Genomic DNA, 57,671 nt, shown 5'->3' with positions numbered 1-57,671 from the left:
TGCTCTGGTAATAGGTCCCGCAGCCGCAGACTCTACCAATAGAAGGAAACATCATGATCGCCCGCTATACACGCCCCGAACTTGGCCGCATCTGGTCCGACGCCAACAAATATCAGTGCTGGCTCACCGTCGAAGTCGCCGCCTCCCAGGCCCTCGCCAAGTTCGGCCTCGTTCCCCAATCCGCCGCCGACGCCATCCGCGACAAGGGCGCTTTTACCGTCGATCGCATCAACGAGATCGAAGCCGAGGTCCGTCACGACGTCATCGCCTTCACCACCACGGTCGCCGAGCACATCGCCGACCCCGAATCTTCCCGCTGGCTCCACTACGGCCTCACCAGCACCGACGTCGTCGACACCGCGCAATCCCTCCAGATCAAAGAAGCCTCCGCCATCATCCGCGCCGGCATCGTGGCCCTCTCCGAAACCCTGAAAAAGCGCGCCCTCGAGTTCAAGCACACCCCCATCATCGGCCGCACGCACGGCATCCACGCCGAGCCCAGCACCTTCGGCCTCAAACTGCTCCTCTGGTACTCCGAGATGCAGCGCAACCTCACCCGTTTCGACGCAGCCGCCGAAGACCTCCGTGTCGGCAAACTCTCCGGAGCCGTCGGCACCTTCGGCCACCTCAAGCCCGAGCACGAAGAAGCAATTTGTAACCAATTAGGTCTCAAACCCGTTGCCGTCGCCACACAAGTCGTCCAGCGCGACCGCCACGCCGCCTACATCTCTACCCTCGCTGTCCTCGCCAGCACGCTAGACAAGATCGCCACCGAGATTCGCCACCTCCAACGGACCGAAGTCCGCGAGGCCGAAGAGTTCTTCTCCGAAAAACAAAAGGGCTCTAGCGCGATGCCGCACAAGCGCAACCCAATCACCAGCGAACAGATCTCCGGCCTAGCCCGAGTCATCCGTTCCAACGCTCAGACCGCCTTCGAAAACGTAGCCCTCTGGCACGAGCGCGATATCTCGCACTCCTCCGCCGAGCGCGTCATCTTCCCCGACTCCACCATCCTCGCCGACTACCTCCTCGCGAAGACCGAAAACTTAATTGCCAAGCTGCTCGTCTACCCAGCCCGCATGTTGAAGAATCTCGAATCCACCGGCGGCCTCATCTTCTCCGGCCAGCTCCTCCTCGACCTCGCCGAATCCGGCATGTCACGCGAGGATGCCTACCGCCTCGTCCAGGGCCACGCCATGAACTCCTGGAAGAACGATCTCGTCTTCCGCGATGAGATCGCCAAAGTTCCCGAGATCACAGCACGCCTCTTCCCCGAAAAGCTAGCCCGCGCCTTCGACTACAACCGCCAGCTAGCCAACGTCGACGCCATCTTCACCCGTGTCCTCGGCGAATAGATATTTTTCGCAATAGCGAATATCTTCAACATCAGAACTGCATCCATCTGTAATGGAGCATCAACAGTGAAGAGTTTCTTTCGCGAATTAATCCGCTGCGTCGCCACTCTCACTCTATTCGCACTCCCCACAGCCGCACAGAACTCCGACTACGACCAGCCCTACCGCCCGCAAGTCCACTTCTCACCCGCCGAAAACTGGACCAATGACCCCAACGGCCTCGTCTTCTTCCAGGGCGAGTACCACCTCTTCTTCCAGTACAACCCCTACGGCGACCAGTGGGGACACATGAGTTGGGGCCACGCCGTCAGCACCGACCTCCTCCACTGGCACGAGCTCCCCGTCGCCATCCCCGAGCACGACAACACCATGATCTTCACCGGCAGCGTCGTCGTCGATCACGGCAACACCAGCGGCTTCTGCACGCACGGCGACTGTCTCGTCGCCATCTACACCGGCCACACCCAAACACCCCAAGGTGTCCGCCAAACCCAAAACCTCGCCGTCAGCCTCGACAAGGGCCGCAACTGGGCGCAGTACCCCGGCAACCCCGTCCTCGATCTCAAAATGGCCGACTTCCGCGACCCCAGCGTCAGTTGGGACCCCATCGCGCACCATTGGGTCATGGCCGTCTCCCTCCCCAAAGAACACAAGATCCGCTTCTACTCCTCCCCCAATCTCAAAGTCTGGACCCAGCTCAGCGACTTCGGTCCCACCGGCGACATCGACGGCGACTGGGAGTGCCCCGACCTCCTCCAGATTCCCTCCTCCAACGGCGCATCAAGCATGTGGGCTCTCAAAGTCGGTCTCAATCCCGGCGCCCCGCAAGGCGGCTCCGGCGAGCAATACTTCCTCGGCACCTTCGACGGCAAAACCTTCCGTCAATCACGCCTCCGCGGCTCTCACGGCTTGACCAACTACGGCAAAGACGACTACTGCGCCATCAGCTACAACGGCCTGCCCAAAGATCAAAAACCAGTCCTCATCGGCTGGATGAGCAACTGGCAGTACGCCGCCAAGATCCCGACCTTTCCCTACCGAGGCCAGATGAGTCTGCCTCGCCATCTCTCCTACATCAGCGATCAGGCAGGCCTCGCCCTCAAACAAGAGCCAATCATCGCGCCTCTTCGCGGAAAAAATTACGAGCTCTCCGCCTTATCAACCAACACCTCCGCCCTCTACGGAAGCGGCCATACCATCCAGCCTCCCTTCGAAATCCGCCTCAACTTCGGTCATCCCACCGACACCGTCTTCGGGCTCAAAATCTTCTCCGACCAGCAACACTGGACCGAAGTAGCCTTCGACACCGCGAAGAAAGAGTTCTACATCGACCGCACCCACTCAGGCGCAGCCGTCAGTCCGGACTTCCCCACCCGAACCAAAGCGCCACTGGTCACCACTCGCCCCTACGACCTCACCCTCATCGTCGATCGATCCTCCGTCGAGGCCTTCGCCCAGGACGGCACCATCGCCATGACCGACCTGGTATTCCCAGTCGCCAACAATCTGCAGATCCAGATCTTCCCCAACGACGCAAAGCCGATCGACAGCGAAGGACAACTCTGGGAGCTCAAATCGATCTGGTAATCTCTTCGCATCTCTGGCCACGATTGGAAGCAATAAGCAGTGTGTCGATCGGAGTTCTTCATGAAGAAAGCAATCCTCGCACTCTTCGCAAACGCACTGCTCATCACCACCGCAATCGCCGCTACAACCGCAGACGTGATGACACCGATACGTCGACGGCTTCAACAAAGGTGACACAGCCTCCGCCTACGCAGCCTACGAAAAAGACAACATCACCATCGTCGACGAATTTTCTCCCCACCGACGGACCGGCCCCAACGCCGCGCAGGCATGGGCAGCCGACTACGAAAAGCACGCAACAGCAACAGGCGTCACCGACGGCATCGTAAAGTACGACGCTCCCACACGCACCGAAATCGAAGGCGACCTCGCCTACGTCATCATCCCCACCGTCTATCTCTACAAAGAGCACGGCAAACCCATCGCTGAAGAAGGCCAGGCAACATTCGTCCTCCACGCAGAGGCGAGCGGCTGGAAGATCCGCAGTTGGACGAGGTCCGGCGTCAAACCGCATCCGGCAAAGTAGCTCCGCGCACACCGGCAAGCCTGTGCGAAAACCGTCGGCCCGTTATACGATCTCTCTATGAGTGATTTCATTCCAAAAGCAGCTGAAGTTAAGACCCGCGGGCTAAGCCCGAAAGCACAGAAGCTCCAGGCCGCTCGCGAAAAAGCTGCGGCTCAGGCAAAAGGCGGCGACAAATCTCTCGCCACATCGTCGACCGCTTCCGTCAAGGCGAAGGACTCCTTCGCCGGAACTAAAAAAACAACCTTCCAGCGCAAAGCTGTCTAGCAACACGGCACCGGTCGCCCAGGCCGGTGCCTCTACATAATCCTTCCCGCCGAATCGCATCAGACAAGAGCATCATCCAATCGAAGTCAGCCACCTGACTCAAAGGATCTCTCATGTCCCGCACCGCGCTCATCGCCGGAGTCACCGGCATCGTCGGCAACAACCTCGCGCATCAACTCCTCACTAATGGCTGGCAGGTTCACGGCCTCGCCCGACGCGCCACCAACACCATTGACGGAGTCAACTTCATCTCCGCAGATCTCCTCGACCCCACCGCTCTGCGCGCCGCAGTCTCTCATCTCAAGCCGTCGCACATCTTCTTCGCCACCTGGCTCCGTCAACCCACCGAAGCCGAAAACATCCGCGTCAACTCCGCCATGGTGCGCAACCTCTTGGAAGCCGTCGCGCCGGCCGAGTCCGTCCGCCACGTAGCCCTCGTCACCGGCCTCAAGCACTACCTCGGCCCATTCGAGGCCTACGGCAAAGGCAAGCTCCCCGCCACACCCTTCCGCGAAGAGCAGCCCCGTCTCGACATCGAAAACTTCTACTACGCCCAGGAAGACGAAGTCTTCGCCGCAGCAGAGCGCGACAACTTCAACTGGAGCATCCACCGCCCCCACACCATCATCGGCTACGCTCTCGGCAACGCGATGAACATGGGCGTCACCCTCGCCGTCTACGCGAACATCTGTCGCGAAACCGGTCGTCCCTTCCTCTTCCCCGGCTCAGCAGCCCAGTGGAACAGCCTAACCGACATGACCGACGCCAGACTCCTCGCCCGCCATCTCGAGTGGGCCGCAACCACGCCACAAGCACGCGATCAAGCCTTCAACGTAGTCAACGGCGACGTCTTTCGCTGGAACTGGATGTGGCCTCGTCTCGCCGACTGGTTCGGCATCGAATCCGCTCCCTTCCCCGGAGAAGGCACCCCACTCGAGCAGCAACTAGCCGGCACCGAAGACATCTGGCACAACATCGCAAAATCCCACAACCTCATCGAGTCCAACATCGACCAACTCGTCTCCGCATGGCACACCGACGCCGACCTCGGCCGCCCCATCGAAGTCGTCACCGACATGAGCAAGAGCCGCAAACTAGGCTTCCTCGACTACCAGGCCACCGACGACAGCTTCTTCGACCTCTTCGCACGCCTCCGCCACGACCGCATCATCCCATAGAAGGGGAAGAGCAATCATCGCGATTCTAGTGACGATGGTAGAGATGAACTCCATCCAAGGATTCACTCGGGCTGTATTCGGACCAATCTTTAACTTTCAGCGTTCGCATCATTTCTTCGCCTAGCTTGAAATCACCTTTCTGGGGCTTCCCGCTCACGGTGCGGATTATGGTATAGCGGTAGGCATAACCGCGATGCATTGTAGATTTTCTAAAGAAGATCTGCTGTATCGCCTGTCCGTTTTGAGCATAGATGCGAACGTTGTATTGGCCGCTCCCATTTCGAGCCGGATCAAAATCGATTTCTCGTGGAATTGGCTTGTGTTGGTGGGATCCGAGGCTTCCCATTTCTATTGGAGTCATCATTCCAGGATCAAATTCAGGTATACATTTAGCGTCAGCCTCCATTACACAATTGTTTAAAACTCGTTCGATTACGACACTGACTCCAGTTAGGATTTGATCTCCGTCATTATGCAATGTCACCGTTGCATAGTCTGCGCGGGTGCTAACTGGCTCGACATAGCCATATGAATCCCCCCCAGTGATGTTATCGAGGTTGGCCTTGGCTACCTGATTTACAGATCTTGCTGTGTCCAAAATGCCTTGATCTTTTGTCATCATTGCGTCGAAATGAATTCTATTGGCACTTATATCGGCTTCTAGTTTTTCGGCGATCCCTTCGAAGCGGTTTGCCTGTTCGCAGGCTGCTTTTCTTTGTTCTGCATCTCGCTGAATCTGATCTTGGTAAATTGAGTCAATTTCGAGACCTACTAAAACAAACATCAACAACGTCCAAATCGCTTTCTCATGTCGGAATAGAGTTTTTTCGCCCCTGAACCACGGTACAGCAACGCCCACCAACCCGAAACATGCGACGACAACTCCGACGGGAAGGTGCAGATTCCACCAGCGGTGAATAAGCTCAGGACATGTGGTCATGGCCTTATAGTCTCACTCATGCACTTTAGTAATGCGTTCTAAGTTGCTTCGGTCCTCATGTTATCCAGCTACTTGCGGGTATTAGCAAAGAAAGAGAAGCGTCCAAGTCATCATGATGAGTCAGACACTCATCCAAATCGTAGACGCAGCCGTCGCCGACGCCTACCAACGCGGCGGCCATCACCTCGTCTGCCACCCCGGCTGCTCGCAATGCTGCATCGGAGTCTTCCCCATCGCCCACGAAGACGGAGCACGCCTGCGTGAAGGCCTCGCCGCACTAGAGCAAACCGACCCAGCGAAAGCAACACGCATCCACACCCGAGTCAAAGACGCACTCACCCGCCTAGACCCCTGGTTTCCCGGCGACCTCAACACCGGCATCCTCAACGAAGACCACGAAGCCGCCATCCTCTTTGAAGAGTTCGCCAACGACGAGCCCTGCCCCGTCCTCGACCTCACCACCGGCACCTGCGACCTCTACGAACATCGCCCAATCCTCTGCCGCACCTTCGGCCCACCCATGCGCAGCGAAGGCGACAACGGCGAAGTCAACCTCGCCACCTGCGAACTCTGCTTCATCCACGCCACCACCGAAGAGATCGCCGCCTGCGAACTCGACCCCACCATCCCCGCGCAGGAAGAAGCCAGCAACGAAGCCTTCAACACCGCCCACAACCGTCACGGCCAAACCCTCATCGCCTACGCGTTACGTTCTCCCGCCCCGCTCCCCTGAGAACCTTTCAAAACATCGTCATCACGACCGAATCCATGCAGTTTTATCGCATGGCGAAGTGGAGAGAGCGCCGTATCTCGCCTTGTTTTTTTCTACCGTCGGTAAACCAGCGCGGATCGATTTGCTGTCAAGCCTCAATCCTCACGCACCGACGCAGTCCATCGCACGAAACGCCAACAAACAAAAGATTTACGCCGCAAAAATAAACCCGCAGAAGTTGGCGTATTAGTTTGCTTCGATCCGATAAAATTGAACTAGAAGATATAAGAGCAGTGGCCCAGCGAAATTGTTGGGCCATTTTTCTTTCACCACGAAAGAAACCTCGACTAACCCTATTGTTTGGACGAATTTGGACGCAAGTCCTTTATTTAGACAAATTTGCACCTAGCCGCACCGCGCAAACCACTCAAAATAAATAACTTACACGCGGGCAATATGGGGGGGGTACCCTCACCGATCAGCGATAATGAAACCCGTGCCAGAACCGACCAACATCACGTTAGCCGTCACCGGAGCCAGCGGCAGCATCTACGCCGCCGAGATCCTCCGCGCCCTCGCCACCGACACCCGCGTCACCAAAATCAACTTCGTCGCCTCCGACAGCGCCCTCCGCGTCTTCGCCGAAGAGCTTCACCTCAGCGGCCGCAACGACCTCGCCGAAAAACTCCTCGGCGCTCCCTGCCCCAAACTCCAGCAACACGCCGAAACCGACATCGGAGCCAACATCGCCAGCGGCAGCTACCCCACCGGCGCGATGATCGTCCTACCCTGCTCCATGGGCACCCTCGCGTCCATCGCCAACGGGCTCGCACAAAACCTCATCCACCGCGCCGCCGACGTCTGCCTCAAGGAAAACCGGCCACTCATCCTCTGCATCCGCGAGACACCATTCAACCGCATCCACATCCGCAACATGCAGCTAGCCTCCGACGCAGGAGCCACCATCTTCCCCGCCATCCCCACCCTCTACAACCACCCGCAAAGCACCGAAGAGATGGCGCGTAACTTCGTACACCGGGTCCTCGCCCACCTCGGCCTGCCCCAACCCAACGCCTACCAGTGGCAACCCGACTAGAATCAGATCCCTCCGACCAAAGGGAGGAAACATCACTCGCCGATACAAGGTATAAAAGTCACGAAGTGACCGCCCCACGCGCAGTGGGCCCGTCCGGCAGGACGCCCCACAACTTTTTAATATCCCGCGGGAAAAGTCCTCTCCCCACCACGCATCGGCGGCTGCGACCGCAAAAACTCAACGGTCCCCTCAAGCACTGGCTTCGCACACTCCGCCGGAGCCAGGTGCCCGCACCCCTCGATAATGTCCAACACAGACTGCGGCACACTCCGATGAATCGTCTCTCCTGAAGCCAACGGAATCAGCTCATCCTTGGAGCCCCACACGACCAACATAGGCTGCGAAATATTATGTAACCGAAAATCTAACAAATCTCGCCCGGCAACCATCGAAGCCGTACTCCGATTCACCACCCAAGCATTCCGCTGCAACTTCCGCACCATCGCCTCCGCTGCAAAGTCAGGAACGTTCCGAGGATTCGGCGTCAACATCGAGATTAGTTTCCTCACACCCGCGACATCGTGGGGAGTAAACAGATCCGGCTCGAACGTAGCCGGAAAATACACGCCCGCGCTGTCATACACAATCAGCCGGTCTACCATCTCCGGATGATCCAGCGCCAGCTTCATCACGATCCACCCACCCATCGACCATCCACCAACATCCGCTCTCGGAACATGCACCGCCTGCATGAACTGAGCCACCGTCTGCTCCTGCAACGAAATCGAGTAACTCACATCCGGCTTCGGCGACCTTCCATACCCCAGCAGATCCGGTGCATACACATGGAATCCCTGCGCTGCCAGCGCCGGAATCATCGCCCCCCAATCCTCACCCCGAGCGCCCAGCCCATGCACAAGCACCAGCGGCGTCCCACCTCCGCCCGCCGGCCCAGCTTCGAAATAATGAAGCCTATATCCCCCAGCCTCGACGTACCCACTCTTCACGCCCTGACGCCAAAGATGAAATCGAGTATGCTGATCCGCAACCCAAAGCGGATACCGATAAAAGATCAACCCGGCCGCGACAACCACAAGCAAAAGAAAAGCCACAACGCGCAGTGCAAGCTTCATAGCCCAGTCTTCTCCGCCTCACACCTTCAGTGGCTTGCCAAACTCTTCTCCAAACACCGTATGTCCCATCTCAAATCGCCCGCCATCGAACTTATCCGGGCCATTCACATGTCCAATCGCCAGCAGCGCCACCACCCAATAACTCAACGGAAGCCGCAGCACTTCATGCACCTTGTCCTGCTCGAACCCCTCCATCGGCGCAGTGTCGTATCCCATCACCTCGGCCATCAACAGCATGTGCGTAAACGCCAGCATCACCTGCTTATTCAACCACCCCTGCATCTGCCCGCTACTGAAGCTCGACATGTAATTCGGAACGCTGCTCTGTGCCTGCGCCGCATAACTCTCCGGCATCCCACCCTTACGCCCCTTCTCCAAGATCAGATCCAAATCCTTCCGCCACCCATCACTATCACCGCAGGCCACAATCACCACCGAAGCCTCTTCGACCTTACCCTGGTTATAGCTCGCGCCCCGCAGCTTCTTCTTCTGCTCCGCCGACTGCACCACCACAAACCGCCAAGGCTGAAGATTGTATCCGCTCGGTGCATGTAACCCCGCATCGAGAATCTGGCGCAGGTCCTCCGGCGGCATCGGCGTTCCATCAAAACTCGGCGTCGCTCTACGTTCCTGGATTGCCTGACTCAGTGTCTTTTTTAATTTTGTCATTGTTCTCTTTCTTGCCTATCAATAGAGTGCCAGTTATAACCTGGAAGGTGAGTCATCCTACCCTGCATCTCTTACCGTCCCGCGAAACGATTTTCAAGATATCACTACCTGATCAAACATTCGTCTGAAGACCGCTAACCGTCCTCAGTGGATCTGGCTCATCGCCTCTTCGGTCGCAAATGCGCTCTGACCGGGAGCCTCTGCAATCATCCACACGCCGTGAAACGGCTTCCGCAACTCCGGATACGCAGCCAGAAGCGCAGTCATCGCATCCGAGTTATGCTTCCTCGCAGTTGCCGCGTCTCCCATCTGCTCCACCTTCAAATGCGCCGTGACGTCCACCTTGTCATTCCCCAGCGAGTCATCCACACCCAACCCGGTAAAGCGGTACTCCACTCCATCTGGCCCCTTCACCACCAGCGGCGACTCTGCACTCACGCCCTCCGACAACGCAGGTGGCGCCGCCGCAGTCTCCTCAGCCTTCAATTTCTCCAGATGCGTGCTCTGAATAAAGTTCGCAGGCCGCAGCAGACTCTCCGCCTGCTGGTAGTAGAGCCACGCATTCCAATGCTCTTTCTGCGCCTTCATCAAACGCGCCTGCGTCCAGTACCAAAGCCCGTCATGACCCGCCGCCAGCAAAGGCTTCGGATAAAACCCCGCCATCACCCACTGCCCCTGGTCTTGCCGCAGCAGAAACGACAACCTCCACGGAGCAGCGCCATCCGGAACGTCCACCATTGCAAACCCATAGCGCCCCGGTGCCAGCCCCGAAATAATAAAATCCGCCTCCGCCTGCGTCTTATTCAGCGAACAGAAAAACTGTGCATCCGGCACCGACCCATCAGCAGCACGCTTCAGTTCAGTCCCATCCAGCAGATAAACCTGTTCCACCTTCAGCGAGCCACCCTTCACATGCGCCGCGGTGCCGTTCACAACTTCGCCAATACCACCAAAATCCTTGGCATATTCCGCTGCGGTAGCCGCACGCAGACCGTTCACGTCACCGGCCTGAACCTTCCCAGCCAGCCCCCGCGCCGCTGCAACTAAAGCCTCTCGCTCTGCACCCGTCATCTGCGACTGTGTCGTGCACACCTCTGCCGACGCGACCCCACCCACAAGTAGCCCTACCGTCAGCAATCCAATCTTCAGTCTCATTATCAAGTCCGCCATCGATCTATTACAGAACCTAAATACGCATTTGAGACAAGCAAAAGAGCTTCCCCAGTCTACAGCTACTCTCACTACATCCAACAGCCGAAGCCTTAGTCCAGCGTCTCCCAGCTGCGAAGCGCGTGTTCATACATCTCCATATTGACGCGTTTGCCGCGAAACTTTACGCCCTCCATACCTAGTCGGAACCGCTGTTCCGCCGCAGCTTCACCCCGTAGCTTGATCTCGCCTCCAGCGCCGACAATGCGCTGCCAGGGCAGTCCCTGAAGAGGAGCGTCGCGCAGCAACCGTGCCACCGCACGATGGTACAAAGGATAGCCAGCCGCCGCAGCCACCTTGCCGTAAGTTGAAACCTTCCCCTTGGGAACCGAACGAATGATGCGACGAAAAGCCACATCTCGTTGCTCGTCTTCACGTAGCGACTCTTTCAGAATTCTTCGTTTCAGGTTCTGCGGAACAACCGCTGCACGCATGATCAAAACTCTATCAGAGCCTCAACCAGAGCACAGACGCACGGAGCAGCTCACCTCGCTCGTCCAAAAGCCCGGCAAGCCAGCCATCCGATTCACGGAAATTCGGCTCGCGCAGCTCATCCACGATAAACTGTACAACAGCTCTTCGCGGCGATGACGTTTCTTCGCCGCAACGCGTCCTACAACTACATGCAGAGCATCGGGCCAATTCGTTTCGTCCTCTATTTCAGCTTCGCGTCCGCCGCCCTGCTGTCAGCGCAGTCTGCCCCCACTGCTCAGCACAAACCCTCCGCGAGCGTTCAGTCCGCGTCCACCCTGCCGCCAACTCCCCCCACCACTGAACCCACGGTCCCGCTCACTCCCTCCCAGCAACAGCCAAAGCGCGCTCAGGTCATCTTGGCTAACGGCAGCCTCTCAGTCTCGGCCGACAACTCCAGCCTCAACCAGATCCTTCGCCAAATCTCTCACGACACCGGCATCAAGATTACAGGAGGCGTTACGGATGAGCGCGTCTTCGGGAAATACGGTCCCGCCGCGCCAGGTCAAATTTTAGCCGAGCTGCTGGACGGCACAGGCAGCAACATGATCCTCGTGAAACATGACGGAGATGCCGCGCAAGAGCTCATCCTCACCCCACGTCAGGGCGGTCCAACTCCACCCAACCCGAACGCCGGCGCTTCCGACGACAAAAACGAGTCCGACGACTCTCAACCGCAACAGGCTCCCGAACCTCAGCCCGCCGCCGAAGCGGTTCCTGAACGCAACAGGACCGCGCCGCCAATCGTTCCCGCCGCGCCGGGCACATACACGCCCGCAGACGCATCCCAGCCAGACTCCCCCAATGGAGTCAAAACGCCCCAGCAGATATACGAGCAGCTCCAGCATCTCCGCCAGCAAACCCCGCCCCAATAGCCTTCAACTTCGAATAGGCAGCAACCGGCAACTGTCATTTCGGCCAGACTCGGTCTGCGAGACCATTGAATTTTAAGATTTGTCGATTGAATACTTGATATGCACCGTCCGGAGGAAGCGGAAGGCGCTGTTTCGATCTTCTAAGAGTCGATAACTTTAGCTCTTTGCAACCTGCGCAGTCGCCGCCAATCGACGGGCCGCGTTTCCCGCCACCTGACGGGCATGCATGTGGAACGCGCTAAACATGGCAATACAAACCCCATAAGCCACCAGAACACCCACAGCCATCGAAGCCAACACCGCACAGACCAACATAATCGACGTCATCACACCCAACCCTCGAATTCACAAGTCGCCAGCCTTTTTCCGGCGACTGAACTTTTTACATCTCGGCTATTGTTGCAAACTTACGTGCCATTACAATGACCCGAAAGTGGCTGATGTTGTTCCTTCGGATACATAATTCCCATTCCGGGGTTGCACCGCCCGAACCAGCCCTCTCACCCGCCCGTAATGCCTCCCCCGAAAATGCCGTATTCTAGAGACTTGGCCGAACACCGCCACAGAACTCACATGGGCATTACACACATCACCGTCCGCGGCGCTCGCCAGCACAATCTGCGCAACGTCGACGTCAGCATTCCGCGCAACACCCTCACCGTGGTCACCGGCCTCTCCGGCTCCGGAAAATCCTCCCTCGCCTTCGACACCATCTACGCCGAAGGCCAACGCCGCTACGTAGAAACCCTATCGGCGTACGCCAGACAATTCTTAGATCAGATGGAGCGCCCCGACGTCGACGCCATCGACGGCCTCTCCCCCGCCATCTCCATCGAACAAAAAACCACCAGCCGCAGTCCCCGCTCCACCGTCGGCACCATCACCGAGATCTACGACTACCTCCGCCTTCTCTACGCCAGCGTCGGCCAGCCCCACTGCCCCAACTGCCACCGCCCCATCACCCGCCAGTCCGCCGAACAAATCGTCGAACGCATCGCCGCCCTCTCTCCCGGCGAGCGCATCACCGTCTACGCCCCCATCGTCCGCGGCCGCAAAGGTGAGTTCCGCGAAGAGCTCGAAGCCCTAGACCAGCAAGGCTTCCGCGCCCGCATCGACGGCGAGATGACCGAGCTCACCGAAGGCATGCGCCTCGAAAAGCGCAAAAACCACACCATCGAAGCCGTAGTCGACCGCATCATCCTCAAACCCCTCCCAGCCGAAGCCCGAGAGCCCAACACAAACGCAGCCCTGGCCAACGCCGTCCCCAAATACGACACCCGCCGGCTCGAGACCTCCGTCACCAAAGCCCTCCAGATGGCCAACGGTCTCGTCCTCATCGGCATCCAGAACCCCAACACCCGCGAGCAGGAAGAGACCCTCTACTCCTCCTCGATGGCCTGCCCCGACTGCGGCATCAACGTCCCCCGCCTCGAGCCCCGCAGCTTCTCCTTCAACTCCAACTACGGCGCCTGCCCCAACTGCCACGGCCTCGGCAGCATCTACGACTTCGACCCCGCCAAAACCATCACCGACTGGTCCAAGCCACTCCTCGACGGCGCCATGGGCCCAGGCTCCGGCTCTGCCTACCTCCTCCGCCTCATCAAGCTATTCGCGGAAAAAACCAAAATCAACATCAAGGTCCCTTTCGAAGACCTCACCACCGAGCAGCAAAACCTCTTCCTCTACGGCCCACCCCGCTCCGAAGCCGGACGCACCGGCTTCCATGGCATCTTCGAATACCTCCGCTCCAACCTCGAAGACACCAAATCCGAGGGCTACCGCGAGTACATGATGCAGTACATGTCCGCGACCATCTGCCCCGTCTGCAAGGGCCGCCGCCTCCGCCCCGAATCCCTCGCCGTCACCGTCAACGGCGCATCCATTGCCGACTTCACCGCTCTCCCTCTCGAGCGCGCCCTCACCTCCGCCCGCAACATGAACTTCGTAGGCCGCGATCGCATCATCGCCGACCGCCTCCAGCGCGAGATCATCGAGCGCCTCGAATTCCTCAACGCCGTGGGCCTCGGCTACCTCGCCCTCGACCGCTCCGCCGCCACCCTCTCCGGCGGCGAAGGCCAGCGCATCCGCCTCGCCACCCAAATCGGCTCCAAGCTCCGCGGCGTCCTCTACGTCCTCGACGAGCCCTCCATCGGCCTCCACCAGCGCGACAACCAGCGCCTCATCAACGCCCTCGAAGACCTCCGCGACCTCGGCAACACCGTCCTCGTCGTCGAGCACGACGAAGACACCATCCGCAAAGCCGACTACGTCCTCGACCTCGGCCCCGGCGCCGGAAAAAACGGCGGCTACCTGATAGCCGACGGCACCCCGCAACAAATCATGGACAACCCCGCGTCCATCACCGGCCAATACCTCGCCGGCAAAATAGAAATCGTAGCCCGCACCGAACCCCGCGCCCTCACCAACAACTGGGTCACCGTAGAAAACGCCCACTCCCACAACCTGCAAAACGTCACCGCCCACTTCCCCCTCGGCGTCATGACCGTCATCACCGGAGTCAGCGGCAGCGGCAAGAGCACCCTAGTCAACGACATCCTCTACCGCTCCCTCGCAAAGGAACTCTACGGCTCCCGCGAAGAGCCCGGCCAGCACGGCAAAGTCATCGGCATCGACCAGCTAGACAAGGTCATCCAGATCGACCAATCTCCCATCGGCCGCACACCACGCTCGAACCCCGCCACCTACACCGGCGTCTTCACCGCCATCCGCGACCTCTTCGCCATGCTCCCCGAGTCGCGCGAGCGCGGCTACAAACCCGGCCGTTTCTCCTTCAACGTGCAAGGCGGACGCTGCGAGGCCTGCCAGGGCGAAGGCCAGCGCCGCATCGAGATGAACTTCCTCCCCGACGTCTACGTGCTCTGCGAAGTGTGTAACGGACGTCGTTACAATCAGGAAACCCTCTCCGTAAAATTCAACGGCTACTCCATCGCCGACCTCCTCGATCTCCCCATCGCCGACGCCGTCCCGATCTTAAAAGACATCCCAACGGTAAACATCAAGCTCCAAACGCTAGTAGACGTAGGCCTCGGCTACATTCACCTGGGCCAATCCGCCACCACCCTCTCCGGCGGCGAAGCCCAGCGCATGAAACTAGCCCGCGAGCTCAGCAAGCGCCAGACCGGCCGCACTCTCTACCTCCTCGACGAGCCCACCACCGGCCTCCACTTCGACGACGTCAGAAAGCTGCTCGAAGTTCTCCACCGCCTCACCGACCTCGGCAACACCGTCGTCATCATCGAGCACAACCTCGACATCATTCGCAACGCCGACTACATCCTCGACATGGGCCCCGAAGGTGGAGAAGGCGGAGGCCGCATCATCGCCCACGGTACGCCCGAGCAGATCGCCACCGTCGCCGCCTCCCACACCGGCAGCTTCCTCGCCCGCTACTACACCTCCCACAACTCCAACTTCGCCAGCCGCAACGGCACCAGCCACGCCGGCCCCCAGCCCGCAACCATCGCCGCCCGCGCCGACGCGACCAAACAACCAAAGGGCAAATTCATCGCCCCCGAAAAGAAAACCGGCCTAGCCAAAGCCAGCGCCACCAAACCCGCGGAAAGATCCCCCAAAAGCATCAAGCCAAAACCCGCAAACAAGTCCACAATAAGCACAGCATCTTCGACCAAAGAATCCGGAAAGAAAGTACCGCCCGCAAAACCGGTCCCGCGCACGAAAAAAGCATGAGCGATCTCACCCCGACCCCCGCTACCTCAGCCCAGGAGAACGCTCCGTCCCAATCGGGCGAAGTGCGCCACACGACCACGTTCTTTCTCCCACCCGCATCGCCCGACACACGCAGCCAATCCGACGCTCCCGTCGTCCGCCCCATCCTCCCCGAAGGCGAGGCCATCCTCCAGCCTCCCATGGACAACACCCCCAACGACGCGCCCGAAGACGCCCCCCACCGCATCCCAAACCTCGGTCACGCGCTCCTCTTCCTCGCCATCACCGGCCTCTTTCTCTTCCTCACCCAGTTCCTCATCCTCGGCTTCGCGCACCCCTCCGCAATCGGCAACAAAGCATCGGCGATCTCTTCGATCCCACCCAAACTCCTCATCGGCACCGAGGCCCTCACCTACATCCTCGCGCTTGCCGTCTCCTGGTTCGTCTTCCCGCTTCTTTGGAAACGCCCCTTCCCCACCGGAATCGACGCCAACCCCGACGCTGCCCGACGCAACGCCCTCCGCCTCATCCCCCTCGGCCTCACCCTCTCCTTCGCAGTGCAGGCCATCTCCACCGTCATCGCCATCCCCAAAGACATCCCCATGGACGACTTCTTCCGCACCCCGTCCGATGTCTGGCTGGTCACCCTCTTCGGTATTTTCCTCGCTCCGCTCTTTGAAGAGATCCTCTTCCGCGGCTTCCTCCTCCCCGCCGTCGCCATCGCGTACGATTGGCTCTCGCTCCCCCGCACCCCAGCGGCCCGCGAGTTCTGGAACTCCAACAACAAAATCTCCACACCCGCTTACGTCTTCTCCGCCGTCTTCACCAGCATCCTCTTCGCCTTGCTCCACGGGCAGCAGACAGCCTTCACCTGGCCCGTCATTCTGTTGCTCTTCTGCGTCTCGCTCATCCTCAGCGCCGTCCGCATTCGCCTCCGCTCGGTCCTGGCCTCCACCCTCATCCACGCCAGCTACAACTTCACCATCTTCCTCACCGCCTTCATCGCCACCGGCGGCTACCGTCACCTTGACCGCATGAACCGCTAGCCCCCCGGGCCCAGAAGTAGTCGTCCTGAACGCAGTGAAGGATCCCTGTATTTCGCTTTTCGCCAGCGCAGAAAACGAGGCCCGAAAGGCAGGTTTCAACCTAACTTGCCCCTCGTGACCGCTTTGCAACAGAAATCGCTAGGAAAAGCTATCGTCTAAAATCAGAGGCGACCATGACACCCGATAGCCGCACCACCCTCCTCAATCTCATCGCCACCCACTCCTTCAAGCTAGGTGACTTCACCCTCGCCAGCGGCCAGAAGTCGGACTACTACATCGACTGCCGCATCACCACCCTCCACGCCGAAGGCGGCCGCCTCTCCGGCCTCGTCCTCTACGACGTCATCCGCGAGATTCTCCCCAACCCAGAAAAGATCGAAGCCGTAGGCGGCCTCACCATGGGCGCCGACCCCCTCGTCTCCAACACCGCCAGCGCCAGCGCCTGGGCTCTAGCCGACTACAACGAGATCGCCCAACTCTCCGAAGCGCTCGAACTCGATCCCGACGAACGCAGCGACGAAGGCCCCGCGCCCACTCTCATCCACGGTTTCCTCGTCCGCAAGGCAGAAAAAACTCACGGTACCGGCCGCCGCATCGAAGGCTTCCTCAAACCCGGCGCCCACGTCATCATCGTCGACGACGTCTGCACCACCGGAGGCTCCACCATCACAGCAATCGAAGCCACTCGCGAGGCCGGCATGCACGTCGCTGGAGTCCTCTGCCTTGTAGACCGCGAACAGGGCGGCCGCGCCAACATCGAAGCCGCGATCCCAGGCGTCCCCTTCCACTCCGTCTTCACCGCCTCCGACGTCCGCGCCGCTCACATCGCTCAGCAAAAATCGAGATGAGCGCAGCGGACCAACAATCCAAAGCACTCGCCTTCCTGCGCATCTCCATCGGCCTCATCTTCCTCATCTTCGCCGAGTACAAACTCACCAGCACCAGGTTCATCCGAACCGGAATGGCCCAGTACATCAACCAGTTCCTCAACGAAGGCTCCTACCCCTTCATTCGCCCCTTCCTGAGGAACGTCATCCTCCCCCACACCGTCTTCTTCGGCACAATCGTCAGCATCTCCGAACTCCTTATAGCTCTCAGCCTTATCACTGGAGTCCTGGTCCGCTGCGCGAGTCTAGGCGGTCTGACCATGATGCTGGTCTTACTCTTCTCTTCGAACTATCCCGGTCCCCAGGCACCCTTCTGGGAGTTCTTCGGCGCCTCCCTGGAACACTCCGTTCTCTCCCTCTGTTTCATTGCTCTGCTGATCGCTCCCTCCACTCATCGCTGGGCTCTCCTCCGCTCCAAACAGTAAGCAATCCCAATCCGCTCTAGACGAAATCTATGCTCCGGCCCGACCCATCTCTCAAAGCCGAGTCGAGAGAAGATTTGCGTTATTTTCTTGACTGACCTGTGCCGCCGCTGTTAGGGTTCGTTCGCTCTTCAAACAATAACGAACCCGGGCCTGAAAAGTTTGTTACATCTTCGGAGGTTTCAAGTGGTCGCCATAAAAAGACTCAGCCTTATCGTTTTCGCTTTATTGATCCTCGCACTGTCACCATCTCTCTTTGGACAGGCGGTCAGCGGCACGTTGCTTGGCACGATCAATGATCCCACTGGAGCGGCCGTTGCTGGTGCGAAAGTCATCGTCATAGAGACCGCAACTCAGACGGGTCACGAAACCGTAACCAACGAAAGTGGCAACTACACTCTTCCCAATCTTCCGCCGGGTTCCTACACCATCACCGTCGAGGCGAATGGGTTCAAGAAAGATACCCATCAGGGCATCGATCTTCTCACCAACACCTCAACACGCGTCGATTTTGCTCTCGTCACAGGCAGCGCGTCCGAGACGATCACCGTATCCACCGCTCCCGCGTTACTGCAGACTGACCGCGCCGATATCTCCACAACCCTCGAGGCGCACCAGATCTCCAATCTCCCCCTCAGCAGCGGCAACAGCTTTCAATCCCTGCTCAACACTGTTCCCGGTATGGCGCCCGTCGTCTTCAACAACTCGCAGTTCTTCAACGCCAACAACGATCTGTCTGTGAACGCGAACGGTCAGTCATCCTACGTCAACCTCTATCAAATCGAGGGTATCGACGATGACCAGCGCACCGGAATCCATATCATCCTCGTTCCCCCCGCCGCCGCGATCCAAAACGTCGACATCACCACCAATAACTTCGAAGCCGAGTTCGGCCGTGCTGTCGGCGGCGTCGTCAACGTCACCCTCAAGTCAGGTACAAATCAGTTTCATGGATCTGTCTTCCAGAACATGGAAAACAATGGCGTGAATGCTCGCAACTACTTCGCCAGCGGCCCCAACGGACGCCTCGTTTACAACTACACAGGCGCCTCGATCGGAGGCCCAATTCTCAAAGACAAACTCTTTTTCTTCGGCGACTTCCTCCGCACCTCCGATCACGAGTCGTCCACCGTCACCACTACGATCCCCTACTACAACGTCGTTGGCGGCAACATCGACCTCAGCAAATATGCTGGGCAAATATACGATCCGCAGACTGGAGATACAGCAGACTGTCAGGGCGGCCCAACGCCGGCCAACTGCGGCAAGGGCCGTACCGCATTCGCAAACAATCAGATCCCGCTGAGCCGAGCGATGACGCCAGTCAACGACAGCAACATCGGTTTGACCGTTCTACAATCTCTAGACAAGCTCGCAAGAAATTCTCAAGATAATCTCGCTTCAGCAGCGTATATCGCAGGAGCCACTTCCAATAACTTTCAGCAAAACTCGCCATTCAGCAAAGACTCCATCAGCTACGACATCAAGTCAGACTGGACGATCACCCAGAAAGATCACCTGAGCGGTCGTTTCAGCCATCAGACAACCACTACGTTCCAGGCGCCTCTATTCGGTTCCTTCCTCGGCGGGCCAACCGGAGGAGGCTTCGAAGCCACCGGAACGGCGGCGGCTTACAGCACCGGCGGCAACTACGATCACGTCTTTTCGCCAACCTTGTTCACTGAAGTTCGCGTCGGTGTAGCCCACCTTCGTAACTCGGCGCAACAATCAGACTTCGGCTCGGACGACGCCAAGACTCTTGGAATCCCCGGAACGAATCTTAGTTCGATTGATAGCGGCCAGGTCGCCTTTCAGGTAAGCAACTTCGCAGGCAATGGAGAGAACGGAACCGGAAACCCTCTCATCGGCTATTCCCAATCGCTCCCGTGGCTACGCGCAGAGTCGAACATCGACTTCGCCAACAACTGGACCAAGATCCTCGGCAACCATGCTCTCAAAGCAGGCGCCGACATTCGCCGCATCCGCGACGATCTCCTTCAGGGAAACATCAATGCGGCAGCCGGTACCTTCTACTTCAGCGAAAACCAAACGTCCACTCCAGGCGCCCCCTCCAAGGGGCAGGCTAACGACATCGCCAGCGTTCTCTTTGACACCCCCTATCAGGTAGGTCAGGATACGAATAGTACCTTCCCCGCCTATCGCCAGACCTGGCTCTTCTTCTTCGTCGCGGACAAGTGGCAGGCCACATCCAAACTGACAGTCGACGTAGGGCTGCGTTACGAGCTGTACCCACCCGCCACACCGCGCAAAGCGGGAGGATTTTCCAACTACGATCCAACAACCAATGAGCTGGTCATCGCTGGCGTAGATGGAAATCCCTCTAATCTCGGGATGAAGACCGACTACACCAACTTCGCGCCCCGGCTTGGTGCTTCCTATCGCGCCACAGAGGCCACCGTACTCCGAGCCGGATTCGGCGTCAGCTACGTTCCTTTTGTAGATAACTCTTACGCCTACAACTACCCCATTAAGAGAAGCACCGACTACACCAATGTTCCAACCTATGGAGCCGCCGTACTGGGTTCCAGTAATCCAGCAGCCGTCAACTTCGTAAGCGGTATCCCACCCACCCCGACCATCCCCATCGGTGCCAATGGAAGGATCACAGCAACCGGCAACACCTTCCTCAACAGCCTTGGAACCCTTTACATCCCGCTCAACTTCAAGAACGCCTATGTCTCTTCTTGGAATGCGGCCGTTCAGCAGGCGCTGCCGCACGACAGCTCCCTCCAGATCGCCTACGTTGCCAATCATGGCACGCGGATTGATTCCGCGCAGAACATCAACGTCCCGAGCGTCTACGGAGAGAGTGCATCCTTCGATCCATTGAACACTGCGTTTGGAAAAACCGCCTCCGTGACGCAATACTTTCTGGGCTACTCCTCCAACTACCAATCGCTGCAAGTACAATTCACTCGCCGATTCACCCACGGCATAGCCTATAGCTCGGCCCTCACCTGGGGCAAGGCGCAAAACTATGTGACCACCCCACAAGATGGAGCCTTGCTCTTCTACAGCGGCAACCTGCGTCGCAACTACACCCTTGCAGACTACGACCGGAGACTCAACTTCGAGCAGACTCTCACGTGGGAGCTGCCGGCTGGACGAAATCATAAGTACTTCAACTCAGGCATCGGCTCTTACGTGCTGGGCGGCTGGAAGACCTCGGTCATCCTATCGGCGCTCTCGGGCCTGCCATTTACCCTCACAACCACAAGCGCAACCCCTGGCACAACCCAGACCGTCGATCAGGTTGCGCCCTACCACGTCCTGCACCACACCAACCGAACCGCCACCGTACAGTGGTTCGACCCCGCCAGCTTCAGCGTCAGCAGACTCTCTGGTTGCGTATCCCCCGGGCCATGCGTCGTTGGAAACACGCAACGAAATCAGTTCCGCGGCCCCGGCTACTTCTCAGACAATCTCTCCCTCTTCAAAAGCTTCCCTATCTTCCGCGAGTCGTCTCTCGAGGCCCGCTTCGATGCCTTCAACCTGACAAACACACCCGCGTTCGGTCTACCCGGAACCACCTTCGGGTCTAGCTCGTTTGGCAAGATAACCGGACTTCTCAGCAGTGGCGTCGGCAATGTCAACGGTGTCGGCGGTCCACGCGTCCTCCAGGCGGCCGTCAAGATATCCTTCTAACCAGGTGAGAAGTCCCGGCCCATCTTTGCCGGGACTTCTCACTGCTTCTCTTTTGCCTATAAAATTCGTACTTAACCCGAAAGCTGGCAACGTTGACAGCTTAGAAACGTCACAACAAGGTAGCCCAGAATCGTATAACATCCGTGATCCCGCATCACTCCAAAACGGCAAAGAAAGAGGAGTTCAAAATCATGAAGAGTATTTCCAGGCGACAGTTCGTAGGGGGTTCGGCTGGCTTAGTCGCATCGCTCTCTTTGCCAATCAGAGCATGGGCTGCAGCTTCACCCTTCAAAATCGCTGTCATCTCCGACGAAATCTCTCAGGATTTCGATCACGCCTGCTCCGTCATCGCCAACGACTTCGGTCTGCACTACGTCGAACTTCGTGAAATCTTCGGCAAGAACCTCCAGGCCTCATCAGACGCCGAGATAGCCGAAGCCTTGAAGATCCTCGCAAAATACAATCTGCAAGTCACCGACATTGCCAGCCCCCTCTTCAAAGTCGATTGGCCCGGCGCCCCCAAATCGCAGTACGGCTCCAAAGGCGACATGCACGGAGCCGCCGAGGTCGCCTACAAGCAGCAGGACGAAGTTCTCGCTCGCTCCATCTCCCTGGCCAAGCAATTCAAGACCGACAAGATTCGGTGCTTCGACTTCTGGCGTCTCGATGACGTAACACCCTACCGCGCAGCCATCAACGAAAAACTTCGCGCCACCGCCGAGAGCGTCGGCCAGCAAGGTCTCCTTCTCGTCATCGAAAACGAATTCGCCTGCAACACCGCCACTGGCCGCGAAGCAGCAAAAGTTCTTGACGCTATTCAGTCTCCGCACTTCGCTCTCAACTGGGACGCAGGAAACGCTGTCATGCGCGGCGAGCTCGACGCCTTCCCCGCTGGCTGGGACGCCCTGCCCAAAAACCGTATCCACCATTGCCATTGCAAGAACGCCGTCAAGGACGACACGGGCAAGATCGTCTGGTCCCCTGTCGACAAAGGCTACATCGACTGGACCGCCCAATTCCGCGCACTCAAGCAGGTCGGCTATCGCGATGCGGTGAGCCTCGAAACACACTGGCGCGGAGCTGGCACGCCCGAAGCGTCCACTCGCATCAGCTGGGCAGGTATGAAGAAGTGCCTCATTGACTCAGGAACTTTTTAGCCGTCACTCTTATAACGCCGTCATCCTGAACGGAGTGAAGGATCCCTGTATTTCGCTCTTGTTTCTAAACAGACAAAGCATCATGCCTCAATCTCCTAAGGAGAAAAACAATGATCACCAGACGTGAATTCCTAGACACACTAGCCGTAGGAGCAGCGGGCCTCGCTGTCGCATCAACCGCAAAGAGTTACGGGCAAATCCTCGGCTCGAACGACCGCCTCAACTTTGCTGTCATCGGTGTTCGCAGCCGTGCCTACGCCCACCTCTCCGCGCTAAAAGCAAACAAGAAAGATGCACGTATCGCCTATGTCTGCGATGTCGACACCAACACCATGAAGAAGTTCGCTACCGACACTGAAAAAGAGATGGGCGAAGCTCCCGCAACCGATCAGGACTTTCGCCACATCCTTCAGAAGAAGGACGTCGATGCCATCACCATTGCCACCCCCGACCACTGGCACACCCCCATGGCCATCGCTGGCTTACAGGCAGGCAAACACGTCTATGTCGAAAAGCCCTGCAGCCACAATCCTGCCGAGGGCATCATGCTCGTGCAAGCCCAACAGAAGTACGGAAAGCTAGTGCAAATGGGCACCCAGCAACGCTCCTCTCCTCACACCATCGAGATTGTCGACAAAATTCATAATGGCGCCATCGGCCGCGCCTACTTCGCGAAAGCCTGGTACAGCAACGTCAGAAAATCGATCGGTACCGGCAAGGAAGCGCCCGTTCCGACTCAGCTCGACTGGGACCTCTGGCAAGGCCCCGCGCCGCGCCGCCCCTACAAGGACAACCTGCAACCCTATAACTGGCACTGGTTCAAAATCTACGGGACCGGCGAAGCCCTCAACAATGGAACACACGAGATCGACGTCTGCCGTTGGGCCCTCGGCGTCGACCTGCCCAACAGCGTCGCCTCTTCCGGAGGACGCTACCAGTTCAAGGATGACTGGCAGTTCTACGACACCCTCGTCACCAGCTTCAAATACGACGACAAAGTAATCACCTGGGAGGGCAAGAGCTGTCAGGGGATGAAGTACTACGGTCGCGACCGTGGATCCACCATCATGGGAACCACCGGCACCGTACTAGTCGATCGCGACGGGTACGAGATCTACGATCTGAAGGGAAACAAAACCAGCGAGTTTAAAACCGGCAAAGAGACCGCCTCCTCCGATCTCACCGGTCGCGACTCCATGACCGACGCTCACTTCGCCAACTTCATCGCAGGCATCCGCAAGGGAGAAAAGCTCAATGCTCCCGTCTCGATTGGAAACGTCGCCGTCACCATGCTTCAACTCTCCAACGTCGCATGGGAGGTCAATCGTGAACTACAACTCGACCCGACAGACGGCAAGGTCCTCCATGATGCCGAAGCCATGAAGGGATGGGGCCGAGACTACGAAAAAGGCTGGGCGCCACACGTCTAGTTCTCACTACCGCTATATGCGGACTGCAACCTAACAGCAGTCCGCATCTCCACATTCATCGCGAACGATCCACAAACGGCAAGCCTTCAATCGCTATCCGCGACGACCACCATAGCAACGAACCCTTCAGAAAGCGCGAGTCACGATCTCTCATGACAAATAAGTTCTCACGTCGCAGCTTCGTTCAATCCGGCGCGCTCCTTGCGGCAGCATCTGTCACTTCGACCACCCTCCCCTCATCAGCCCTGCAGGCGTCCCCCGCAACTGGTGCGCCGTCTCCAATCCATCTCGGACTAGCCAGCTACACCTTCCGCAACTTCACGCAGGCGCAGATGATCGCCTTCATGAAGCAGCTCAACGTCTCTGACCTGAACGTCAAAGACACCAAAGATCATCTACCCATGGATCCCGCCGAAGAAGCCAAAGCCCTCGCAGACTACACCGCCGCCGGCATCAAGCTCCACGCCGCCGGAGCCATCTACTTCACCAAGGACGACGACGCCGACATCCGCAGCAAGTTCGAGTACTGCAAGCGCGCAGGCATCTCGGTCATCGTCGCCGGCGACCCCGATCCCGCGACCCTTCCCCGCGTAGAAAAATTTGTGAAGGAATACGACATCCGCATCGCGATCCACAACCATGGCCCCGAAGACAAGCTGTGGCACTCCCCTCTCGACATCCTCAAGGCCGTCAAAAACATGGACCCACGCATCGGCTGCTGCATCGATGTCGGCCACACCGTACGTGCCGGCACCGACGTCGTCCAGGCAATCCACGAGGTCGGTCCTCGATTGTTCAACGTCCACATGAAGGACCTCACCAACTTCCAAAGCAAAGAAAGCCAGGTCGCCGTAGGCGAAGGCATCATGCCGGTGAGAGGAATCTTCGAAGCTCTCATCAAAACCAAATACAACGGCTTCGTCGATCTCGAGTACGAGATACACGCCGACGACCCGATGCCCGGAGTCATCGCAAGCTTCGCTTACATGCGCGGCGTCCTCGCCGGAATGGGCTATCTAACCCACAGCTAAGCCCACCTTCCCACCCCAGACCGAACGGAGAGCTTGCCACTTCAAGCGGCGAGCCTCCGTCTTTCCATGTCGGCATCGCACAAGAGTGTTATCCTGCCGCAGTCTGCGCGGTTGAGTTTGCGCGGTCAGGAAGAGGGGGCCGTATTTGAACACGCTTGAGATTAAAGTCACGAAATATGGAGAGATCGAGGCAGTTGAGTTGAGCGGCCCTCTAGTCCTCGGCGTCCCGGTCAATAACCTAAAACAGAAGATAGACAACCTGACTGCTCACGGAGCAAATCAGTTCGTCTTCAACCTCACCGGCGTCAACCGCATGGACTCAAGCGGCATCGGCCTTCTCGTGATGATCATGAGTTCGACCAAAGAGGCTGGCGGAGCCTTGAAACTTGTCAATCCATCCAAGCAGGTGACGCAGACTCTGAAGATGTGTAACCTCTTGCCCCTCTTTGAAGTATTTTCCGAAGAGCACCAAGCCATCTCCTCCTTCGCAAAATCCTGAAGAAATCCTGAGCGGCGCCTAAAGGCCCGACTCGTCAAGCACAGCTTCCATACCTTTTGATGAGCCTACAACGGGCAAAGCCCAACCTTGACAGTCATTTGCAGAGCCGTGCATAGTTTCTGACGGTCAAACGTTTGCCTAATCCTCCCCCGTATTCCAAGGCACGTCCCATCCGCGGTGGAAAAATTTCGCACACGTTTCCCAATCAGGAGGCATGATGCAACACTTTCGCTTGAGCAATCTCACGAGGTCCCGCTACGTCCTGGGCCCGGCATTCGTCGCCATCATCTTCAGCCTGTGCGCCACCACAGCTCACGCTCAATTCCGCGCATCCATCCAGGGAACCGTAACCGACTCCACTGGCGCCGTCATCCCCGGCGCCACTCTCACCCTCACCGACACCGACACCAATCACCCTATCACCGCAGTCTCCAACGACAGCGGCGTCTATAACTTCAACGCCCTCCCACCCGACCACTTCAACCTCACCGTGACCGCAAAGGGTTTCCAGGAACAGGTGATCCAGGACCTCCACATCATTCCCGAGCAGCCCAACTCAGTCAACGTAACCTTACAACTCGGCCCGGCGAGCACCAGCATCACCGTCTCCGGCGACGCCCTTCCCTCCCTCGACACCGAGACCGCCTCCATCAACGGTACCGTCAGTAGCAATCAAATCCAGCACCTGCCCTCCTCCGGGCGCGACGTCTTCCAACTCGTACAACTCGCGCCGGGCGTCTTCGGTGACGGATCGCAGTCCTCCAACTCTAGCAACGGCAACCAGCTTCCCGGCACTGCCGGTCCTGGAGGAGCCAGCCGCGCCGCCGGTATCTTCCAAACGGAGAACGGTCCACAAGCCAACGCCAACGGCGGCCAGACCTCGACCAACGGCATCAACATCGATGGCATCAGTACCGTCAGCGCCGTCTGGGGGGGAACATCAGTCATCACACCAACCGAAGACTCCGTCGGCAGCCTTAAAGTCATCTCAAACGGATACGACGCGGAGGACGGCCGCTTCAGCGGCGCGCAAATCCAGCTCACGTCAAAGACCGGTAGCAACCAGTTCCATGGCAGCTTCTTCTTCCGAGCCAGCCGTCCCGGCCTCAACGCCTATCAACGCTACAACGGTTCGGGCACATTCAACCCCGGCACCCCGTCCGAGCGTGGTCTCCTGCGAGATAGCGAGCGCGCGAATCAGATTGGAGGTAGCATCGGAGGGCCCATTCTGAAAGACAAGCTCTTCGCTTTTTTCGCGTACGAAACGCAACGCGACAACACCTCTCAGCCGGGCACAGGCTGGTATGAAACCGCTGCCTTTCAAGCCCTCGCTCCCGCAAACAGCATCGCCAACACCTACCTTACCTTCCCAGGTTCTTCCGTAGTTGCGTCGTCCATGATTAACCAGACATGCGCCGACGCCGGCCTCGCAGAAGGTATCAACTGCCGCACCATTCCTGGACAAGGACTCAATATCGGCTCACCGCTCAAACAACCTCTTGGCACCCAGGACCTCACCTGGCAGAGCACAACAAATCCCGGCGTCGGTGGCGGCCTCAGCGACGTAGCTGACATTGCATTCTTCAACACAATTAATCCAACAATACGAACCGCAAGCCAATACAACGGCCGCCTCGATGCAAACGTCACGAAGAAAGATCACATCGCGTTTGCAATCTATTGGGTCCCCCTGTCGATGACCAATCTCAACGGATCCGTTCGCACCTATAACCTCTTCAACCACGACCAGATCAATGAAGCCTACTCTCTCGTCTGGAATCACATCTTCTCGTCGACATTCCTTAACGAAGCGCGCGCGAACGACGCGGGCTATCGATTTAATGAGGTAAGTTCAAACCCGCAGGCGCCCTTCGGCTTGCCCACCGGGATCATCGATAATCTCGGTAGCATCAGCCTCGGCACCTTCGGAGCAGGCGGCCCCTCCGACCTCAATCAACACACATATACCTACAAAGACATAGCCACAAAGATCCTCGCCAATCACACCATCAAGTTCGGGGGCGAGATAACGCGCCTCTACTACCTCAACAATCCCACCTACTCCGCTCGTCCGCTCTATAACTTCTACAACATCTGGGACTTTCTCAACGACGCTCCCCACAGCGAAGCTGGCAACTTCGACCCGGCTACAGGCATTCCCACCACCAACCGCCAGGATACTCGCGAAGACCTCTATGGCTTCTTCATTCAGGACGACTGGAAAGCGAAGCCCAATCTCACCTTCAACTTCGGACTTCGTTACTCCTACTTCGGACCATTTTCATCAAAGCAGAACAACATCGGGGTCGTTGTTCTTGGTACCGGAGACAGCACCTACTCAGGCCTCACGGTTCGTCAGGGAGGCAACCTCACCAACGCCCAGAAAGGTAACTTCGGTCCGCAGTTCGGTTTCGCCTTTAGTCCTGACATGTTCCATGGCAAAGCTGTTGTTCGGGGAGGATACGGCCTGAACTATAACCAGTCCGAGATAGCCATCTCTGGCAACTCGGGGAACAATCCGCCCTATATTCTTGGCGCCGCATACAACAGCGCCAGTCCTACCGCCATTGACCCGCGAATCGTATACAACATCGCAAGCGATCCCCACTCGCTCTTCGGATACCCGCCAAATCCGAATGCCGTCGGAGGATTCAACTCTGCAAATCTTCCTGTCGCAGGCGGAGCCTTTCTCTATGACTTCCAGGCCAACCAACCCACCATCTACACCCAGCACTACTCGCTCGACACTCAGATCGACCTTGGCCACCAGTTCGTCGTGACCGCCGGATACCAGGGAAGCACGACACGTCACCTCATCCTTCAGACATTCCTTTATGTCAACGCATTCGCACTCGGCCAACCGCAAAATCCCCTCGTGCAAAACGTTGACCGGTACGGTAACACCGGCAGTTCGAACAACAACTCCCTCTTGGTGGGCTTCAAACATCAGATGTCTCATCAATTCATGTTCGACGCCGAGTTCAACTACGCAAAGACCATGGATACAGGATCCAGTCCCTTCTACATGGACCCCTACCCCTATCTGCCTTACCTCGCCTACGGCCGTTCCGACTTCAACTACGGCAAGGCTCTCAAAATCTACGGGCTCTGGCAGCCGAAGTTCTTTCACGGAAACAGTCTCGTCTCGAAGCTCGTCGACGGCTGGTCACTCAGTGGCATCTTCAACCTGCACACTGGCTTCCCCTTCACCCCAACCTATAACGTCCCGGGCGGCAATCTCTACTACGCCGCCAGCGGATATTCCACACTCCGTCCCGCCTTCTATAACGGAGGCGCCGGAAGCCACACAGGCAACGACGCCTTCGAGAACGGCAAGCCAAACGTGAACTTCCCCAACGCAGGCCCGACTCAGCCTTACTTCGCGATCCCCACCACGGGCATTCCAACCACAGGAACGACATACGCTCTGCCGCAGCTTCCCTACGTCGCCCGCAACTCCTTCACCGGCCCCGGATATAAGGACGTCGATGCAACCCTCGCCAAGTCCTTCGGTCTTCCAAAAGCCCGCATCATCGGAGAAGATGCCGCGATCGAGTTTCGAATCGACACCTTCAATCTCTTCAACAACATCAACCTGACCCCCAGCTCCGTGGTCACCAACTTCCAACTTCCAAACTTCGGGCAGGCTCAGAACGGCCTCTCCGGTCGCATCGTCAATATGCAGGCCCGTTTCAGCTTTTAGCTAACCACCTAATCCTCTGCACCTGGACCGCCTCCAGGTGCAGAGGAAATGCGGACTATGACATTCTGAATTCGTCGTCGCCCCGCAACCGTCTGCATATGGTGTCATCCTGTCCCTGAGCGCAACCGAAGGGGAAGGTTCCCTGTATTTCGTCGTTGCCTTTGTAGTTAACGTTGCTTTTGTTTTTGCCTTTTGTCTTCACTTGACCCATTGCACCCAAAGTCGAAGCCTATGTCCAAAAAAGTGGCTGCCTCATTTATGGTGCAATTATGGTGTAACGTCATCCAGATATTTTTTCTACGCAGAAAACAACAAAACCCGCGTCATTACTGATCGCGCACCACGTCAGCATGGTGCTAATTCACCACGCTTCACCACCAGAAAACCACGTTGTCACCACGAATTCACCACAAGCTGCATCGCCTGGAGAAACTCTGATGATCCAAGTCCGAACGCTCGTCCTGGCCGCCCTAAGCCTCTGCCTTTCAAGCCCCCTCTCCCTCACCGCCCAGCAAGCGGAACAAGTCCGAATCGACGCCCACGCCGAAACAACTCCCTTCCCCCATTTCTGGGAGCAAACCTTCGGCTCCGGTCGAGCCATCCTCTCCCTGCGCCAGAGCTACCGCGACGATCTCCACACAGTGAAGAACGTAACCGACTTCAAATCAGTCCGTTTCCACGGCATCTTTCTCGATGAAGTAGGCCTCTACGACCCCGACGCAACAACGCAAAACCCCGGCCTCCCTCCCGAAAAAGTCCAGGGCGCCGGCATCTACAACTTCTCCTACATCGACCAGATCTACGACGGCCTTCTCGCAAACGGCATCCGTCCCTTCGTCGAACTCAGCTTCATGCCTCGCAAAATGGCCGCCGATCCTAATCAAACCCAATCGTTCTTCTACAAACCAGTCGTATCGCCACCCAAGGACTACGCTCTTTGGGACGCAATGATGACAGCCTTCGCCCAACACCTCATCGATCGCTACGGCATCGACGAAGTCGCAACCTGGAACTTCGAAGTCTGGAACGAGCCGAACCTGGACTTCTGGGGTGGCCGCCCAAACATGCCCACCTACTACGAACTCTACGATCACACCGCACTCGCGCTGAAAAAAGTAAGCCAACGGATCAGAGTAGGTGGCCCATCCACAGCCCAGGCAGGCTACGTTGCTGAATTCCTCCAGCACTGCAAAGACCACAACATCCCGGTCGACTTCGCCTCAACCCACGTCTACGCCAACGACACAGCCAAAGACGTCTTTCACACCGACGAACAAATCCAACGTGACGTCATGGTCTATCGCGCCGTAAAAAAAGTACACGACGAGATCGTTGCTTCGCCTTATCCCAAAATGCCGCTCATCTTCAGCGAGTACAACGCCAGCTATTCGAACGAGCCCGACGTGACGGACACGACCTACATGGGACCATGGCTGGCCAACAACATCCGCCAATGCGACGGCCTCACCGAGTCGATGAGCTACTGGACATTCTCCGACGTCTTTGAGGAACAAGGAGTCGTTCGGACGCCATTCTATGGTGGCTTCGGCTTACTCGCAGCAGACAGCATTCCCAAGCCTTCACTCAACGCATTCGCAATGCTGCATCGCCTCGGAGACCGCAGGATCAAGCTCGATAACGACGACGCCCTCGCCACTAAGTCCAGCGATGGTGCAGTCGAAGTTGCCCTCTGGAACTACGCGCCACCCTTCGGCATCGGCGCCGCCTACACCCCACCCTCCGCAAACAAGGGACCAGACAAAACCTTCGAGGTAATCTTCTCAGGCGTTCCGTCAAAAGCAACTGTCGAAGTCCTGCGAGTAGATGACGACCACGGAAACTCCGTAAAAGCATTCGACGCCATGGGACGGCCACGCGGAAGCCTCACGCAGGATCAGATAAAAACACTAAAAGCCGCCGGTGCTATGGCGCCTGCAGAAAAACTTCGGCTTTCCGACGGCCATCTGCAAATCACCGTACCACCACACGGCCTTGCTCTTCTCGTAGTTAAATAAAATCGTAGCCCAATAAAAAGCCATCTCCGAACGAAGGCCGGCAACGCGCTAACCATTTCCAGTGAGCCCATGCCAACCTTCCTTCCTCGACCCCAGCCTTTCGACACAAAATTCACTCCAGTCCCTCCCCGCTGTTTAGAACGAGGTCACTATGACTAGTCGCCGAAGCCAATTCCTTTCGCTATCTCTGATTCTCTTCTGTATTACCCGCACATCCTTCTCTCAATCTCAGCCAGCCGCCAACGAAGTCGTCACAATTGACGCTCACGCAACCACAACTCCGTTCCCGCACTTCTGGGAGCAGATGTTCGGCTCCGGACGCGCAATTCTCACGCTGCGCGAAGCCTATCGCGAAGACCTGCGCGCCGTAAAAAAAGTAGCCGACTTCCGCTACGTTCGGTTCCACGCAATCCTGCACGACGAGGTTGGCGTCTACAACGAGGACGAGCATGGAAACCCCGTCTACAACTTCGCCTACGTCGACTCCATCTACGACGGCCTGCTCAAAAACGGCGTCCGCCCCTTCGTAGAAATCAGCTTCATGCCCAAGAAACTCGCCTTCAACCCCGACGCGCTTCACCCCTTCTGGTACAAACAAAACGTCTCGCCACCAAAGAGCATGGAGCGATGGGACGATCTCATCCAACACTTCGCCCAGCACCTCGTTGACCGTTACGGCATCGAGGAAGTCTCCCAGTGGTACTTCGAAGTATGGAATGAACCCAACATCGACTTCTGGAACGGCATCCCTCGACAAGAGTCGTACTTCGATCTCTACGATCACACCGCTCGCACACTCAAGTCCGTCAACCCTCGCCTCCGCGTAGGCGGTCCCGCCACTGCCGCAGCTCAGTGGGTCCCTGAGTTCCTACAACACACCGCCGAGAACCACATCCCCGTCGACTTTGTCTCAACCCACGGCTACGCCGACGACACAGTTCACAACATGTTCGGCACCAACGAAGACATCGCCATGGACGACCGCGTAGGCCGAGCAGTCGCAAAAGTCCGCGGCGAAATCGACCACTCCACTGCGCCTCATCTCCCCCTCTTCTGGACCGAGTGGAACGTTCCCGGCATGATGGAAGCACGCGATACTATCTACGTCGGCCCGGCGCTTGCCAACACCGTACGTGAGTGTGACGGCGACGTAAACATGCTCTCCTTCTGGACCTTCTCTGACGTCTTCGAGGAAGGCGGTCCCACTAGCACTCCCTTCCGCGGAGACTTCGGCCTCCGCGCCTTCGATGGCATCAACAAACCCAGCTACTACGCCTACGGCCTGTTACACCAACTCGGCGACCAACGCCTCGCGAACTCCTCCAACGATGTCCTAGTCACCAGAATGGCAAACGGAAACCTCGCGATTGCCGTCTGGAATTTGGTAGACCCAGACCAACACGGAGCTTTGCGCGAGCTAGAACTTCATCTACAAGGTGTCCCGCAAGACGCGAACGTAGAGGTTCAACGAGTCGACGACAACCACGGAAATGTGCTGCCCCGATGGACCGCGATGGGCAAGCCAAAAAACCCAACTCCCGCACAAGCGGAGCAGCTGAATCGTGAGACTGCATTGCCCGCTCCGGAGCGGACCGCGCTTCGCAACGGAACACTCCGAATCAATCTCACCCAAAATGCCCTGGTCCTGATCCAGGTCGAAGACTCAAGGCACTGAAAGGCTGAGAGGTTTGGAGTTTGTCGATAAAAAGTAAAAACTCTCTGATAAGAGAAGATCCGCCCAAATTTATGCATCATAGAGGAGAACAGCAAAGACGGAGTCAGGCTATGGCAGAATCGCTTCTCTACTGCCAACCCTATTTCAAAGGATCAAGGTAGAATCGCAGCAGACGAGAGGGTTCTTGAAACTAACACCCATCACGAACGGGCCCGTTGAAAGAACATACTCTCCTGCGTCTCACACCTGCGTTCTGCTTGGTCGAATCCTCATCTTTCTCACAGCAATTCTTGTTGCCGTTATGCCTATAACGGAGTACCTGTGGACCTTTGACAAGTTTCTCCGTGGGGGACAGGACTGCGAGTTCGGTCTTCTGGCTCTCGCCGCGATCTTCTGTCTCATCCTCCTGCTCTCACATCAGCGCAGAGAAGTTCTTAGCCTTCTGCTGTCCCTTCGACACGCGCTGTCTTCCTTCTTCAAACGAGTCGATCCCGCCTCGACATTGACGCCCCATTTGATCGCGGCGATGCGATCCTGTCTGCTTCCTGAAACTTCTCTTCTCATCGTCAACCTCCCCCTCCAAATCTGATAAGCCTTCGTACGCTTGTCTCTTTTTGAGCCACTTACGGCTCTTATCGAAACTGATCTACTCCCCATTCAGTCGATCATGGAGAAGCAATGAAGAAATCAGAAGTCATTCATGCATGGGCCAAGATTCTCGTAGGTCGGGCTCCGTCCTTGTCCATCGAAATTACTAAAGAGTGCCCTTTGCGTTGTCCCGGTTGTTACGCCTTCGACGCCGCGCATCTCAACGGAGGTACCCGGCTACGCGACCTCTCCGACTTCAAAGGAGACCAACTCGTCCAGCGTGTACTCGATCTCCTGGACAAAGAAAAACCTCTGCACGTCTCCCTCGTCGGCGGCGACCCTTTGGTCCGACATCGAGAATTGGAACTCCTCCTGCCCCAGATCGAAGCTCGCGGCATCCACACCCAGATCGTCACCAGCGCTTTCCGCGTCATCCCCTCCCACTGGAAGCGATTCCGAAAGCTTAACATCGTCGTATCCATCGATGGACTTCACCCTGAGCACGACGAACGCCGCAAGCCCGCCACATACGAGCGCATCCTCAAAAATATCCAGGACACCAGAATCACCGTCCACTGCACCGTCACCGCACAGATCGCCGCCCGCCCTGGATACCTCGACCAGTTCCTTCAGTTCTGGAGCACCCAGCCTGCCGTAGCGAAGGTCTGGTTCAGCCTGTTCACTCCGCAGCGGGGTGCCACTGATCCAGAGATCCTCACCCCGGCCCAACGAGCCGCCACCATTGTCGAATTGCTCGAGCTCCGCAAGAGATATCCAATCCTCGATATGCCGGAAATTGTAATAAATGAAATCTCCTCTCCACCAAAGAGCCCTGAAGAGTGTATCTTCGCTCGAACAACTATGACTGTCTCTGCCGATCTCTCAACCAAGATCACACCCTGTCAGTTTGGCGGCGACCCCGACTGCGAACAGTGTGGCTGCATCGCCTCCATGGGATTGGCAGCGGTCGGTCATCACAAAGTTGTTGGCTCGCTCACCGCCGGTCACCTCTTTATGGCCTCCGCCAGAATCGGGAAAGCCTGGAGAAACCTGCAAACTCCCTCTCCGTCCGCTCCGATCATTCAAATTGAACCTTCTCCATTCGAAATCCTGTGAGGAAACATGCACTTTGAAAACCGTAATGGGATTACACTTCATGGCAGCGAAAGAGGAACGATGATCGAAGAATGTATCGGCCGACCAGAAGTTGAATTGAGGCGCGAACTCGTCCAGTTCGGAAGATGGCTCTCTCGACTCGGCTTTATGCCCGGGACCTCGGGAAACCTCTCTGTCCGGCTCGATCAGGAGCGCCTACTGGTTACGCCCACCGGCATGAGCAAGTACCTCATGCGCGCGGCCGACATGGTCATCGTCGACCTCGAAGGGCGGCAGCTTGCCGGCACAAGAAAGGTGACCAGCGAACTCAGCATGCACCTCGCTGTCTACCAGATTAGAGCTGACGTGGAGGCTGTCGTCCACTCCCATCCTCCCATTGCGACCGCCTTCGCCTGCGCCGGCCGCGCCCTCGACGAGATGCTCTGTCAGGAGGCCGTCATGACCCTCGGCTCAGTCCCCCTCGCCCAGTACGCCACCACCGGAACCGACGAGGTTGCAGCCAGCCTCAGGCCCTTCATCCCCCATCACACCGCCATCCTCATGGCCAATCACGGCGCAGTAGCCTACGGACCCACCCTCCTCGATGCCTTCCTCAAAATGGAGACCGTCGAGCACCTCGCCCACATCCGCCTCGTCGCCCACCAGCTAGGCTCCTCGCAGCCACTCAACGACACTCAACTCGAAGATCTCTTCCGCGCAAAACAAAAGTACATTCGCAACGCAACCTAGCAAACAAAATCTACCGAGGCGAATGAGCAAAACAGCGTTCCAGGCTCACGCATGCGCAAAGTCGATAAACGCATGTTGCGGATCAGTATGCAGCAGCGTCACCTCGACCGTATCCCCCACATCCAATCCCTGTTCTCCCCGCACCACCTTGCCCTCCACCGGCGGATCGAACACCCGCACATAAGTCCCCTTATCATTCGCCCCGGTGATCACGCCATGGAAGCTCTTCCCCACGCTCCCCGCCAGCGCCACCGCAGCCACTCGCTTCAACATTGCCCGCTCCACCTTGCGCGCAGCAGATTCTCGCTCGTTGCAATGCTTCGCAATCGCATCAAGCTCTTCATCGCTATAGGGAGCGGCCTCCTCATTCAACATCGCCTTTACGACCCGTTGCGTCACTAAATCAACAAATCGCCGGTTCGGCGCGGTCGAGTGCGAATAATCCTGCGCCGCCAGTCCGAAATGTCCCTGCTGCTCTTCCACATCGCCCCGAGCCAGCACATACTCCCCCGGCCCCATCAGCTTAATGATGGCCAGCGACAGATCCGGGTAGTGCACCGCGTCCACCTGCCGCTGCGCCTGCAAAAACGTATTCAGCGCACCCGAGTCAGGCTGAGCCGGCAGCACAGTCCCGTACCGCCCGACCAGCTCCACAATCCGCGCCCATCGCTCCGGCGACTTCACCACTCTGCGAATCGAAGACCGCTTCGCCGCCCGAAGCGTCCGCGCCATCGTCTCATTCGCAGCGATCATCAACTCCTCAATCAAATCGCTCGCCCGGTTATGAAACGCCGTACCGATCGACTGCACCTTCCCATCCACCACCACCGGATCAGCCTCCACCCGGTTGAACTCCAGCGCCCCCATCTTCACCCGCTGCGCTCGCAACTTCACCGCCGCCTCATCCTGCAGCCGCAGCTGCCCCTGCAACTCCGTCGAAGAAGCCACCTTCGCATCCGGCCCCGCCTTCCCTTCCAGCCACGGCCCCACATGGCTGTAAGCAAGCTGCGCCCTGTTCCGCACCTCAGCCTTATAGATGCTCGTCTCCTGCACCTTTCCCTCAACATCCACCACAAACTCAACCACCATCGCTGCCCGGTCTTCCTCTTCATTCAACGAAGTCAAATCCGTCGAAAGCTCCGTCGGCAGCATCGAGAAGTTCCGCACCGCTGTATACACCGTCTGCGTCTGATCAGCCGCATGCCGATCAAGCGGAGTATCCTTCCCCACCGATCCCGACACATCCGCGACTCCCACCCTCACGCGTACGCCATCGCCCACACGCTCAGCCACCTCGATCTGGTCCAGATCCCGTGATGTATCGTTATCGATCGAAGACCACAGCAACCCGCGCAGATCACGTACCTCCGTATCAGGCTTCGCTCCCTCAGCCGCGCGAATCGCCGCCACCTGCGCCTCGCCGCCATCAGGAAACTCCGTATGAAAGCCCTCGCGAACCATCTCAGCAGCGGCGGCAGCAACCAGGTCAAAGGTATGGGTAGACATGCAAGGGAAGCCTACCACGCGCGCAATAACTTCTTATTTCTCCGTATCTTCAAACGGATAACGCCCCCAGCGCAAATGGCTTTGAAACCGACGGCTTGCTATCCAGCGGATACGATGGATAAGGATCCACAGTCCCAGTCGGAAAACCCCAGATCTTCCCACTCCGCAGATCGACGACGACCTTCCCGTAGACCTGCCCCGTACCATCCGGATAGCGCAGATTCTGCACCCCCGGCTCGCAATCAAGCCCAGAAGAACAGTAGTCAGCGCATCTTTTTTCACAATTACCTCCGCCGCAATCACAAATCCGATCGCATCCTTATTCCCAATTACGGACGAAAATCCGCCAGAAAAGCCTCAGCATCTGAAAACAATTCGCACACGCCTAATAATCGGAACCTGGCCGCCGATAGAGCCCTCATGTTCTCAAAGCCACTGTTCGCCGACGGAAGATCTTGCCCCCACTGCAATACGGAATCCCTCCACCGCTCACACCGTCGTGGCATTAAGGATCGGTTCTTCAATCTCCTCGCCCTGCGCCCCGTTCGCTGCACCTGCTGCTGCCAGCGCTTCTACGCCCCGCGAGCCGCCCACGGCCCCCACATCCGCCCCATTGCAGGCCCAACTCGTCTAAACTAGAAAGGACATGATTCCCACCCTCGAATGGCTCCCTACCGGCGTTAACTTCCTCGACCAGACTAAGCTTCCCCTCGAGGAGACCTACGTCCTCGCCACCGATTACAAGCAGGTCGCTACCGTCATTCGCGACATGATCGTCCGCGGAGCCCCCGCCATCGGCGTCTCTGCCGCCATGGGCATGGCCATCGGCATCGACCGCAGCACCGCAACCACCCTTCCTGCACTCACCGAAGAGGTTGCCCTCATCGCAAAGACACTCGCCGAAACCCGCCCCACCGCCGTCAACCTCTTCTGGGGCATAGAAGAGATCCGCAGTCTCTACGTCGAGCTCGTCGCAAAAAACACCACCATTCCCGATATCAAAGCCGCCGTCGTCGCCAAGGCCCGACGCATGTACGACGAAGACATCGCTGCCTGCAAGCAGATGGGCGCCCACGGCGCATCCCTCCTTCCCAAAGAAGGCACCGTCCTCACCCATTGCAACGCCGGCGCCCTCGCCACCTGCGGCTACGGCTCTGCCCTCGGCGTCATTCGTGCCGCCATCGAGCGCGGCCACAAGATCGACGTCTTCGCCGACGAGACCCGTCCCTTCCTTCAGGGAGCCCGACTCACCGCCTGGGAGCTCATGAAGGACAACATCCCCACCACCGTCCTCTGCGACAACATGGCTGCCTCCCTCATGCGTCAGGGCCGCATCCAGGCCGTCATCGTCGGAGCCGACCGCATCGCCGCCAACGGAGACGTCGCCAACAAGATCGGCACCTACGGCGTAGCCATCCTCGCCAAAGAACACAACATCCCGTTCTACGTAGCCGCGCCCTGGTCCACCCTCGACCTCGCCACAGCACACGGCGACCTCATCCCAATCGAGCAGCGAGCTGCCAGCGAGGTCACCCACTCCAACGGCAAGCAGATGACCCCCCACGGCGTAGCCATCGAAAACCCTGCTTTCGACGTCACCCCCGCGAAGTACGTCACCGCCATCATCACCGAGCGCGGCGTCCTTACGGCTCCCTACAACCAATCCATCAAAACCATGGCCACCCAGGCCGAACCAGAACTCACAGCGGTCTAGCCGCCTCTCGCGCCTCAACTTAGTCCATAGATCTGTCTGGCAACTCTGCTCCGGTTGTGTTCAACTAGGTTGGCACAACCGGAGGGCCCATGCTGAGCAATTCTTCCCTGTTGTTTCTCCTCTTCCTGGCAACTATCCTCCCGCAATCCTCAGCACAAGCCCCCCATCCCGCACAAACTCCTCCACCCGCACAGTCCGAAGTAACGACCCTACGCGCAGGCACTCAGCTCGTCGTCGTAGATGTCGTCGTCACCGACAAAAGCCAGAACCCGGTCCGCAATCTAAAGGCCAGCGACTTTGCTCTCCTTGAGGGCGGCAAGCCGCAGCAGATCAAATCCTTCGAAGAGCACACAGCTCAGTCCGCAAAACCCATTCCCCCCATGCCAGTATTTCCTCCCGGCATCTTCTCTAATTACTCCCCCGCTCCCACAGGCGGCGCAGTCAACGTCTTGCTTGTAGACACTCTCAACACCCCAGTCCTTGACCAGATCTATCTTCACGACCAATTTCACAAATACATAAATACCTCCAAGCCCGGCGCTCCCATGGCGATCTATGGCCTCACCACGAAGCTCCTGCTGCTGCAAAGCTTCACCTCAGATCCAGAGCTGCTGAAGGCCGCCATCAATAACAAGAACATCAAGAACTCGCCGCTCATCGACCGCGTCTCAGGTGGTAACAGCACTCAACTCAGCGATGACATGACCAACTTCGCAAACAGCGCCGGAGGAATCTCCGACCCGCACACCATCCCCGCAATACAGCAATTTGAGGCTCAACAAACCTCCTTTCAGCTTCAACTACGCGCCAAATACACCCTCGACGCCATCAATCAGCTAGCCCGCTATCTCGCCGGCATGCCCGGCCGCAAAAACCTCATCTGGTTCTCAGGTTCTTTCCCACTCGACGTCCTCCCTGACGGCACCATCAGCGATCCATTCATGACAGTTGCCAGCTCCGAAGACGAGTACCGTGAGACCACCAATCTCCTCACCCGAGCCCAGGTCGCGGTCTATCCCATCGACGTCCGCGGGGCCATGACCTCTCCCAACATGGACGTCTCTCAATCCACGGAGATCTACCAGGACAACATCAAACGCTTCGCTGCAGATCAGCTCAAATTTCATCTGGAGAACGGCAGCGAAAATCTCACTATGACTCGGATGGCCGAAGATAGCGGAGGCTACGCATTCATCAACAACAACGATCTAGTCGACGCAGTCAACAAAGCCGTTGCTGCCGGCTCCCACTACTACACCCTCACCTACTCCCCTACCGACACGAACTGGAATGGAAACTTTCGCAAAATCCAGGTCAAGCTCCAGCAATCAGGCGTCACCCTCGCCTACCGCCGAGGCTACTTCGCCAACGACCCAAACACGCCCGTAACTACTCACCTCGCCAACAAAACCAGAAAAGACTCTGCCACGGCAGCTCCACGGACAGACCCCATGCGCGTCGCCATGATGCGTGGTGCTCCTGACCCCACCGAAATCACACTCAAAGCCCGCGTTCTCCCCGCAAGCACCGAACCAGAGACTCAGCTAGCCAAAGACAACACCCTCAATCCATCATCCGATGTAAAAGGCCCCTACCGCCGCTACGCCATCGACATCGCCGCCGACCCCTCTTCCATCAACATCCAGCGCGCCCCCGACGGCAACTACCATGCCCTTCTCCAGTTCCTCACCTACGTCTACGATCAAGACGGCAACCTCATCAACATCGAAAGCAACCCAGTCCGCGCCACCTATTCACCCTCCGTCTATCGTCAAATCCTCAACACAGGCATTCCCTACCACGAAGAGATCAGCGTCCCCCTCAAAGGCGCCTACTCACTTCGCATAGGTCTTCACGACCTCGCCACTAACCACATCGGAGCCGTCGAAGTCCCCGTCGACGCCGTCAAAAACCTGCCCCCCATCACTGCCTCCGCAGCCACAGAGCCACTCGCGCCAGCAAAAAAATAGCGCCGCCACACACCGTAAAATCCGCTTTGCCGCAATCAATATCCTCGTGCGCCCCATTGCGCCTTCCGCAACTCCACCACTACCAAACTGGCACCAAACGAGTCGGCGACTTATTCTTGTAGTAGATACACCGCGTGAAACATCCCCTCCTCAATCCGCATACCCACTCCCTTCTGCGCGGCAGCCTTCTGGTTCTCTTCAGTCTCGCAGTCTCTCTTCTCCTCTCCGACTTCCCCCACAACCACGCTAACCCCCTCCTCGTCCTCCCCGCCCTGTTCGCCGTCGCCGGCACAGCCGACACCATCCGCTGCATGCAACGCCGCTGGAGCTTCTATCACGCCGGCGTCATCCTCTGCATCTACATGGACCTCATGGCCCTATGCATGATCCTCTTCTTCCTCCTCTACCCCTACGCCCGCTGGATCGCTTCGTCACAATAGCCAGTCACAACCAACCCTGTTCACCTCATCAACCAACCGCCCCATCCCCTAAAACTCTCTGCGATATACTCGCCGCACCGGACTAGCCGTGACTACCGGCACGATTGACCCAGGAGACTGACCACATGTTCAAAGGATTCCGCGATTTCATTCTGCGTGGCAACGTCATCGATCTTGCTGTCGCCGTAATCATCGGAGCCGCATTTACGGCCATCGTCACCTCGCTGACTGAAAAGATCATCAATCCGCTCCTCGGAGCCATCATCGGCAAGCCCAACTTCGGCTATCTCATCGGCCACATCAATGGCGGCGAAATCCGTTACGGCGACTTCCTCACCGCCATCGTCAACTTCATCCTTATCGCTGGCGTCGTCTACTTCTTCCTCGTAATTCCAACCCAATACCTGCTTAAAAAATTCCACCCCGCAGTTGTCACCCCTCCTGCCACCAAACCGTGCCCGCAGTGCCTCGGCGATATCCCCGTAGCCGCAACCCGCTGCAAGTTCTGCACCCAACCCGTATAGCTCTCCAACCCCGGGACGTGTCCAGTCGAACGCTACTTCAATGTGGCTCGCGAAGCACTACCATGCCCTTATAAAAAATCAGATGGGCTTATAAACCACAACGAATCAACGACAAACAAGGATGAAACACCTCCTTTTGAACCAAAAGCAGTGCAGGCAGTGTTGACATCTCAGGTGCCTAATAGGCGAATATAAAGCGAAGACATGCAGACCGCTGCCGCCTTACGACTCCAAATCGAAACCGCACTGGCCCACCGGATTCCTTCTTCGCTATCGCCGGCACCACGGATCATTCGTCCTCTCGCGCCTACAGGTATCTCCGCTGTCGACGACCTTTTGCAAGGTGGCCTCCCCGTCGGTGCCATCACAGAGATCGTCGGCTCCGAGTGTTCAGGCCGCACATCTTTCGCGCTCTCCTTCACAGCTCAAATCACACAGACAGGCAAAGTATGCGCCTGGATCGATGTCTCGGATGCGCTGTCCCCAGAATCCGCATCCGCCACAGGAATCGATTTGAACAGGCTCCTATGGGTGCGTTGTGGAGTTACAAATCCAATCACTCGACCATACTCGCAAATAGGCTTTTCGCTCCCCTCGAAATATCTGATCGCTCCACCAGTCAAGAAAGGTCTCCACGGCGGAGGTTTTGGCCCTCATCCACGCGGCGAAGTCAAAGGACTCTCAACCGCTGTCAGTGGTCTATTGCGGTCAGAAGCGATTGCGCCAAGATGTGCCGAACCGCAACGCAGACCAAAAGTCGAAAAAGAAATCTTTGAACCAAATCCACCACACTCGACCAGGAGCATACAAAAGACAATCACTCCGCGAAAGTTATGGTTCAAACCCTGGTCAAAGATCGATCAAGCACTCCGCGTAACCGACCTGCTCCTTCAAGCTGGTGGATTCAGTGCGATCGTGTTGGATCTTGGCAGCATCGCTCCGGAGTTCGCCTCGCGCATTCCCCTTGCAACATGGTTCCGTTACCGCGCCGCTGCAGAGCGAAGCCAGGCAAGCATCCTTCTCCTCACCCAGTATGCATGTGCGAAGAGCAGCGCTGGCCTAGTCCTCCGCCTGCAACCTGCCATTGCACTACAGGACGAACACACCGTCTTCACCGGCATCGAGCATCGTGTCGAAGTAGCACGAGAACGCTTCACCCCAACCAACGTCGTTCCTATGCGAAAGCAGCCGCAAAGCGCCCGAAGCGCCAGTTGGCACAGCAGAACCGCATGGGCAGGTCAACGATGACCAGGCCAGAAGAGCTGTACGCGTGTCTCTACGCAAAAGAACTTCCCGCACAGGCCATGCTGCGTCTGCGTCCACAGCTCCGAGAAAGGCCATTCGTGGTGATGCAAGGCGAAGCGCCACTGCAGCAAGTCTGTTCCCTCAACACGAAGGCACGCACTCTCGGCGTAGCTCATGGCATGACAAAAGTCGAGATCGATACATTCCCATCAGTCACAGTTCTGCCACGCTCACACGCCGAAGAACAAACAGCAAAGTCAGCTTTGCTCGAATGCGCAGGCACATTTTCTCCCCGCATCGAAGATCGCAGCAATGATACCTCTCTTTTCCTCGTGATCGACATCGCCGGAACCGAGAGACTGCTGGGCTCTCCTTCAAAGATGGGGAAAACACTTCTGCGCCAGGTGAAATCATTAGGCATCACGGCATGCCTCGCCATAGCCGGCAACTTTCATGCTGCCATCTGCCTCGCACGTGGCATGTCACCATCTAACCAGGTAGCCATTACTGTACCTGGACAAGAGAGCATGGCCCTCGCTTGCCTGCCCCTCACGGTCCTTGATCTTCCTGAAAAATACGCCGAAACATTTTCTTTCTGGGGCATTCACACCCTCGGGATGCTAGCGGCGTTGCCAGAGAAAGCACTCGTTTCACGAATGGGACAGGAAGGCCGACGCCTTCGCCTCCTGGCACGTGGCGAGCTCGAACACCTTTTCGTTCCACTCGAAGCTGACTTCACCCTCGAAGAGCACATGGAACTTGATACGCCCGTAGAACTACTCGAGTCCCTTCTCTTTGTCGTAGGCGTTTTACTGGAGCACCTGATCCTGCGAGCAACCACACGCGTACTAGCCCTCGCCTCTGTCACCATCACCCTCTCACTCGAAGGCGCCACCTCGCATACCCGCACCGTTAGGCCTGCTCTACCCACAAACAACCGCCAGCTCTGGATCAAACTTCTTCACCTCGACCTCGAAGCGCATCCTCCACAAGCCGCAATACTCGCGCTCTCACTCGCTGCCGAACCCGGCAGCACCAGCAAAGTCCAGCTTGGTCTCTTCTCGCCACAACTCCCTGAACCAATGCGTCTCGATGTAACCCTGGCTCGCATTCGCGCCATCGTCGGAGAAGACTGCGTAGGCCGCGCCGTGCTCAAAGACACACATCAGCGAGACGAATTCACCATCGAGCCCTTCACGATCCCTTCAGAATCAAGCACAGAACTCACCTCCACCCAGCCGCGCGTTGCCATCCGCCAGCTTCGTCCCCCAGAAAACATCTCCCTCACTCTGATCGGCCATCAACCCAAAGCATTCTTCTTTCGCGAAAGGCAGTACACCGTAGAACGAGCTTATGGCCCCTGGATTACCGGCAGCGACTGGTGGGCACCCACGCTCTGGGGCCACGAACAATGGGATCTCATCGCACGTTCCCGCGGTGGCGAACTACTAGGATGCTGCCTCCTGCGTGACCTGACGCAAAACTCCTGGCAGATAGCGGCGCTCTATGACTAACCGCTACATCGAGCTGCACGCAGCCAGCGCCTTCAGCTTCCTCGAAGGCGCCTCCGATCCTGAACAACTCATCAAGCGTGCCGTAGAACTCGAGATGCCCGCAATGGCTCTCCTCGATCGCAATGGAGTCTACGGCTCGGCCCGCTTCCACACCAGCGCAAAACGAAACGGAGTTCAAGCCCACATCGGCGCAGAGATCGCCGTCTCAGGCTTCCCCTCCCGCCTCACACCTCCCTCATGGCTCCCGCACCAGCACCGCGCAGAGCCCTCCCGCTTGCCTTTGCTCTGTGAATCTCGCACCGGGTACCAGAACCTCTGTCAGCTCATCACGCACTTCAAAATGAGAGAGAGCACCAAGTGCGAAGGCGCAGCCACAAATCAAGACCTCCAACAATACGCCTCCGGCCTCATCTGCCTCACTGGTGGAGACGAAGGCCCGCTCGCCGCAGCCCTGGCCATAGGAGGCGAAGAGGCCGGTCGCAAAACGGTAGAGAAACTCGTAAGAATCTTCGGCCCCAAAAACGTCTACATCGAGCTACAACGCCACCGCGAACGTGAAGCCGAGTGGCGCAACCAAGCCGCAGTACGCATCGCAAACTCTCTCAACCTGCCCGTGCTGGCTACCAACGGCGTCCGCTACGCCACAGCATACGACCGAGAGATTCTGGACCTCTTCACCGCCGTCCGCCATCACACCGACCTCGACCACGCAGGCCGTCTTCTCTCGATCAACAGCCAACGCCATCTCCGCATCGCCCGAGAGATGACCGCACTCTTCCGCGACATTCCCTACGCAACCGGCAACACAGCAGAGCTCTCCTCCCGCCTCAACTTCGAGCTGGACGATTTAGGTTACAAATTCCCGGAATACTCCGTCCCCGAAGGCGACACCATGGACAGCTTCTTGAAGAAGCGCGTCGCAGAAGGAGTCCTCCGCCGTTACATCCCAAAAAATAATCCCAGCCTGCTCGAGCAGGCAAAAAAGCAAGTCGAACACGAACTGGCTCTCATCGCAAAGTTAGGCTTCGCCGGATACTTCCTCATCGTCTGGGACATAGTAAATTTCTGCAAACGCAACGGCATCCTTATCCAGGGACGAGGCAGTGCCGCAAACTCAGCCGTCTGCTACGCCCTCGAAATCACAGCCATTGACCCCGTAGGAATGGAACTCCTCTTCGAGCGCTTTCTTAGCGAAAACCGTGGCGAGTGGCCCGACATCGACCTCGACCTCCCCTCCGAAGACAAGCGCGAACAGGCAATCCAATACGTGTATCAACGCTACGGCGAGCTAGGCGCCGCCATGACTGCCAACGTCATCACCTACCGCGGCAAATCGGCAGCCCGCGAAGTTGGCAAAGCCATGGGCTTCGATCAGGACTCACTCAACCGCCTCACCAGTCTCGTCAGTCAGTGGGAGTGGCGCGGCAAAACCGACACCATGGCCCACTCCTTCCATCACGCCGGCTTCGATCTCAAACACCCGCGCATCGCCAAATATCTCGAGCTCTCCATGCGCATTCAAAACCTGCCTCGCCACCTCGGCCAGCACTCAGGTGGCATGGTCATCTGCCAAGGCCAACTCAATCGCGTCGTCCCGCTCGAACGCGCCTCCATGCCCGGTCGCACCGTCGTTCAGTGGGACAAAGAAGACTGCGCCGACCTCCACATCATCAAAGTCGATCTTCTCGGACTCGGCATGATGGCCGTCCTCAAAGACTGCCTCGACCTGATCCCACAACACTATGGAGATAAAGTAGATCTCGCCCAGCTACCCGAAGACGAAGAGGTCTACAAAACACTCCAGCAAGCAGACACCGTCGGCATGTTTCAAGTCGAAAGCCGCGCCCAGATGGCTTCGCTCCCCAGAAACAAACCTGAAAAGTTTTATGACGTCGTCGTTCAGGTAGCCATCATCCGCCCCGGCCCCATCGTCGGCAAAATGATGCATCCCTACATGCGCCGCCGCCAGAAAAAGGAACTAGTCACCTATCCACATCCATCGCTGGTAGATGTTCTCAAACGTACCTTAGGCGTTCCCCTCTTTCAGGAGCAGCTCCTTCGCATGGCCATGACAGTCGCCAACTTCACCGGCGCTGAAGCAGAAGAACTCCGCCGCGCCGTAGGAATGCGTCGCTCCTGGGAGCGCATGAACAAGCTCGAATCCAACCTCCGCGCCGGAATGACCGCCAACAACATCGACGCAAAGACCCAAACCACCATCATCGAAAACATCAGCTCCTTCGCGCTTTACGGCTTTCCCGAGTCGCACGCAGCCAGTTTCGCCCTCATCGCCTACGCCTCGGCCTACTTCAAAGTGAAGTATCTCGCCGCCTTCACCTGCGCCATCCTCAACAATCAACCGATGGGCTTTTACATGCCAGCAGTCTTGGTCAAGGACGCACAACGCCACGGCCTGCGCATAAAGCCGATCGACATACAAATATCAAACTGGCCTTGCACCATCGAACACGAACCAAATGGCACACTCTCTCTACGAATGGGTCTCGGCTACGCAAGAGGCCTGCGAAAGCAAGCAGGCGAAGCCATCGGCACAGCCCGAGCTCAGGACGGTCCATTCCTATCTGCCGAAGATCTCGCCCTGCGCATCCCAGTGCTCAACCGAAAAGAGTTAACAATCCTCGCCCACATCGGAGCACTCAACAAACTCGAGGGAATCAATCATCGCCGCGACGCTCTCTGGCAGGTAGAGCGTGCCGGCAAGCTGGAGGGTCCTCTCCTTAGACAAGACCGCGCATCGCTGCAGGAAGACTCTAAGACTCTTCCCTTGCAACAAATGAACACAGAAGAGCGCCTAATCGCTGACTATGCCGGCACAGGCCTCACCGTCGGCAGGCATCCAATGCACTACCGCCGCGCGGAACTACGCCATCAACACATCCTCTCCGCAGCCGAACTAAAGTCCTGCAACGACGGCGAACACGTCCGCACTGCCGGTTGCATCATAGCCCGCCAGCGTCCCGGCACAGCCAAAGGATTCATCTTCCTCTCCATGGAAGACGAAACCGGAATAGCCAACGTCATCATCACTCCAGACCTTTACGAGCGCGAGCGCATCTTAGTCACGCGCAGCAAATTCCTCATGGCTGAAGGGCCGCTACAAAATCAAGACGGAGTCATTCACGTAAAAGCCCTGCGTCTCATGGCTCTTTCTGACAGTGCTCTCGAACTTCGCTCCCACGACTTCCACTAAATTTTTCCATTCCCTCCGGCATTTTCACACCCTCGTCACCACCATCTTTCTCTGCCCTAGGGGCCATAAACACCCATCGAGAAGGCCGCCGCGTAAAAATAAAAACAACATAACGAAGGGTATTCAGTTAGTTAAGTCATCTAACTAAAACTCTTTCGAACTCGGCCGATAGCTGGATAACAATGCCCTAACGGTCGCAAATCAAGGCTGAGGTGTGATATGCCATCTACGAACTACTTCGATGAGTTGTACGGTGTCACGGAAGAGCGAGCCCTCAACTTCTGGGCCTCAAATCTCCATGAAGCTATGGGAAGTGAGTTTTGGTCCCAGATCTGCGACTCCACCGGCGTTTACCTGGCAAGCGTCCTGGGCCACTTCTGCCTGCAATCCATGGATCGGAATGAGGTTCTCTCCCCTGACTACAACCCAGACGATCAGGAGTTCCGCCAGTTTGCAGACCTCACGCAAATCGCCGAGATGAGGATGCGCCAACTCACCAGCGCGAATAATCCTCTCTGGATGGAGTCGGCAGGAGCCCACATTCTTCTCTACGCCGGATTCTTTCAAGCCCAGAATAAGCACCGCCATAATATTGCGTTCTACTCCGCCATGGGTCGGGACTGCTACCTGATGGCCGCCGTGGGAAAGAGAGAGAAGATCATGAAACTGATGGCAGCTGGCTTCAGTCAATACCTGCTCCATTTAGCCAACCTCCATCAACATCTTCAGGACAGCAGATATCTCATAAGAATGAACAACTAACTTAGGGAAACCTGGGCGAAGCCGGCATACAAGTCACGAAGTGACCGCCGCCCGCGTTGGCGGACTGCAATTTGGCATTGCTCCTTCCCGGCATGAAACAATAGACCTCGCGCCAATTGGCGAACTCAGGGGTACTACGTTTTGCTTCGATCTGCTTTTATCGCTCTCTCTCAAAACAAGTCTTTGCGCTCCTTTTCAGAGCGCTCCACCATGGGCAAAAAGATGTCCGGTCGATTCGTCGCGGGCATGTCTGTAGAAGAAGCGCTCGCCGCCTGCCAGCGTGTCAACAAGGAAGGCATCGCTGTCACCCTCGACTCCCTCGGCGAATCCGTCACCACCGAAGCCGAAAGCCGCAAATCGGCCGATATCTATCATGAGCTTCTCGACGCCATTCACACCCGCAGACTCAACGCCAACGTGAGCGTCAAGCTCTCCCAGGTGGGCATGGACTTTGATCCAGCCCTCGCCGAACGCATAGTAGGCGAGATGGTCGAGCACGCCGCACACGTTCAATCCTTTGTTCGCATCGACATGGAAGGCTCTCCCTACACCGAAGCCACCATCGCCATGACCGAGCGCCTCGCCGCAAAATTTCCGGGAGCCGTCGGCACCGTACTGCAGGCCTATCTCTTCCGCACCGAAGCCGACACCGAGCGTCTCCTCAGCGAAAACATCCGCATCCGCCTCTGCAAGGGCGCATACAAAGAGGGTCCTGCGATCGCCTTTCCAGCGAAATCGGACGTCGACGCCAACTACGTCAAGCTTATGAAGCGCATAGTTACATTCTCCAATCCGGCGACTGGCAAGGGCGTTTTCTGCGGCATCGCCACTCATGACGAAGTCATTGTTGAGCAGATGCGAAGCTTTGTTCGTGAGCATAACGTCGACAAATCGGCCTTCGAGTTTCAGATGCTTTATGGGGTCCGTCGGGACCTACAGCGCCGCCTTGCTGCTGAGGGGTTTGGGGTTCGCGTCTACCTGCCCTTTGGTCCGGAGTGGTACCCCTACTTCATGCGCCGTCTGGCCGAACGCCCTGCGAACGTCATCTTTTTGGCCAAGAACTTCTTCAAAAACTAGCACTTACCCGACCAACGGGAGGGGTACACAAGTCACGAAGTGACCGCCTCCCGCGCAGGGAGCCCGTCCGGCAGGACATGTCGCCGGAAAACGAGGCTATGCTTCTGTCGGAGAATCGTTTTTTGATTAGAAAAAATTTGGCTGTGGTTTGAGTGTGGGATTTTAGTGTTTTGCTGCGTTTTTGAGGGGTGTTTTGGAAAAAGTGGGTGGCTGGCGATGGTTTTTTGATGGTGAGAACGTGGTGGATTGGTGGTGGAACGTGGCGTGTTGAAGGCTGTTTTTCAACAACGAAAAACACGCCACGTTTTTGAACTTTATTTTTGGCTCAGCGCGATGCGGTCTGAGTGGGAACCGGCTCGGCAATCAGCTTCTCCACTAGCTCCGTGGTCTCCTTCACCAGAGCCTCGTGCGCTGGCGGATTCGCCGGCCCGGTAAAGCCTGCATGAACCTCCCTCACCCGCCCGTCGCGCCCCAGAAAGAACGAAGTAGGCCAGCAGTTCAAGTTCACTCCCTGCGGGATCTTTTCATTCAACTGCTCGGTCTCTCCCGCTACCAGAACCGTGTACGTAAGACCATATTTCTCAATAAAAGCACGCAATCTCGTCGGGTCTTTCAGTTGATCCGCCTCTTCAAACGACAGGTTCACGACCTCTAATCCCTGGCTATGAAACTGTTTGTAAAGGCTCTCGAGCATAGGGGCTTCGTCGTGGCAGTTGGGGCACCACGACCCGCCAATCGCAACGATCACAACCTTTCCATCGAACTGTGGATCGGTGTTGGAAACTACCTTTCCACTGAGGTCCGGGAAGCTGAAGGCAAACCTTGCAGAAGGATCTTTCACCGTCGTCTGCTGAGTAGGGTCTGTCATCCCTGGAAGGGATGCCGCCCGTGCCTGGGCAGGCCTGCGGGCGACAAGATTCTGTTGTTCGTTCACGTCAGCTCGCAGCATATTTGAAACCAACAACGTCCCGTCCGTCTGTGGCTTCACGCTGTAAAGGGCCGGCCCTGCGGCAGTGAAGTGACCAAACAGATATTCGTTCCCGGTCCACTTCCCGTAAAGCGAACCGGTATCCCCATCAATGCGCTGAATCACGGCTTTAACATTCGCTGTGTCGCTAGAAGGTTGAATGCTCAACTGCCAAGCCGATTCCCCTTTCGACGACTTAACCTCAACCTCCCAATCACCGCTGATATCCTGAGCAGCCGCCGATCCTGAGCCGGTGGCAACCGAGCCACGGAAGTTCAAGCTGACGGGGTAGCGGGTCTTGATTGTGCCAAAGGTTCCAGTTAGATGGCCATCGGTGACTGTCGCATCGATTGTCTTGGCGAAGTAGTTAAAAGTAATCACCAGATGATTGCCTGCAAAGCTGACACTGGAGGCTGGACTGCTCTCGGGACCGTTGAGCAGAGCGGCATGAAGATCGTTGCCGCTGCCTGTGATCTCAAGGCGAACAGGAACCTGCTGTCCGTGAACGGTGGCATCGCCCACCCAAGGGCCGACAATTGTTTTTTGTTTGGATCCCTGAGCGGCGACGGAGAGAGCAACCAGGAAAAGGCCAGCGAAGAGCTTCATCGAAGATCTCGATTCTTTCTTACGAATTATGTGATTTGGAGTCTAAAGTTGGAATCCGCCTGATCAGCAGACCCGGAGCACGCGTGTTAGGCCAGCATGGAGCGGCGACAACAACAGAGAATGTGCTGCATGTGCATGAGATTAGGTTAGGCCCACTGGTGTGCCAGGTCAAGGTCTCCTTCGCCTCGCCAAAGGAACCACGTGGGTTCTCCCAAAGTTGTATGGATAGCACAGCGGTACGGGCGCAGACTGTAGCAACTATGGGGAGGAAGACCGTTCCAGAGATATTTCGGATCTGCTGTTACTTCGCGATCACCTCGCCGAACTCCTGATTGGCTTGATCGTATGTTTCCAGAAATGTTCTCGAGACGCTGGGCCACAAAGCAGACGGTGTTCCTCACCCATAGCCCTATCCCCTTCCCGCAATCAAAAATAGCCGCCTTCGGGCGGCTATTCTCCGTAGTGAACTCTCGGTGAAACAGTTGGTTTATTTCCCGTACGAAGGCCCGTCATTTGGCCGTTGAACCGGGAGATACGGTTCGACAGCAAGAAGACTGGAGAGTGTGTTTCGCTCCTGGTCTGAAAACTGGCCGCGGAAACGGTCCGAGTTGAGGATAGCCTGCCGTTGGGGTTGCGGGATCTCGCGAAGATCGCGGAAGGCACGGGCAACAAGGCGCCGGCGGTCTTCCGGGAGCCCACCAAGCTGCTGCATGGCACCACGAACCTGCTGGCGTTGCGGAGGCGTGAGACGTTCCATTGCTTCGGTACGGTCGAGGATGCGGCGACGCTGCTCTGGCGACATATTATTGAGCTGCGTCAGGCGGTCGCGCATTCGCTGCTGAGTCGGTGGGGGAAGATCGCGAAAGCCAGGCTCATTCTCCAGAGCGCGCTGTTGTTCCGCAGGAGGAAGATTGCTATGGCGCTCCATCCACTGCGCCAGGTGTTCCTGATTTTTATTCGGTCCTGGACTTGATCCCGGATTCGATCCTTGCCCCGATCCTGGATGCGATCCCGGACCCGCCCCCGGAGCGGGCGCCGGTCTTACCTGAGAGACGGGTGCACGCAAAGTCGCCCCACCTCTATGCGCATATGCAGGCTGGCCCAAGACAATCGTCGTCGCGGATGCCACAAGCATCCCGGCAAAAGCTAGTCGAGCAAAACGCCGTAACTGAAAGGAAGATGGCATGTTTTCAGCGTGTAGAAAAACCGCAGTTCCATAAAAACTTTTTGTTTAGAGCAGCTTATCGTGTTCCATCTCCCTTCAATCAATTTTCTTGAAGTCGGACTCATGCCCAGGAGATTAGCTGCTGGGTTGTGTTGTGGAATCATCGGCTGGAGCGTCGTCCTGCAAGAGTTGATCCATGGTCTGAAGAGCTTGATCGTTCTTATCGAGAATCTGCAGATCTTGAACCGCCGCCGAAGTCTGAGGAACAGGGTGCGGAAAGCCGGTGAGATTCGCATAGGTTCCCCCACCTACCAAAAGAATCAGTGCAAGGCCTCCGGCGAGCGCTGGACGAAACTGCCGTCCCGTATTGAAAAGCAGGCGAGACTTTAGTTGTTCAAACCAGCCGGCCGGTGCCAGCGTCTGTTCTTCGCGGAGACGCACAGCAAGCTTTTGATCGAAGTAGGGCGACGGATCCGGAGCCTGCCAGGTGTCGAGCAGAGCGAACGTAGCCTGCATTGATTTGAACTCCTGGGTGCAGGCGGGACACGATTCAATATGGGCTCGAACGTCCGCGTTGGCGGGCGCAGCCGGATCCAGAAGCAGATCGAGGATAGCGGGTTGGCAGTCTTTGCAGATCATTTTTTGATCCTTCCAATCTCTTTACTAAGGGCGCAAAAAGATGCGCGCGTAAACTTCAACGAACTTAGACAAAAGCCTTCAACTTTTCGCGCAGTGTCTGGTATGCGCGGAAGAGCAGCGATTTCGTGGCAGACTCGCTCAATTTGAGAACGTCACCTATTTGCTTGTAATCCATGCCTTCGTACTTGTGCATGAGTACGGCCATGCGTTGCCGTTCGGGAAGCGCAAGCACATGCTCGCGAATCGCATTCATGCGTTCCTGTCTCAAGAGCTTGGCTTCGACATCCGGTGTAGAGTCCGCAACATCGGGCGTTGTCCCCGTCTCAGAATCGGCCTCATCGAGATAGACGGTAGAGGCAGTACGCTCGTGCCGGTTATCGCGGGCATAGTTGACTCCCAAATTGGTAGCGATCCGATAAAGCCAGGTGCTGAACCTGGCTTCGGCACGATAGGTCTCGCGCGAACGGTAGACCCGGAGGAAGACCTCCTGGGCAAGCTCTTCTGCGACCGCCTGATTGTGAACCATGCGGTACATGAAGTGAATAATAGGCTTCCGGTATTTCTGGATGAGGAAGTCGAACCCGGCCATGTTGCCGGTACGCAACTCCAGCATGATAGCGGCGTCGTCCATGTGCCCGAAGTCGCCGGCCGAATGATGGGTCTCCGCAGCCTGAAGGTTTTCAAGGAGTCTCGGGTTGATCGCGAGCGTGGCCATATCATCCTCAACCCCGTCTTCAGCCATGGGTTGCGCTTTTTCATCAAATTTCAGCGGAATCCCCTCGGAAGCCTCTTGCGAAAGCGGGTCCTGGGGGTCTCGATGGCGAAATTGTGGAGAGGGCGCGGACATTCTGCTGGTCGATTGTATCGCCATCGTTGGCGTGTTCCCAAGTATTTGGGCTGCTGGTTCGCCTGGCGGGAGTCTGGTCTTGAAGGGAGAGGAGTGATATCTTATACAAAGCTTAGGCAGATGGCGCACGGTCCGACCAAGCCATTCCGGGCGCATAACTCAGCGTACTAACCCCAAATTCCACACAACTCAGTTGCTTGTATACACTAAATTTAGTTGTATATGTCGCTGTATCTAAAGGTTTTGTATTTGTTTTGAAGCACTTCCTGTGTGTGCGCTGAGCAAAAGCAGAATCCCTTTACATGCAACAGATACAGTTTTTTTAGTCAAGTTAGAGTGCCAACTCTACTAAATGCATTTCATTTTCGCGTCTCAACGAACAAAGCCTGTGGCACTCTACCTGTCTGTTATGTGCTGGACGTTATATAACACCATCGAATGCAACGTTTATGCCGCCACTCGATTAGTTTCCGGGTGAACGTTCAAAATCTCATTCGAGTCGAAGGCGTGCGCGGGAGATCGAACTTGGTCAAAACCTCTTTTTCTGGAAACTAGAGAGTTGATTGAGTTTCCTGTGTGTACCGCATATCCTGACCCGTATGCTTTGGCAAAAGTGTGGAGCTGTTCTACTCGCTGTAGTGGTGCTCTCGCGGGCTGGCAATGATCCATATTCTGCCGTCACCCCAGCTCAGCGGACGATCCTTCAACCCGTCATCGAGCGGTATGTGAGGGATCAGATCAAGCAAGATTGGGGTAACCTCTGGGAGATCCAAGATCAGACCGCTGATTTGAAGAATGAACTCCTCTTAGGAAAAAGAGATGCGCCCAACCTGACGAAACAGCAGTTTGTGGCAGCAATGCGTGAGACCATCGGTTCCGGTTATCCCCGGTTGCGTTCCTTTGATCTGCGTGAGGTCAAACCAGACAACGGAAACTTCGTCATGATTGGCTGCGGCTTGGCCACGAGGGAGGAATGGAAGCAACAACGTTTCGTCATTGCAGGAATCAGAATCGTGGACGGAAAAGCACTGGTAGACCTATTCAGCATGACATCAGATTCATGCAAGTAAGCCGTGACGTCATCGTCCGGTTGAGCTGGCAAGTGTTATCGGCAAGTTCAAAATCGTAGTTTCCGAAAACACCTTTTTCGGCGACTACCACGATCATCAGTCCCGATAAGCCAACCCATCGGGACTGATTTGGTTTCATTGAATCTTTTCTATGTCCCAGATCTCGAGAGCAAGCCTGAGAACCAGCGGAGTAGAATTTCTAGAAATGTCAACAGTGCCATTGCCGCCGTTTTCAGCGAGGAGTCGCCGGGAAAAGAATTGGATCGAGGAAGATTTTCCGGTCAGCGCACGTAACGGGCTCCTTCATGTGCTGAATGAGGCGGTCGAAAAGGACTACCTTCGGGGCTGGTCTATTGCTGCGAAGGAACTCAGAAGGATTGCAAGAGTCGCCCCCGCCAGTTATAGCAGTACCTCGTCCGAGAGCATAAAGAAGGCTCAGTTTGATGTCGAGAGCCAGTTAGACCAACTCGATTGGGATAGAGTCTACGATTTCTGTGAACGCCTCCACAGCCATCTCACGGAAGACATATCCTGCTGGCGCAACGACGTAGAAATCACTATTACGAAAGGCCAGGCCCAGTCGTTTTTCGCTGAGGAAGTGCAGCGCCTTTTTGAAGAGGAGAGCCTTGGCTATGAGTTCCGTGATGGTTTGGTGCAGAGGCGGGGAAAGCGCCGTACGATAACTCAAACTAATAAAGCAGAGAAGGTTTTGGCTGATCAGAAACTAGCTGCCGCCCGAGTACATTTTTCAAAGGCTCTTCGCTATTTTCACGATCGCAAGAAAACTGACCATGAGAATACGGTGAAAGAAGCGGTCTGCGCGGTAGAAGCGGCAGCGAAAGAATTGTTCCCAGACGCGAAAGCTAAGACCCTGGGAGACTTCGTTGGTTGGGCTACCAACGGCGAACGTAATTTGTTGCCGAAAACAATTGGGCAGACATTCAGTGGCCTTTATGGCTTTCGCAACAGCGGAGAAGGGGTAGCGCACGGAGCCGCGTCAGGGGGAGTTGTAACGGCCGAACTTTCTGAATACATCCTCGGGACCGCGGCTTCGCAAATAGTGTTTCTCGCCGATCTGGCTAGGAATGATGAGGAACCTCCCTTCTAGAAATGCCATTTCGGATTTGATTGTTTCTTGTCCGCGCAGTCGGGTTGTGAGCAAGTTCAAAAACTAGGTTCGACTTTCGAGGACTCTGGATTGCTCAATCATCCGCATCAAGACCGTCTAACAATCCCGACAATTTCATGTTGAACGTATTGGCAAGTGTTTCTAGATTGCGAAGACAAATCTCGTTCTTGCCTCGTTCTAGATCAGAAATGTAAATACGACCGAGTCCAGACTCCTCGGCCAAGTCAATTTGTCGCCAGTTGCGTTGTTTTCGCAGGGCGCGGATGCGATGTCCCAGCGAAGTGCAAATATCAATTGCCATGCCCCAATAGTCGGTGTACTCTTTAGACTACATTTTGCCTATAGGCTACATTTAGGCGCTCGGTTGAAATGGAGTGATTGGTTGTGTCGACAGTTGGCACTATACCCTCAGGTTATCTGCCTGTTTGAATTGCTTGCATGACGCATCTATTGCTGGAATTTCGATTTTTACGGTAAAATTAGCAAGTCGATTACTATCAATCGGATCGGGAACTATGGTGAAGTTAGAGTGCCACAGACCCAAAACTTCGGTAAGTTATTGATAATAAAAGGCTTGCCGGGCGCATAACTCAGCGGTAGAGTGCCACCTTCACACGGTGGAAGTCGTAGGTTCGAATCCTGCTGTGCCCACCATATTTTTCAGCTACTTACAGACGTTTCTAGCAATAAAGCCAACCCACAACTCAGCCCACAGCTACCGCATGCTGGTTGTGGTCATTCCGAGGGCCGCAAGGAACTGCCCTTGGGCAGCTCGTGTTTCCTCGCCATCTTCTTGCGCGTAAAGATCCAGTGTGGTCTGGATTTTGCTGTGCCGAAGAAGGCCCTGCACCGTCTTTGGGTCCGTCTTAGCCTTGTTGATAAGCCAGTTGCTGAGCGAGTGACGGAGGTTATGAAGGCCGAAGCGCTGCCCTTTCTCGATGGGTATCCCGATACCGATAGCCGCCGTCCTCAGATGGTCGGCGACAAAGATCGCGGGTGAGAGGGGAACCCGGCCCTTTGCCCGCAGCGACGGAAACAAAAAGTCCGTCTCTTTAGCATAAGGCGTCTGTGAGCGCCAGTCGAGCAGATGGCAGGCCAAAGCGGAATGGAGCGGAACGTACCCGTCTGAACCCTCCGTTTTAGTATTGCCATCTTTGCCCGCCGCCCAGCGTTTTGAAATGCGAATCCTCCCCTCATCCCACTTGATGTCCGCCCAGCGCAACGAGAGCAGCTCTGACGAGCGAAGCGCGGTCGCGGCGCAGGTGAGCACCAGAATGCGGTGAAGGATGTTAGGAAGCGCCCTTATGATGGCAAGCGTCTGCTGCGGGGTCAGAACGATTGCCCGGTAGTCGGTTTTGCTGCGTGTCTCGACAGCTTGTGCCGGGTTGCGGGTACAAAACTCGTGCAGGAGACCGACTTTGTAGACGCGGAGCATAACGCCCCGTATCTTGGAGACGGTCGTCCATGCGAGGCTCTGATCCGCATGCAGCGATTTCATCCATCGTTGAATTTCGAGTGATTTGATATCGTCTGCTATCTCATTGCCGAACCGGCCAATCAGATAATGGCGCACAATATGCTCGACGTTGCTTACGGTCTTCCCTGACTTTGGACGAAGTGCCTCCTCGCCAAAATCAACCTTCAGATAATGCTCGGCAAGAACGTTGAACTTCATCCGG

48 protein-coding genes and 1 tRNA gene (1 of these 49 running past the window's edge) are annotated in these 57,671 nt (G+C 56.9%); 34 read left to right on the top strand and 15 right to left on the bottom strand.

Features of this window, described 5'->3' with window-relative positions:
- Positions 1–53: 53 nt before the first annotated feature.
- Positions 54–1,355: an adenylosuccinate lyase gene (gene purB, locus RBB76_RS17575; protein ID WP_429628993.1), complete on the top strand. Its 1,302-nt coding sequence runs from the start codon at positions 54–56 to the stop codon at positions 1,353–1,355.
- A gap of 66 nt (positions 1,356–1,421) precedes the next feature.
- Positions 1,422–2,942, top strand: coding sequence for a glycoside hydrolase family 32 protein (locus RBB76_RS17570; protein ID WP_429628992.1), 1,521 nt, complete (start codon positions 1,422–1,424; stop codon positions 2,940–2,942).
- A gap of 121 nt (positions 2,943–3,063) precedes the next feature.
- On the opposite strand, the gene RBB76_RS17565 is transcribed toward RBB76_RS17570, so the two are convergent.
- Positions 3,064–3,456: a hypothetical protein gene (locus RBB76_RS17565; protein WP_429628991.1), complete on the bottom strand. Its 393-nt coding sequence runs from the start codon at positions 3,454–3,456 to the stop codon at positions 3,064–3,066.
- Between the two features lie 69 nt (positions 3,457–3,525).
- Here RBB76_RS17565 and RBB76_RS17560 point away from each other — a divergent pair, with 69 nt between their 5' ends.
- Entirely contained in the window at positions 3,526–3,732 is a 207-nt protein-coding gene (locus RBB76_RS17560; RefSeq protein ID WP_429628990.1) for a hypothetical protein, read from the top strand.
- A 113-nt stretch (positions 3,733–3,845) separates the two neighbouring features.
- Complete coding sequence (locus RBB76_RS17555) at positions 3,846–4,910, top strand: SDR family oxidoreductase (protein WP_429628989.1); 1,065 nt, start codon at positions 3,846–3,848, stop codon at positions 4,908–4,910.
- A 25-nt stretch (positions 4,911–4,935) separates the two neighbouring features.
- Here the strand turns inward: RBB76_RS17555 and RBB76_RS17550 are convergent, their stop codons facing one another.
- A complete protein-coding gene (locus RBB76_RS17550; RefSeq protein WP_429628988.1) occupies positions 4,936–5,850 on the bottom strand; it encodes a hypothetical protein in 915 nt (304 codons plus the stop codon).
- A 112-nt stretch (positions 5,851–5,962) separates the two neighbouring features.
- On the opposite strand from RBB76_RS17550, the gene RBB76_RS17545 reads away from it, so the two are divergent.
- Together RBB76_RS17545 and RBB76_RS17540 are read left to right on the top strand one after the other, a co-directional pair.
- Positions 5,963–6,583: a YkgJ family cysteine cluster protein gene (locus RBB76_RS17545; RefSeq protein WP_429628987.1), complete on the top strand. Its 621-nt coding sequence runs from the start codon at positions 5,963–5,965 to the stop codon at positions 6,581–6,583.
- A gap of 466 nt (positions 6,584–7,049) precedes the next feature.
- Positions 7,050–7,658, top strand: a complete 609-nt coding sequence (locus tag RBB76_RS17540; protein WP_429628986.1) for a UbiX family flavin prenyltransferase — start codon at positions 7,050–7,052, stop codon at positions 7,656–7,658.
- 116 nt (positions 7,659–7,774) lie between these two features.
- Here the strand turns inward: RBB76_RS17540 and RBB76_RS17535 are convergent, their stop codons facing one another.
- From RBB76_RS17535 to RBB76_RS17520, 4 genes are all read right to left on the bottom strand, one after another.
- On the bottom strand, positions 7,775–8,731 hold the full coding sequence (locus RBB76_RS17535; protein WP_429628985.1) for an alpha/beta fold hydrolase: 957 nt from the start codon (positions 8,729–8,731) through the stop codon (positions 7,775–7,777).
- 18 nt (positions 8,732–8,749) lie between these two features.
- Complete coding sequence (locus tag RBB76_RS17530; protein WP_429628984.1) at positions 8,750–9,400, bottom strand: nitroreductase family protein; 651 nt, start codon at positions 9,398–9,400, stop codon at positions 8,750–8,752.
- A gap of 144 nt (positions 9,401–9,544) precedes the next feature.
- Entirely contained in the window at positions 9,545–10,555 is a 1,011-nt protein-coding gene (locus RBB76_RS17525; RefSeq protein ID WP_429628983.1) for a hypothetical protein, read from the bottom strand.
- A gap of 107 nt (positions 10,556–10,662) precedes the next feature.
- Entirely contained in the window at positions 10,663–11,043 is a 381-nt protein-coding gene (locus RBB76_RS17520; protein WP_429628982.1) for an MGMT family protein, read from the bottom strand.
- 153 nt (positions 11,044–11,196) lie between these two features.
- Between RBB76_RS17520 and RBB76_RS17515 the strand changes: the two genes are divergently transcribed.
- Positions 11,197–11,955, top strand: a complete 759-nt coding sequence (locus tag RBB76_RS17515) for a hypothetical protein (RefSeq protein ID WP_429628981.1) — start codon at positions 11,197–11,199, stop codon at positions 11,953–11,955.
- A gap of 156 nt (positions 11,956–12,111) precedes the next feature.
- Here RBB76_RS17515 and RBB76_RS17510 read toward each other — a convergent pair whose 3' ends face one another.
- The gene (locus RBB76_RS17510) at positions 12,112–12,285 is read right to left on the bottom strand and encodes a hypothetical protein (RefSeq protein ID WP_429629662.1); all 174 of its coding nucleotides are present in this window, start codon (positions 12,283–12,285) and stop codon (positions 12,112–12,114) included.
- 243 nt (positions 12,286–12,528) lie between these two features.
- Between RBB76_RS17510 and uvrA the strand changes: the two genes are divergently transcribed.
- The 15 genes from uvrA to RBB76_RS17435 all read left to right on the top strand — a co-directional run bounded on the left by uvrA (position 12,529) and on the right by RBB76_RS17435 (position 35,606).
- Positions 12,529–15,663, top strand: coding sequence for an excinuclease ABC subunit UvrA (uvrA, locus tag RBB76_RS17505; RefSeq protein ID WP_429628980.1), 3,135 nt, complete (start codon positions 12,529–12,531; stop codon positions 15,661–15,663).
- Positions 15,660–16,688, top strand: coding sequence for a CPBP family intramembrane glutamic endopeptidase (locus RBB76_RS17500; RefSeq protein WP_429628979.1), 1,029 nt, complete (start codon positions 15,660–15,662; stop codon positions 16,686–16,688). The genes uvrA and RBB76_RS17500 overlap by 4 nt, the downstream gene beginning before the upstream one ends.
- 173 nt (positions 16,689–16,861) lie before the next feature.
- Positions 16,862–17,536 carry an orotate phosphoribosyltransferase gene (locus RBB76_RS17495; RefSeq protein WP_429628978.1) on the top strand — a complete coding sequence of 225 codons (675 nt, stop codon included), beginning with the start codon at positions 16,862–16,864 and terminating at the stop codon, positions 17,534–17,536.
- Positions 17,533–18,000, top strand: a complete 468-nt coding sequence (locus RBB76_RS17490) for a DoxX family protein (protein WP_429628977.1) — start codon at positions 17,533–17,535, stop codon at positions 17,998–18,000. The genes RBB76_RS17495 and RBB76_RS17490 overlap by 4 nt, the downstream gene beginning before the upstream one ends.
- A 183-nt stretch (positions 18,001–18,183) precedes the next feature.
- A complete protein-coding gene (locus tag RBB76_RS17485) occupies positions 18,184–21,663 on the top strand; it encodes a carboxypeptidase regulatory-like domain-containing protein (RefSeq protein ID WP_429628976.1) in 3,480 nt (1,159 codons plus the stop codon).
- A 191-nt stretch (positions 21,664–21,854) separates the two neighbouring features.
- On the top strand, positions 21,855–22,820 hold the full coding sequence (locus RBB76_RS17480; protein WP_429628975.1) for a sugar phosphate isomerase/epimerase family protein: 966 nt from the start codon (positions 21,855–21,857) through the stop codon (positions 22,818–22,820).
- Between the two features lie 110 nt (positions 22,821–22,930).
- Positions 22,931–24,250: a Gfo/Idh/MocA family protein gene (locus tag RBB76_RS17475; protein WP_429628974.1), complete on the top strand. Its 1,320-nt coding sequence runs from the start codon at positions 22,931–22,933 to the stop codon at positions 24,248–24,250.
- A gap of 152 nt (positions 24,251–24,402) precedes the next feature.
- Entirely contained in the window at positions 24,403–25,281 is an 879-nt protein-coding gene (locus tag RBB76_RS17470) for a TIM barrel protein (RefSeq protein ID WP_429628973.1), read from the top strand.
- Between the two features lie 145 nt (positions 25,282–25,426).
- Positions 25,427–25,780 (top strand): STAS domain-containing protein, encoded by a 354-nt coding sequence (locus tag RBB76_RS17465; protein WP_429628972.1) that lies wholly within the window; start codon positions 25,427–25,429, stop codon positions 25,778–25,780.
- A gap of 214 nt (positions 25,781–25,994) precedes the next feature.
- On the top strand, positions 25,995–29,483 hold the full coding sequence (locus RBB76_RS17460) for a carboxypeptidase regulatory-like domain-containing protein (RefSeq protein ID WP_429628971.1): 3,489 nt from the start codon (positions 25,995–25,997) through the stop codon (positions 29,481–29,483).
- A 437-nt stretch (positions 29,484–29,920) separates the two neighbouring features.
- Positions 29,921–31,498, top strand: a complete 1,578-nt coding sequence (locus RBB76_RS17455; protein ID WP_429628970.1) for a GH39 family glycosyl hydrolase — start codon at positions 29,921–29,923, stop codon at positions 31,496–31,498.
- Between the two features lie 151 nt (positions 31,499–31,649).
- Complete coding sequence (locus tag RBB76_RS17450) at positions 31,650–33,173, top strand: GH39 family glycosyl hydrolase (RefSeq protein WP_429628969.1); 1,524 nt, start codon at positions 31,650–31,652, stop codon at positions 33,171–33,173.
- 184 nt (positions 33,174–33,357) lie between these two features.
- Positions 33,358–33,762 (top strand): hypothetical protein, encoded by a 405-nt coding sequence (locus RBB76_RS17445; protein WP_429628968.1) that lies wholly within the window; start codon positions 33,358–33,360, stop codon positions 33,760–33,762.
- Between the two features lie 89 nt (positions 33,763–33,851).
- Positions 33,852–34,877, top strand: coding sequence for a radical SAM protein (locus RBB76_RS17440; protein WP_429628967.1), 1,026 nt, complete (start codon positions 33,852–33,854; stop codon positions 34,875–34,877).
- Positions 34,878–34,937: 60 nt separating this feature from the next.
- Positions 34,938–35,606 (top strand): class II aldolase/adducin family protein, encoded by a 669-nt coding sequence (locus RBB76_RS17435; RefSeq protein WP_429628966.1) that lies wholly within the window; start codon positions 34,938–34,940, stop codon positions 35,604–35,606.
- A 45-nt stretch (positions 35,607–35,651) separates the two neighbouring features.
- On the opposite strand, the gene RBB76_RS17430 is transcribed toward RBB76_RS17435, so the two are convergent.
- Positions 35,652–37,112 (bottom strand): RNB domain-containing ribonuclease, encoded by a 1,461-nt coding sequence (locus RBB76_RS17430; RefSeq protein WP_429628965.1) that lies wholly within the window; start codon positions 37,110–37,112, stop codon positions 35,652–35,654.
- Positions 37,113–37,161: 49 nt separating this feature from the next.
- Complete coding sequence (locus tag RBB76_RS17425) at positions 37,162–37,341, bottom strand: hypothetical protein (RefSeq protein WP_429628964.1); 180 nt, start codon at positions 37,339–37,341, stop codon at positions 37,162–37,164.
- 417 nt (positions 37,342–37,758) lie between these two features.
- Between RBB76_RS17425 and mtnA the strand changes: the two genes are divergently transcribed.
- The 9 genes from mtnA (at position 37,759) to RBB76_RS17380 (ending at position 49,569) form a co-directional block, all read left to right on the top strand.
- Complete coding sequence (gene mtnA / locus RBB76_RS17420) at positions 37,759–38,826, top strand: S-methyl-5-thioribose-1-phosphate isomerase (protein WP_429628963.1); 1,068 nt, start codon at positions 37,759–37,761, stop codon at positions 38,824–38,826.
- Between the two features lie 89 nt (positions 38,827–38,915).
- The gene (locus RBB76_RS17415; RefSeq protein WP_429628962.1) at positions 38,916–40,796 is read left to right on the top strand and encodes a VWA domain-containing protein; all 1,881 of its coding nucleotides are present in this window, start codon (positions 38,916–38,918) and stop codon (positions 40,794–40,796) included.
- Between the two features lie 134 nt (positions 40,797–40,930).
- Complete coding sequence (locus RBB76_RS17410; protein ID WP_429628961.1) at positions 40,931–41,236, top strand: permease; 306 nt, start codon at positions 40,931–40,933, stop codon at positions 41,234–41,236.
- 125 nt (positions 41,237–41,361) lie between these two features.
- Positions 41,362–41,760 carry a large conductance mechanosensitive channel protein MscL gene (gene mscL, locus RBB76_RS17405; protein WP_429628960.1) on the top strand — a complete coding sequence of 133 codons (399 nt, stop codon included), beginning with the start codon at positions 41,362–41,364 and terminating at the stop codon, positions 41,758–41,760.
- 204 nt (positions 41,761–41,964) lie between these two features.
- Entirely contained in the window at positions 41,965–43,008 is a 1,044-nt protein-coding gene (locus tag RBB76_RS17400) for an ATPase domain-containing protein (protein ID WP_429628959.1), read from the top strand.
- Positions 42,990–44,519 (top strand): DNA polymerase Y family protein, encoded by a 1,530-nt coding sequence (locus tag RBB76_RS17395; protein WP_429628958.1) that lies wholly within the window; start codon positions 42,990–42,992, stop codon positions 44,517–44,519. Before RBB76_RS17400 ends, RBB76_RS17395 begins: the two co-directional genes overlap by 19 nt.
- Positions 44,512–47,730 (top strand): DNA polymerase III subunit alpha, encoded by a 3,219-nt coding sequence (locus RBB76_RS17390; protein ID WP_429628957.1) that lies wholly within the window; start codon positions 44,512–44,514, stop codon positions 47,728–47,730. The genes RBB76_RS17395 and RBB76_RS17390 overlap by 8 nt, the downstream gene beginning before the upstream one ends.
- A gap of 219 nt (positions 47,731–47,949) precedes the next feature.
- On the top strand, positions 47,950–48,492 hold the full coding sequence (locus tag RBB76_RS17385) for a hypothetical protein (protein WP_429628956.1): 543 nt from the start codon (positions 47,950–47,952) through the stop codon (positions 48,490–48,492).
- A 210-nt stretch (positions 48,493–48,702) separates the two neighbouring features.
- Positions 48,703–49,569: a proline dehydrogenase family protein gene (locus RBB76_RS17380; RefSeq protein ID WP_429628955.1), complete on the top strand. Its 867-nt coding sequence runs from the start codon at positions 48,703–48,705 to the stop codon at positions 49,567–49,569.
- 325 nt (positions 49,570–49,894) lie between these two features.
- On the opposite strand, the gene RBB76_RS17375 is transcribed toward RBB76_RS17380, so the two are convergent.
- The 4 genes from RBB76_RS17375 to RBB76_RS17360 form a co-directional block, all read right to left on the bottom strand.
- Entirely contained in the window at positions 49,895–51,142 is a 1,248-nt protein-coding gene (locus RBB76_RS17375) for a TlpA disulfide reductase family protein (protein ID WP_429628954.1), read from the bottom strand.
- Between the two features lie 487 nt (positions 51,143–51,629).
- Entirely contained in the window at positions 51,630–52,070 is a 441-nt protein-coding gene (locus RBB76_RS17370; protein ID WP_429629632.1) for a DUF3106 domain-containing protein, read from the bottom strand.
- Positions 52,071–52,442: 372 nt separating this feature from the next.
- Positions 52,443–52,946 (bottom strand): anti-sigma factor family protein, encoded by a 504-nt coding sequence (locus RBB76_RS17365; RefSeq protein ID WP_429628953.1) that lies wholly within the window; start codon positions 52,944–52,946, stop codon positions 52,443–52,445.
- Between the two features lie 64 nt (positions 52,947–53,010).
- Positions 53,011–53,688 (bottom strand): RNA polymerase sigma factor, encoded by a 678-nt coding sequence (locus RBB76_RS17360; RefSeq protein ID WP_429628952.1) that lies wholly within the window; start codon positions 53,686–53,688, stop codon positions 53,011–53,013.
- Between the two features lie 668 nt (positions 53,689–54,356).
- Between RBB76_RS17360 and RBB76_RS17355 the strand changes: the two genes are divergently transcribed.
- Together RBB76_RS17355 and RBB76_RS17350 are read left to right on the top strand one after the other, a co-directional pair.
- Positions 54,357–54,863: a hypothetical protein gene (locus RBB76_RS17355; protein ID WP_429628951.1), complete on the top strand. Its 507-nt coding sequence runs from the start codon at positions 54,357–54,359 to the stop codon at positions 54,861–54,863.
- Between the two features lie 205 nt (positions 54,864–55,068).
- Positions 55,069–55,971 (top strand): AbiJ-NTD4 domain-containing protein, encoded by a 903-nt coding sequence (locus RBB76_RS17350; RefSeq protein WP_429628950.1) that lies wholly within the window; start codon positions 55,069–55,071, stop codon positions 55,969–55,971.
- Positions 55,972–56,065: 94 nt separating this feature from the next.
- Here RBB76_RS17350 and RBB76_RS17345 read toward each other — a convergent pair whose 3' ends face one another.
- Positions 56,066–56,293, bottom strand: coding sequence for a helix-turn-helix domain-containing protein (locus tag RBB76_RS17345; protein WP_429628949.1), 228 nt, complete (start codon positions 56,291–56,293; stop codon positions 56,066–56,068).
- Between the two features lie 278 nt (positions 56,294–56,571).
- On the opposite strand from RBB76_RS17345, the gene RBB76_RS17340 reads away from it, so the two are divergent.
- Positions 56,572–56,646: transfer RNA gene (locus tag RBB76_RS17340), tRNA-Val, on the top strand.
- Between the two features lie 61 nt (positions 56,647–56,707).
- On the opposite strand, the gene RBB76_RS17335 is transcribed toward RBB76_RS17340, so the two are convergent.
- A protein-coding gene (locus RBB76_RS17335) for a tyrosine-type recombinase/integrase (RefSeq protein ID WP_429628948.1) crosses the window boundary here: on the bottom strand, positions 56,708–57,671 show its 3' portion. Its footprint extends 212 nt past the window's final position; the window shows 964 of its 1,176 coding nt (coding positions 213–1,176); the start codon falls outside the window, past its right edge; it ends in the stop codon at positions 56,708–56,710.

Source organism: Tunturiibacter psychrotolerans (assembly GCF_051013365.1).
Lineage (GTDB): Bacteria > Acidobacteriota > Terriglobia > Terriglobales > Acidobacteriaceae > Edaphobacter > Edaphobacter psychrotolerans_A.
Note: the sequence above shows the minus strand (reverse complement) of the source record. Positions and strands in the feature narration are given on the sequence as shown.

Bases quoted from the DNA above. Each gene is read 5' to 3' on its own strand.
- RBB76_RS17390 (WP_429628957.1), top strand. From the start codon at position 44,512: ATGACTAACCGCTACATCGAGCTGCACGCAGCCAGCGCCTTCAGCTTC.
- RBB76_RS17525 (WP_429628983.1), bottom strand. From the start codon at position 10,555: ATGAGACTGAAGATTGGATTGCTGACGGTAGGGCTACTTGTGGGTGGG.
- RBB76_RS17440 (WP_429628967.1), top strand. From the start codon at position 33,852: ATGAAGAAATCAGAAGTCATTCATGCATGGGCCAAGATTCTCGTAGGT.
- RBB76_RS17475 (WP_429628974.1), top strand. From the start codon at position 22,931: ATGATCACCAGACGTGAATTCCTAGACACACTAGCCGTAGGAGCAGCG.
- RBB76_RS17430 (WP_429628965.1), bottom strand. From the start codon at position 37,112: ATGTCTACCCATACCTTTGACCTGGTTGCTGCCGCCGCTGCTGAGATG.
- RBB76_RS17455 (WP_429628970.1), top strand. From the start codon at position 29,921: ATGATCCAAGTCCGAACGCTCGTCCTGGCCGCCCTAAGCCTCTGCCTT.
- RBB76_RS17490 (WP_429628977.1), top strand. From the start codon at position 17,533: ATGAGCGCAGCGGACCAACAATCCAAAGCACTCGCCTTCCTGCGCATC.
- RBB76_RS17400 (WP_429628959.1), top strand. From the start codon at position 41,965: ATGCAGACCGCTGCCGCCTTACGACTCCAAATCGAAACCGCACTGGCC.
- RBB76_RS17515 (WP_429628981.1), top strand. From the start codon at position 11,197: ATGACGTTTCTTCGCCGCAACGCGTCCTACAACTACATGCAGAGCATC.
- RBB76_RS17380 (WP_429628955.1), top strand. From the start codon at position 48,703: ATGGGCAAAAAGATGTCCGGTCGATTCGTCGCGGGCATGTCTGTAGAA.
- RBB76_RS17535 (WP_429628985.1), bottom strand. From the start codon at position 8,731: ATGAAGCTTGCACTGCGCGTTGTGGCTTTTCTTTTGCTTGTGGTTGTC.
- RBB76_RS17345 (WP_429628949.1), bottom strand. From the start codon at position 56,293: ATGGCAATTGATATTTGCACTTCGCTGGGACATCGCATCCGCGCCCTG.
- RBB76_RS17450 (WP_429628969.1), top strand. From the start codon at position 31,650: ATGACTAGTCGCCGAAGCCAATTCCTTTCGCTATCTCTGATTCTCTTC.
- RBB76_RS17360 (WP_429628952.1), bottom strand. From the start codon at position 53,688: ATGGCTGAAGACGGGGTTGAGGATGATATGGCCACGCTCGCGATCAAC.
- RBB76_RS17500 (WP_429628979.1), top strand. From the start codon at position 15,660: ATGAGCGATCTCACCCCGACCCCCGCTACCTCAGCCCAGGAGAACGCT.
- RBB76_RS17470 (WP_429628973.1), top strand. From the start codon at position 24,403: ATGACAAATAAGTTCTCACGTCGCAGCTTCGTTCAATCCGGCGCGCTC.
- RBB76_RS17385 (WP_429628956.1), top strand. From the start codon at position 47,950: ATGCCATCTACGAACTACTTCGATGAGTTGTACGGTGTCACGGAAGAG.
- mscL (WP_429628960.1), top strand. From the start codon at position 41,362: ATGTTCAAAGGATTCCGCGATTTCATTCTGCGTGGCAACGTCATCGAT.
- RBB76_RS17435 (WP_429628966.1), top strand. From the start codon at position 34,938: ATGATCGAAGAATGTATCGGCCGACCAGAAGTTGAATTGAGGCGCGAA.
- RBB76_RS17540 (WP_429628986.1), top strand. From the start codon at position 7,050: ATGAAACCCGTGCCAGAACCGACCAACATCACGTTAGCCGTCACCGGA.
- RBB76_RS17460 (WP_429628971.1), top strand. From the start codon at position 25,995: ATGATGCAACACTTTCGCTTGAGCAATCTCACGAGGTCCCGCTACGTC.
- RBB76_RS17480 (WP_429628975.1), top strand. From the start codon at position 21,855: ATGAAGAGTATTTCCAGGCGACAGTTCGTAGGGGGTTCGGCTGGCTTA.
- RBB76_RS17415 (WP_429628962.1), top strand. From the start codon at position 38,916: ATGCTGAGCAATTCTTCCCTGTTGTTTCTCCTCTTCCTGGCAACTATC.
- RBB76_RS17365 (WP_429628953.1), bottom strand. From the start codon at position 52,946: ATGATCTGCAAAGACTGCCAACCCGCTATCCTCGATCTGCTTCTGGAT.
- purB (WP_429628993.1), top strand. From the start codon at position 54: ATGATCGCCCGCTATACACGCCCCGAACTTGGCCGCATCTGGTCCGAC.
- uvrA (WP_429628980.1), top strand. From the start codon at position 12,529: ATGGGCATTACACACATCACCGTCCGCGGCGCTCGCCAGCACAATCTG.
- RBB76_RS17555 (WP_429628989.1), top strand. From the start codon at position 3,846: ATGTCCCGCACCGCGCTCATCGCCGGAGTCACCGGCATCGTCGGCAAC.
- RBB76_RS17395 (WP_429628958.1), top strand. From the start codon at position 42,990: ATGGGCAGGTCAACGATGACCAGGCCAGAAGAGCTGTACGCGTGTCTC.
- RBB76_RS17495 (WP_429628978.1), top strand. From the start codon at position 16,862: ATGACACCCGATAGCCGCACCACCCTCCTCAATCTCATCGCCACCCAC.
- RBB76_RS17530 (WP_429628984.1), bottom strand. From the start codon at position 9,400: ATGACAAAATTAAAAAAGACACTGAGTCAGGCAATCCAGGAACGTAGA.
- mtnA (WP_429628963.1), top strand. From the start codon at position 37,759: ATGATTCCCACCCTCGAATGGCTCCCTACCGGCGTTAACTTCCTCGAC.
- RBB76_RS17560 (WP_429628990.1), top strand. From the start codon at position 3,526: ATGAGTGATTTCATTCCAAAAGCAGCTGAAGTTAAGACCCGCGGGCTA.
- RBB76_RS17565 (WP_429628991.1), bottom strand. From the start codon at position 3,456: ATGCGGTTTGACGCCGGACCTCGTCCAACTGCGGATCTTCCAGCCGCT.
- RBB76_RS17370 (WP_429629632.1), bottom strand. From the start codon at position 52,070: ATGGAGCGCCATAGCAATCTTCCTCCTGCGGAACAACAGCGCGCTCTG.
- RBB76_RS17350 (WP_429628950.1), top strand. From the start codon at position 55,069: ATGTCAACAGTGCCATTGCCGCCGTTTTCAGCGAGGAGTCGCCGGGAA.
- RBB76_RS17545 (WP_429628987.1), top strand. From the start codon at position 5,963: ATGATGAGTCAGACACTCATCCAAATCGTAGACGCAGCCGTCGCCGAC.
- RBB76_RS17520 (WP_429628982.1), bottom strand. From the start codon at position 11,043: ATGCGTGCAGCGGTTGTTCCGCAGAACCTGAAACGAAGAATTCTGAAA.
- RBB76_RS17375 (WP_429628954.1), bottom strand. From the start codon at position 51,142: ATGAAGCTCTTCGCTGGCCTTTTCCTGGTTGCTCTCTCCGTCGCCGCT.
- RBB76_RS17550 (WP_429628988.1), bottom strand. From the start codon at position 5,850: ATGACCACATGTCCTGAGCTTATTCACCGCTGGTGGAATCTGCACCTT.